The sequence below is a fragment of the Streptomyces sp. NPDC046862 genome, assembly GCF_040704615.1.
GTDB lineage: Bacteria > Actinomycetota > Actinomycetes > Streptomycetales > Streptomycetaceae > Streptomyces.
In genome coordinates this window covers 57,672-114,322 of the sequence record NZ_JBEYXP010000035.1, presented here as the reverse complement: position 1 = coordinate 114,322, position 56,651 = coordinate 57,672, and the positions used below count along the sequence as shown (strand labels likewise).

Annotated in this window: 53 protein-coding genes, 1 tRNA gene and 1 pseudogene (2 of these 55 cut by a window edge); 32 read left to right on the top strand and 23 right to left on the bottom strand. The window is 70.3% G+C overall.

The genetic code is table 11. From position 1 onward, the window contains the following. The 3 genes from AB0959_RS32945 to AB0959_RS32935 form a co-directional block, all read left to right on the top strand. Positions 1-1,985, top strand: partial view of a helix-turn-helix domain-containing protein gene (locus AB0959_RS32945; protein WP_366830355.1) — the 3' portion only. Its footprint begins 97 nt before the window's first position; 1,985 of the gene's 2,082 nt are visible here — the last part of the coding sequence; its start codon lies off the left edge, out of view; its stop codon occupies positions 1,983-1,985. Positions 1,986-2,029: 44 nt separating this feature from the next. Further along, on the top strand, positions 2,030-2,317 hold the full coding sequence (locus AB0959_RS32940) for a DUF1905 domain-containing protein (protein WP_366830354.1): 288 nt from the start codon (positions 2,030-2,032) through the stop codon (positions 2,315-2,317). A gap of 118 nt (positions 2,318-2,435) precedes the next feature. Then, positions 2,436-2,636 carry a hypothetical protein gene (locus tag AB0959_RS32935; RefSeq protein WP_366830353.1) on the top strand — a complete coding sequence of 67 codons (201 nt, stop codon included), beginning with the start codon at positions 2,436-2,438 and terminating at the stop codon, positions 2,634-2,636. A 36-nt stretch (positions 2,637-2,672) separates the two neighbouring features. Here the strand turns inward: AB0959_RS32935 and AB0959_RS32930 are convergent, their stop codons facing one another. Continuing rightward, the gene (locus AB0959_RS32930; RefSeq protein ID WP_366830352.1) at positions 2,673-4,316 is read right to left on the bottom strand and encodes a serine/threonine-protein kinase; all 1,644 of its coding nucleotides are present in this window, start codon (positions 4,314-4,316) and stop codon (positions 2,673-2,675) included. A gap of 210 nt (positions 4,317-4,526) precedes the next feature. After that, positions 4,527-4,769: a hypothetical protein gene (locus AB0959_RS32925; protein WP_366830351.1), complete on the bottom strand. Its 243-nt coding sequence runs from the start codon at positions 4,767-4,769 to the stop codon at positions 4,527-4,529. A gap of 313 nt (positions 4,770-5,082) precedes the next feature. Between AB0959_RS32925 and AB0959_RS32920 the strand changes: the two genes are divergently transcribed. From AB0959_RS32920 to AB0959_RS32895, 6 genes are all read left to right on the top strand, one after another. After that, entirely contained in the window at positions 5,083-6,771 is a 1,689-nt protein-coding gene (locus AB0959_RS32920) for a BCCT family transporter (RefSeq protein ID WP_366830350.1), read from the top strand. Positions 6,772-6,888: 117 nt separating this feature from the next. Continuing rightward, complete coding sequence (locus tag AB0959_RS32915) at positions 6,889-7,317, top strand: ester cyclase (protein ID WP_366830349.1); 429 nt, start codon at positions 6,889-6,891, stop codon at positions 7,315-7,317. Then, positions 7,298-7,480 carry a flavin reductase family protein gene (locus tag AB0959_RS32910; RefSeq protein ID WP_366830348.1) on the top strand — a complete coding sequence of 61 codons (183 nt, stop codon included), beginning with the start codon at positions 7,298-7,300 and terminating at the stop codon, positions 7,478-7,480. Before AB0959_RS32915 ends, AB0959_RS32910 begins: the two co-directional genes overlap by 20 nt. Positions 7,481-7,513: 33 nt before the next feature. Then, positions 7,514-8,194, top strand: coding sequence for a GntR family transcriptional regulator (locus AB0959_RS32905; RefSeq protein WP_366830347.1), 681 nt, complete (start codon positions 7,514-7,516; stop codon positions 8,192-8,194). Between the two features lie 73 nt (positions 8,195-8,267). Next, on the top strand, positions 8,268-9,248 hold the full coding sequence (locus tag AB0959_RS32900) for a formylglycine-generating enzyme family protein (protein WP_366830346.1): 981 nt from the start codon (positions 8,268-8,270) through the stop codon (positions 9,246-9,248). A 169-nt stretch (positions 9,249-9,417) separates the two neighbouring features. Further along, positions 9,418-11,685, top strand: a complete 2,268-nt coding sequence (locus tag AB0959_RS32895; RefSeq protein WP_366830345.1) for an arylsulfatase — start codon at positions 9,418-9,420, stop codon at positions 11,683-11,685. Positions 11,686-11,795: 110 nt separating this feature from the next. Here AB0959_RS32895 and AB0959_RS32890 read toward each other — a convergent pair. Together AB0959_RS32890 and AB0959_RS32885 are read right to left on the bottom strand one after the other, a co-directional pair. Next, positions 11,796-12,145 (bottom strand): annotated as a pseudogene (locus AB0959_RS32890) (transposase); the annotation flags it as partial. 68 nt (positions 12,146-12,213) lie between these two features. Then, a complete protein-coding gene (locus tag AB0959_RS32885; RefSeq protein ID WP_366830344.1) occupies positions 12,214-13,230 on the bottom strand; it encodes a LacI family DNA-binding transcriptional regulator in 1,017 nt (338 codons plus the stop codon). A gap of 283 nt (positions 13,231-13,513) precedes the next feature. On the opposite strand from AB0959_RS32885, the gene AB0959_RS32880 reads away from it, so the two are divergent. The 4 genes from AB0959_RS32880 (at position 13,514) to AB0959_RS32865 (ending at position 18,447) form a co-directional block, all read left to right on the top strand. After that, positions 13,514-14,827: an extracellular solute-binding protein gene (locus AB0959_RS32880; RefSeq protein WP_366830343.1), complete on the top strand. Its 1,314-nt coding sequence runs from the start codon at positions 13,514-13,516 to the stop codon at positions 14,825-14,827. Positions 14,828-14,935: 108 nt separating this feature from the next. Then, positions 14,936-15,925, top strand: coding sequence for a sugar ABC transporter permease (locus tag AB0959_RS32875; RefSeq protein ID WP_366830342.1), 990 nt, complete (start codon positions 14,936-14,938; stop codon positions 15,923-15,925). Positions 15,926-15,938: 13 nt separating this feature from the next. Continuing rightward, complete coding sequence (locus AB0959_RS32870; protein ID WP_366830341.1) at positions 15,939-16,880, top strand: carbohydrate ABC transporter permease; 942 nt, start codon at positions 15,939-15,941, stop codon at positions 16,878-16,880. A 106-nt stretch (positions 16,881-16,986) separates the two neighbouring features. Further along, the gene (locus AB0959_RS32865; RefSeq protein ID WP_366830340.1) at positions 16,987-18,447 is read left to right on the top strand and encodes a GH1 family beta-glucosidase; all 1,461 of its coding nucleotides are present in this window, start codon (positions 16,987-16,989) and stop codon (positions 18,445-18,447) included. A gap of 288 nt (positions 18,448-18,735) precedes the next feature. Here the strand turns inward: AB0959_RS32865 and AB0959_RS32860 are convergent, their stop codons facing one another. Genes AB0959_RS32860 through AB0959_RS32825 form a run of 8 tightly spaced genes read right to left on the bottom strand, consistent with a single transcriptional unit; the run spans position 18,736 to position 27,444 of the window. Next, the gene (locus tag AB0959_RS32860) at positions 18,736-19,533 is read right to left on the bottom strand and encodes an SDR family oxidoreductase (RefSeq protein ID WP_366830339.1); all 798 of its coding nucleotides are present in this window, start codon (positions 19,531-19,533) and stop codon (positions 18,736-18,738) included. A 5-nt stretch (positions 19,534-19,538) separates the two neighbouring features. Next, entirely contained in the window at positions 19,539-21,032 is a 1,494-nt protein-coding gene (locus AB0959_RS32855; RefSeq protein ID WP_366830338.1) for an aldehyde dehydrogenase family protein, read from the bottom strand. Further along, complete coding sequence (locus tag AB0959_RS32850; protein ID WP_366830337.1) at positions 21,029-21,910, bottom strand: ATP-binding cassette domain-containing protein; 882 nt, start codon at positions 21,908-21,910, stop codon at positions 21,029-21,031. Before AB0959_RS32850 ends, AB0959_RS32855 begins: the two co-directional genes overlap by 4 nt. After that, entirely contained in the window at positions 21,903-22,994 is a 1,092-nt protein-coding gene (locus AB0959_RS32845) for an ABC transporter ATP-binding protein (RefSeq protein WP_366830336.1), read from the bottom strand. Before AB0959_RS32845 ends, AB0959_RS32850 begins: the two co-directional genes overlap by 8 nt. Continuing rightward, complete coding sequence (locus AB0959_RS32840; protein ID WP_366830335.1) at positions 22,991-23,881, bottom strand: ABC transporter permease; 891 nt, start codon at positions 23,879-23,881, stop codon at positions 22,991-22,993. Before AB0959_RS32840 ends, AB0959_RS32845 begins: the two co-directional genes overlap by 4 nt. Continuing rightward, on the bottom strand, positions 23,878-24,828 hold the full coding sequence (locus tag AB0959_RS32835; protein ID WP_366830334.1) for an ABC transporter permease: 951 nt from the start codon (positions 24,826-24,828) through the stop codon (positions 23,878-23,880). The genes AB0959_RS32840 and AB0959_RS32835 overlap by 4 nt, the downstream gene beginning before the upstream one ends. 16 nt (positions 24,829-24,844) lie before the next feature. Further along, on the bottom strand, positions 24,845-26,365 hold the full coding sequence (locus AB0959_RS32830; RefSeq protein WP_366830333.1) for an ABC transporter substrate-binding protein: 1,521 nt from the start codon (positions 26,363-26,365) through the stop codon (positions 24,845-24,847). Continuing rightward, a complete protein-coding gene (locus tag AB0959_RS32825) occupies positions 26,362-27,444 on the bottom strand; it encodes an isocitrate/isopropylmalate dehydrogenase family protein (RefSeq protein WP_366830332.1) in 1,083 nt (360 codons plus the stop codon). Before AB0959_RS32825 ends, AB0959_RS32830 begins: the two co-directional genes overlap by 4 nt. A gap of 123 nt (positions 27,445-27,567) precedes the next feature. On the opposite strand from AB0959_RS32825, the gene AB0959_RS32820 reads away from it, so the two are divergent. Both AB0959_RS32820 and AB0959_RS32815 read left to right on the top strand, forming a co-directional pair. Next, positions 27,568-29,028, top strand: coding sequence for an amidase (locus AB0959_RS32820; protein ID WP_366830331.1), 1,461 nt, complete (start codon positions 27,568-27,570; stop codon positions 29,026-29,028). Then, complete coding sequence (locus tag AB0959_RS32815) at positions 29,025-29,792, top strand: FadR/GntR family transcriptional regulator (protein WP_366830330.1); 768 nt, start codon at positions 29,025-29,027, stop codon at positions 29,790-29,792. The genes AB0959_RS32820 and AB0959_RS32815 overlap by 4 nt, the downstream gene beginning before the upstream one ends. A gap of 91 nt (positions 29,793-29,883) precedes the next feature. On the opposite strand, the gene AB0959_RS32810 is transcribed toward AB0959_RS32815, so the two are convergent. Next, positions 29,884-30,345 (bottom strand): Lrp/AsnC family transcriptional regulator, encoded by a 462-nt coding sequence (locus tag AB0959_RS32810; protein WP_366830329.1) that lies wholly within the window; start codon positions 30,343-30,345, stop codon positions 29,884-29,886. A 131-nt stretch (positions 30,346-30,476) separates the two neighbouring features. Here AB0959_RS32810 and AB0959_RS32805 point away from each other — a divergent pair, with 131 nt between their 5' ends. After that, on the top strand, positions 30,477-30,776 hold the full coding sequence (locus AB0959_RS32805; RefSeq protein ID WP_366830328.1) for an acetolactate synthase small subunit: 300 nt from the start codon (positions 30,477-30,479) through the stop codon (positions 30,774-30,776). Between the two features lie 59 nt (positions 30,777-30,835). On the opposite strand, the gene AB0959_RS32800 is transcribed toward AB0959_RS32805, so the two are convergent. Then, positions 30,836-31,696: a helix-turn-helix transcriptional regulator gene (locus AB0959_RS32800; RefSeq protein ID WP_366830327.1), complete on the bottom strand. Its 861-nt coding sequence runs from the start codon at positions 31,694-31,696 to the stop codon at positions 30,836-30,838. Positions 31,697-31,867: 171 nt separating this feature from the next. Between AB0959_RS32800 and AB0959_RS32795 the strand changes: the two genes are divergently transcribed. The 8 genes from AB0959_RS32795 (at position 31,868) to AB0959_RS32760 (ending at position 40,329) form a co-directional block, all read left to right on the top strand. Next, positions 31,868-32,650, top strand: coding sequence for an SDR family oxidoreductase (locus tag AB0959_RS32795; RefSeq protein ID WP_366830326.1), 783 nt, complete (start codon positions 31,868-31,870; stop codon positions 32,648-32,650). A 73-nt stretch (positions 32,651-32,723) separates the two neighbouring features. Continuing rightward, positions 32,724-32,939: a tautomerase family protein gene (locus tag AB0959_RS32790; RefSeq protein WP_366830325.1), complete on the top strand. Its 216-nt coding sequence runs from the start codon at positions 32,724-32,726 to the stop codon at positions 32,937-32,939. 215 nt (positions 32,940-33,154) lie between these two features. Then, positions 33,155-33,358 carry a cold-shock protein gene (locus AB0959_RS32785; RefSeq protein ID WP_007502648.1) on the top strand — a complete coding sequence of 68 codons (204 nt, stop codon included), beginning with the start codon at positions 33,155-33,157 and terminating at the stop codon, positions 33,356-33,358. Between the two features lie 87 nt (positions 33,359-33,445). Beyond that, positions 33,446-35,071, top strand: a complete 1,626-nt coding sequence (locus AB0959_RS32780; RefSeq protein ID WP_366830324.1) for a DEAD/DEAH box helicase — start codon at positions 33,446-33,448, stop codon at positions 35,069-35,071. A 281-nt stretch (positions 35,072-35,352) separates the two neighbouring features. Further along, positions 35,353-36,237 (top strand): FAD binding domain-containing protein, encoded by an 885-nt coding sequence (locus AB0959_RS32775; protein ID WP_366830323.1) that lies wholly within the window; start codon positions 35,353-35,355, stop codon positions 36,235-36,237. Beyond that, on the top strand, positions 36,234-36,773 hold the full coding sequence (locus AB0959_RS32770; RefSeq protein WP_366830322.1) for a (2Fe-2S)-binding protein: 540 nt from the start codon (positions 36,234-36,236) through the stop codon (positions 36,771-36,773). The genes AB0959_RS32775 and AB0959_RS32770 overlap by 4 nt, the downstream gene beginning before the upstream one ends. Then, positions 36,770-39,184 (top strand): xanthine dehydrogenase family protein molybdopterin-binding subunit, encoded by a 2,415-nt coding sequence (locus tag AB0959_RS32765; protein ID WP_366830321.1) that lies wholly within the window; start codon positions 36,770-36,772, stop codon positions 39,182-39,184. Before AB0959_RS32770 ends, AB0959_RS32765 begins: the two co-directional genes overlap by 4 nt. Beyond that, complete coding sequence (locus AB0959_RS32760; protein ID WP_366830320.1) at positions 39,184-40,329, top strand: XdhC/CoxI family protein; 1,146 nt, start codon at positions 39,184-39,186, stop codon at positions 40,327-40,329. The genes AB0959_RS32765 and AB0959_RS32760 overlap by 1 nt, the downstream gene beginning before the upstream one ends. A 6-nt stretch (positions 40,330-40,335) precedes the next feature. Here the strand turns inward: AB0959_RS32760 and AB0959_RS32755 are convergent, their stop codons facing one another. The 4 genes from AB0959_RS32755 to AB0959_RS32740 form a co-directional block, all read right to left on the bottom strand. Then, positions 40,336-43,257 (bottom strand): SpoIIE family protein phosphatase, encoded by a 2,922-nt coding sequence (locus AB0959_RS32755; RefSeq protein ID WP_366830319.1) that lies wholly within the window; start codon positions 43,255-43,257, stop codon positions 40,336-40,338. Positions 43,258-43,322: 65 nt separating this feature from the next. Next, positions 43,323-43,712, bottom strand: a complete 390-nt coding sequence (locus tag AB0959_RS32750) for a GNAT family N-acetyltransferase (RefSeq protein WP_366830318.1) — start codon at positions 43,710-43,712, stop codon at positions 43,323-43,325. A 100-nt stretch (positions 43,713-43,812) separates the two neighbouring features. Beyond that, complete coding sequence (locus AB0959_RS32745; RefSeq protein WP_366830317.1) at positions 43,813-46,131, bottom strand: MFS transporter; 2,319 nt, start codon at positions 46,129-46,131, stop codon at positions 43,813-43,815. A 630-nt stretch (positions 46,132-46,761) separates the two neighbouring features. Then, a tRNA-Pro gene (locus AB0959_RS32740) sits at positions 46,762-46,835 on the bottom strand. A gap of 98 nt (positions 46,836-46,933) precedes the next feature. Between AB0959_RS32740 and AB0959_RS32735 the strand changes: the two genes are divergently transcribed. Both AB0959_RS32735 and cobF read left to right on the top strand, forming a co-directional pair. Further along, positions 46,934-47,494: a DUF309 domain-containing protein gene (locus tag AB0959_RS32735; protein WP_366830316.1), complete on the top strand. Its 561-nt coding sequence runs from the start codon at positions 46,934-46,936 to the stop codon at positions 47,492-47,494. 86 nt (positions 47,495-47,580) lie between these two features. Next, complete coding sequence (gene cobF / locus AB0959_RS32730; protein ID WP_366830315.1) at positions 47,581-48,384, top strand: precorrin-6A synthase (deacetylating); 804 nt, start codon at positions 47,581-47,583, stop codon at positions 48,382-48,384. Between the two features lie 103 nt (positions 48,385-48,487). Here the strand turns inward: cobF and AB0959_RS32725 are convergent, their stop codons facing one another. Together AB0959_RS32725 and AB0959_RS32720 are read right to left on the bottom strand one after the other, a co-directional pair. Beyond that, positions 48,488-49,294 (bottom strand): cobalt-precorrin-6A reductase, encoded by an 807-nt coding sequence (locus AB0959_RS32725; RefSeq protein WP_366830314.1) that lies wholly within the window; start codon positions 49,292-49,294, stop codon positions 48,488-48,490. 21 nt (positions 49,295-49,315) lie between these two features. Further along, positions 49,316-50,089 carry a sulfite exporter TauE/SafE family protein gene (locus AB0959_RS32720; RefSeq protein ID WP_366830313.1) on the bottom strand — a complete coding sequence of 258 codons (774 nt, stop codon included), beginning with the start codon at positions 50,087-50,089 and terminating at the stop codon, positions 49,316-49,318. A gap of 214 nt (positions 50,090-50,303) precedes the next feature. Here AB0959_RS32720 and AB0959_RS32715 point away from each other — a divergent pair, with 214 nt between their 5' ends. Further along, complete coding sequence (locus AB0959_RS32715; protein ID WP_366830312.1) at positions 50,304-51,113, top strand: lysophospholipase; 810 nt, start codon at positions 50,304-50,306, stop codon at positions 51,111-51,113. 19 nt (positions 51,114-51,132) lie between these two features. Here AB0959_RS32715 and AB0959_RS32710 read toward each other — a convergent pair whose 3' ends face one another. Both AB0959_RS32710 and AB0959_RS32705 read right to left on the bottom strand, forming a co-directional pair. Continuing rightward, positions 51,133-51,879 carry a DUF2071 domain-containing protein gene (locus AB0959_RS32710; RefSeq protein WP_366830311.1) on the bottom strand — a complete coding sequence of 249 codons (747 nt, stop codon included), beginning with the start codon at positions 51,877-51,879 and terminating at the stop codon, positions 51,133-51,135. A 116-nt stretch (positions 51,880-51,995) separates the two neighbouring features. Next, a complete protein-coding gene (locus AB0959_RS32705; RefSeq protein WP_366830310.1) occupies positions 51,996-53,102 on the bottom strand; it encodes an FAD-dependent oxidoreductase in 1,107 nt (368 codons plus the stop codon). Positions 53,103-53,341: 239 nt separating this feature from the next. Between AB0959_RS32705 and AB0959_RS32700 the strand changes: the two genes are divergently transcribed. From AB0959_RS32700 to AB0959_RS32680, 5 genes are all read left to right on the top strand, one after another. Next, a complete protein-coding gene (locus AB0959_RS32700; RefSeq protein WP_366830309.1) occupies positions 53,342-53,647 on the top strand; it encodes a WhiB family transcriptional regulator in 306 nt (101 codons plus the stop codon). Continuing rightward, positions 53,644-54,126: a DNA starvation/stationary phase protection protein gene (locus AB0959_RS32695; protein WP_366830308.1), complete on the top strand. Its 483-nt coding sequence runs from the start codon at positions 53,644-53,646 to the stop codon at positions 54,124-54,126. The genes AB0959_RS32700 and AB0959_RS32695 overlap by 4 nt, the downstream gene beginning before the upstream one ends. A gap of 37 nt (positions 54,127-54,163) precedes the next feature. Beyond that, positions 54,164-54,502 carry a DUF3140 domain-containing protein gene (locus tag AB0959_RS32690; RefSeq protein WP_366830307.1) on the top strand — a complete coding sequence of 113 codons (339 nt, stop codon included), beginning with the start codon at positions 54,164-54,166 and terminating at the stop codon, positions 54,500-54,502. A gap of 39 nt (positions 54,503-54,541) precedes the next feature. Next, the gene (locus tag AB0959_RS32685) at positions 54,542-55,186 is read left to right on the top strand and encodes an endonuclease (RefSeq protein ID WP_366830306.1); all 645 of its coding nucleotides are present in this window, start codon (positions 54,542-54,544) and stop codon (positions 55,184-55,186) included. Between the two features lie 101 nt (positions 55,187-55,287). Further along, entirely contained in the window at positions 55,288-56,142 is an 855-nt protein-coding gene (locus AB0959_RS32680; protein WP_366830305.1) for an SAM-dependent methyltransferase, read from the top strand. A 25-nt stretch (positions 56,143-56,167) separates the two neighbouring features. On the opposite strand, the gene AB0959_RS32675 is transcribed toward AB0959_RS32680, so the two are convergent. Next, positions 56,168-56,651, bottom strand: partial view of an SDR family oxidoreductase gene (locus tag AB0959_RS32675; RefSeq protein WP_366830304.1) — the 3' portion only. The gene runs 203 nt beyond the window's last position; the window shows 484 of its 687 coding nt (coding positions 204-687); its start codon lies off the right edge, out of view; it ends in the stop codon at positions 56,168-56,170.

The following is a 56,651-nucleotide window of genomic DNA, read 5'->3' as shown; positions in this document are numbered from 1 at the left end:
TGCGCAGGGCTCGCGAGCTGTTCCTGACGGGACACGAGCTGCCGGACGACGTGCCGGAGGAGGTCGCCGCCGCGTGGAAGCGGGCCCGGTTCTTCGGCGTACGGCACGACGTGACCGACTCTCACTCGGCTCCGGAGGCGCCGCGGCCTTCCGTACGACCGGCTGAGTGCACCCTCCTCACCGCGGCCCGGCCCGTGCTCGAACGGATCGCCCCTGCCCTCGGTACCGGGCAGGGGGCGCTCGTGCTCACCGACGAGCGGCTGAGGGTGCTGTGGGCCGCGGGATGCGCTCCGGACGACCCGCGCTGCCGTGACCTCTCCGAGCAGGCTGTCGGCCACAACAGCGCGGCCCTCGCGCTCCACACCCGCCGTCGCGCCGAGGTGCACGGCCCCGAACACTTCCTCGACCTGTGGCAGGACGTCTCCGCGGTCAGCGTGCCGGTGCTGGCACCGGAGACCGGGCGGACGCTGGGCACGGTGACGGTGGCCTCGGAGCTCCGTGCCGACTGTGTTCCCCATCCGGGTGCCCCGCTCGCCGAGGCCGCGGCGAGCGCCGTCGAGGCGGAACTCCTCGCCCGGTCGCGGGCGGCGGAACGTGTGCTGCTGGACGCGTATCTCCGGGCGGTACGGCAGCACGGGCACGCGGTCGTGGCCCTCGACGGACGCAACCGCCTAGTCAGCGAGGCCGCGGGGCAGCTGCTGTCACCGGAAGGGCTGGACGCGCTGGAGCGGAGCACGGTCGCGTTGGTGCGGGACGGGGGCTGGGGGGCGCGACCGGGGTTCGAGGACGACTCGGGAACGGGTCCGACCGCGGGCCCGGGAACAGGATGGGGCTCTGAAGCGAGCCCTGCCGAAGCTCTCGGGACGAGGACGCACGCGGCAGCAAGCCCGGCCGAAGCCCTCGGGACGAGGACGCAAGCAGCACGAGGCTCTGCCGAAGCACTCGGGGCGAGGACGCAAGCAGCGCCAAGCCCCGCCGAAGCCCTCGGGGCCACGAAACGTACGGCACTCGGCGCCGGCGCCGTACCCGAAGCGGCTGCCCGCTCGGCGGCCCGCTCGGCGCCCGCGCTCTCCTTCCGCGTCGGTCTTCCTGAGGGTGCGGACTGTTCCGCGACCGTCACGCCCGTCCGGCACCTGGGCTCCGTCATCGGCGCGGTCGCCGTGCTGGAGCCGGCGGTTCACGCGCCCGTGGCCTCGGCCGGGCGAACCGCCGTGGCGCTCGCCGGGCGGTCGGTGCCCTGGCGGCACGCCGTCGGCCGCGCGACGGAGTTGGCCCTGACTCCGGAGCCCCTGCTGCTCGTCGGTGAGCGAGGCACCGGGAAGACCTCGCTCGCACGGGAGTTGGCCGCGAGGCCGTTGATCGTCGACGCCGCGGAAGGCGAGATCCGCGCCGGGATCGGAGGGTTGGCCGACGGTCGCCCACTCCTCATCCGCCACGCCGAGCGTCTCGCGCAGTCCGACGTGGCGGCCGTCAACTCCCTGCTCGACACGCATCCGGGCGCACCCCTGCTGGTCACCTACACCCCCGGAGCGCCTCCGGGTCCGTGTCTCCAACGGCTCCTGGACACGCTGGCCGCCCGCTCGGTCACGCTCCCCGCCCTACGTGAACGACCCGAGGACATAAGGGAGTTGCTCCCCGCCCTACCTCCCAGGCCCGCGCCGGGACAGCCACCGCTCACCTGGACACTGGACGCGCTGCGGGCGCTGGAACAGTATCCGTGGCCCGGTAACGTCACCGAACTCGCCCACCTCGTACGGACATTGGCCGAGACCCGGCGCGCGACGGGCCCCGTCCGCCGCACCGAACTGCCGGACCCCGTGCGGGAGGGGCCCGCGGCCCGGCAACTCAGTCCGATGGAGCACGCCGAGCGCACCGCCATCCTGGAGGCCCTCCGTCGCCACGGCGGCAACAAGGCACGCGCCGCCGCGGCCCTGGGCATCGCCCGCGCGACGCTGTACCGGAAGCTGCGGGGCTACCGGAACTGAACCCCGGGTGGGGGCTGGGGGCCTCCGGCCACGAGACTGAACTCATGGAGCTCACCTTCACCGGCACGGTGACCGAATGGCGCGGACCGGCCCCGTACTACTTCGTCCCCGTACCGGACATGGAATCCGCCGACATCCGCGAGGTGGCCTCGATGGCCACGTACGGCTGGGGCGTGATCCCGGTCGAAGCCCGGATCGGCGAAGTCGCCTTCGCGACCTCGCTCTTCCCCAAGGACGGCGCCTACCTGCTGCCGCTCAAGGCCGCGGTACGCAAGCCGCAGGGACTCTCGGCGGGTGACGACGTGACGGTGGAGATGACGATCCGTATCTGAGCTGCTATTGCGACACGTACGGCGAGAGGTCCTTCCAACTCCGCTTCTGTGCGTGTATCAGGCATACTGATGACGTGATCCACATCACATGAGCTTCCGTCATAAGGGGGCAGAAGCCGTGACGTACCTTGACCGAGCCTCAGCGGGTACCGAGTCCTCCGATCGCCTCTACCCGTGGCCGACGGTCGTGACCACCCTGGCGACCCTCGCCACAGTGCTCGCGCTCGCCCTCACCGGGAACGAGGAGGCCGCCGTCGCGATCAGCGCCGCCGGAGTCATGGGCGGCGCCGTCCAGATCACCGTGTACATCAGGCGCTGACCGGGCGCGCAGGGCCGCCGCACGCGGCCCCGCACCTCACTGCCCGGCCGGCATGACCTTCTCCACCTTGCCCTGGGTGTCGGCCTCCAAGTAGCCGCTCTCGCTGAAGTCGTTGCTGAGATAGACACTCATGCCGACAGGTGTGTCGAAGACCTTGTCCGGTTGCCGCATCGACAGCCAGCGGGCCGTCGGGTCCTCGACCTTCAGTTCCTTGTCCGCCCTGGCGAACAGGGCGGGCACGGCGTCCCACCGGAAGTTCTTCACGCTCACCGGTGTGTTGCTGTCGGAAAGAGTGCCTTTGATGATGCCCTCCTCCGCCCCGGCGCCAGGACGGTAGACGTAGCTGACGTACCGGGTCTGGCTGCCGTCCACCATCATGTCGGCGGAGGCGTGGTCCGGATAGATCAGGAAGCCACCGAAGCGGTCGCTTCCCGACGCCTTCTCGAAGGCCGCGATCACGATCCGGATGTTCTTGGGCGTGAGCAGGTTGCTGGTCGCGGTTGTCGAAGGGGTGGCGGTCGAAGGTGTGGCCGTCGAACCCTTGGGACTGGGGGTCTCCTGCTGTGTCCCCAGGCCCGTTCCGGTGGACGCCTTCGCGTCACCGCCGTCGCCGCCGGGCAGGCCCACCCAGACCAGTCCGCCCGCCAGCACCGCACCGGCCGCGACGGAGACGATCGCGACACGGCGTGGGTGTCGCTGCCCGCGCGCCGCCGGCAGAGGGACGGCGGGCGTCGGCGGTTGCGGGACGGCGGGCGTCGGCGGTTGCGGGACCGGCACGGCGTCCTGGGGCGGTGCCAGCCGGTAGGACGTCGTCGTGGGATGCGCGCCCGTCTCCGCCGCTGTCTCCGCCGCGGCGGCCAGCATCCGGTCGACGGTCTCCGCGTCCGGCCGCGCCGCGGGATCCCGTACCAGCAGGCGCCCCAGGACCGGAGTCAGGGATCCGGCGCGCACGGGCGGCGGTACGTCCTCGTGGAGTACGGCGGCCAGCGTGGCCAGCGTCGTTCCGCGGCGCAGCGGATGCCGGCCCTCGACGGCCACGTACAGCATCATCGCCAGCGACCACAGGTCGGCCGCGGGTCCGCCGGGGTCGCCGGAGACGCGCTCGGGGGCCATGTAGTCGGCGGTGCCGATGATCGACCCGGTGGCGGTCAGGGCGGTGGCCTCACGGATCGCCGCGATACCGAAGTCCGTGAGCACGGGGCGGCCATCGGTGCGGAGCAGGACGTTGGCGGGCTTCACATCCCGGTGCTCAACGCCTGCGGAGTGGGCGGCGCGCAGGGCGTCCAGCACGCCTCGGCCGATGCGGGCGGCCTCGGCGGGGCCCATCGGTCCCCGGGTCAGCCGGTCGGCGAGCGAACCGCCGTCGACCAGTTCCATGACGATCCACGGGTACGTTCCCTCGCCGCCGTCGACGATGTGATGGATCGTCACGACGTTCGGGTGCTCGACCCTGGCGAGTGCCCGGGCCTCGCGCAGCACCCGCTCGCGCAGCATCCGCGCCGTGCCGGGGTCGTACTCGGCGAGGTCCGGGTCCGCCGGCCGTACCTCCTTGACGGCCACGTGGCGGTGCAGCAGCAGATCGCGGGCGCGCCACACCGTGCCCATGCCGCCGCCACCCAGCCTGGCCACCAGCTCGAAGCGCCCGTCGACGACGCGTCTGCCGCTCTCCCCGTCGTTCATGCGCTCTCCCCCTCGTTCATGGCGAGGAGCTTAGGTGACCGGGTGAGCTGCTCGACGCCGGGGGCGAGCAGTACGTTCACGTGAACGGTCAACCCATCCGATGACAACGCCCGCCGTCGGCGCCCAGCGCCGACTCACCGCCCCTGGTTCAGGAACGCAGCACGAAGGGGTCGCCCTGGGGTTCGTCGCCGGTGTTGATCCGGACCGACTTCAGGCGGGTGTACTCCTTGATCGTCTCGATGCCGTGCTCGACATCGTGTGGTCCAGGCCGGCGCCGCGCAGGTGCCCGACGTCCGGGCCGGTCACGATGACGGAGTGGTGCTCCGTGTACCAGATGGACCAGAAGCCCGCGCGGTCGGCGGCGACGGCGAACTCCCTGGCTTCGTTCATGAGTTGGTGGTAGTCGGCGAGACGGCCCGGGGCACCCGTGCCATGAAGGATCGAGAAGCGCATCTGCGTGTTCCTTCCAGTACGGACGAGCGAACCGGGCCGAAACGTGGCATGCCTGGCGACTCAGTAGCGCCCTGTGGCATGCAAGTGAAGGTAGGCGAGAGTCGATCAGGAGGTCAACCTGTCCCACTCCTCGCCTTTTGCTGGTGCATCAACGCCTACCTGCTCACTAATACATAGGCACAAAGCACCCGTATCGAGCGATAGCAAATCAGCGCTACGCGACTCCTTGACAGCAACCTGTGGCATACCTAACGTCCCCTGGCATGCAAGCAACCTTGGCTTGACTGTTGCCACAGTGCACAAGGAGCGACCCATGTCCGGTCACACCACAGAGCAACCCGACACCCCCGAGCCGAGAACGGCATCCGCATTGCCGGTCCTGGACACCACACCCGCTGACGCCCCTTCCACGCCTGATCCGGGGAAGGGCCGGCTGGGCTCGGTCTTCTGGACCTCGGTCGGTGTCTCCGCCCTCTTCGTCGTCTGGGCGATGCTCTTCACCGACAGCCTCACCAAGGTGACGAACAGCTCGTTGAACTGGGTCACCAAGTCGTTCGGCTGGGCCTATCTCGTGGTGACGCTGGGCCTGCTGATCTTCCTGGTCTTCCTCGCGTTCAGCCCGGCCGGCAGCATGCGGCTGGGCAAGGACCACGACCGCCCCGAGTTCTCCACACCGTCCTGGTTCGCGATGATCCTCAGCGCGGTCATGGGCATCGGCCTCGTCTCGTACGGCGTCGCCGAGCCCATCTCGCACTTCGCCTCACCGCCCCATGGTCTGGCCAAGCCGGGGACGCCCGAGGCCGCGATCCGGGCGATGCAGTACTCCTACTTCGACTGGGGACTGCACGCGTGGGCGATCTTCGCGGTGTTCGGCCTCGGTATCGCCTACTCGACCTTCCGCAAGGGCCGTCGCGCGCTGGTCAGCCAGCTCTTCCACCCTCTGCTCGGCGAGCGGGTGAACGGCCCCCTGGGCAAGGCCATCGACGTCCTCGCGGTGTTCGCGACGCTCTTCGGCACCACGACGTCGCTGGGCCTCGGCGCCCTGCAGGTCAACAACGGTCTCGGTTCCCTGTTCGGAGTTCCCGTCAACTCCGTCAGCCAGGTCCTGATCATCGCCCTCGTCACCGCCGTCTTCACGCTGTCGGCCGTGACCGGCGTCAGCAAGGGGATCAAGCTCCTCAGCCAGGGCAGCACGATCCTGGGCATCGCGCTCTTCGCCTTCGTCCTGGTGGTCGGTCCGACGGTCTTCCTGGCCAACCTGTACATCGAGTCCGTGGGCACCTGGGCCTCCGACTTCTTCCGGATGAGCCTGCAGGGCACCGCCTTCGGCGGCCTCCAGTGGATGCAGTGGTGGACCTACTTCATGATGGCCTGGTGGGTGTCCTGGGGGGCCTTCGTCGGGGTCTTCCTGGCCCGTATCTCGCGCGGCCGCACCATTCGCGGCTTCATCATGGGCGTACTCGTCGTCCCCACCATCGTGTTCTTCACCTGGTTCACCGTGTTCGGCGGCACCGCCATCCACGTCGACATGTTCGACAAGGGCACGATCGCCAAGCAGACGGCGGCGGACATCAACAGCGCCTTCTTCGCCACCCTCGACCACTTCCCGCTCGCGACCGTGACATCGGCGATCGCCATCGTGCTGGTCGTGATGTTCTTCGTCTCGGGCGCGGACGCGAACACCTACGTGCTCAGCATGATGACCTCGGACGGTTCGCTCGATCCCCGGCGCTGGGTCCTCGTCCTGTGGGGCGTACTGACCGGTGTCACCGCGATCGCCCTGCTGCTCGCCGGTGGCCTGAACGCCCTGCAGAACACGGTGATCGTCACCTCGGCACCGTTCCTCGTGATCATCGCCGGCCTGGCCGTCTCCTTCTGGAAGGAACTGGCCGGCGACCGCCGGGCGGCGGAACTTGCTCTGGCACAAAGCGAGTTCGCCCTGGAGCCGGACACCGCGAAAGGTGAGGAGGCGATCCCCGCCGGACGCGCCTCCACCCACTGACCCGCTGCCCCACCGGCCCCACTGACCCCACTGGCCCCACTGGCCCCACTGGCCCCACTGACGCCGGCCAACGCACGGTCCGCCGGGCCGCAGCCCTCACTCACAGGAGGAGACGACATGTCCGACGACGTCCGCACCACGCGGGTCATCGAGACCTGGGCAGCGGCCTGGGACCGTGGCGAGGTCGACGCTCTCGACGGCCTGCTCAGCCCGGAGTACCGCCGACGCAGTTCGCCGGGCGAACAGGGCCAGTCCCTGCGCGAGTTCAAGGCCTCCATCCTCGCGGCACGATCGGCGTTTCCCGATCTCGTCACGACCATCGACGAGATCGTGACGGAGGGCGACCGCCTGGCGGTGCGCCGGCACAGCACCGGCCGGCACGAGGGTTCCTTCCTCGGTGTGCCGCCCACCAACCGCAGCGTCGAGGTGGGCGGCGCCACCTTCGCCCGCTTCGAGGGCGGCATGGTGGTCGAGGAGTACGTCACGTGGGACCCTCGTGCGCTCCTCACCGCGCTCGGCATCATCAGTGTCGGGGAGGACCGATGACGAACCCCACGAGTACGGAGGAGGCTTCCGTGAGCGGCTTCAGGCCGGCACGCACACCATCTTCGTCTGCCGCGTCGTGGACGCGGACGTCGGCGACCGGACACCGATGATCTACAGCTCCGGGGGTTTCTTCGACGGCGGTGCGCTCACCGCTCTACGTTGATCCCACGCACCGAGCCGATCGAGGGAAGGCCAGATGAGTAAGGCGAAGCAGGCGGCCGACAACGGGAGTATGCAGGGTCGCGTGATCGCTGAGATGCGCCGCCGCATCATCAGCGGTGAACTCCCGGCGGGGGGCAGCCTGTCGGAGATCGCACTGGCCGAGTCCTTCGGCGTCAGCCGCACCCCCGTGCGTGAGGCACTCAAGCAGTTGCAGACCGAGGGGCTGGTCGAGATCCGGCCTCGCGTGGGGACTTTCGTCACCGCGCCCTCGCGCCGCGAGATCACCGAGTTGTTCGAGATGAAGGAACTGCTCGAAGGCGCGGCCGCGAGGCTGCTGGCTCGGCGGGGGCGGGTACCCGAGCTCGACCGCCTGGAGCAGAACCTCGTCGAGGCCGACGCGGCCGTCGCGGCCGACGACAAGGAGCGCTACGCCGAACTCGTCGAGGAGTTCCACGAACTGCTGATCACCGGTGCCGACAACGCCAAGCTGGAAGCGCACTACCGCATCCTCATGAACCAGCTGGCGTACTCCCGGCTGGTGACCACCTCGCTCAGCCAGCCCGGCCGTGCCCTGCTGTCCGACCGCGAACACCACAACGTCCTCGAACTGATCATCGCCAAGGACGGTGACAGCGCGGAGCGGGTGATGCGCGACCACGTCCGCGCGAGCCGGCTGGCACTCATGGCGGGCCTCAGCGCCATGGGCGGCGGCTGACGACTTCGGTGCCGTCCGGGCCGCGTACGGTGTGGTCAGCCGGCGAGGAACAGCGGCCGCGGTCGGAGGAACGATGTCAGAGGCATGTTGCGCGCCCACGTCAGGGGGCGACCGGGAGGTCCCCGAGCCGGCCACCGTGCGGCTCCAGGCCCCGGAACGGGACCGGGTGCAGGGCCTGCGCGCCATGCTGCGCATCCCCGGCGGGACGTTCCTGATGGGAGGTGACGACGCCGACGCGTTTGCCGAGGACGCCGAAGGCCCGGTCCGCGAAGTGCGGTTGTCGCCCTTCCTCATCGACGCGACCACCGTCACCAACAGGCAGTTCGCGACGTTCGTGCGCAGCAGTGGTTACCGGACCGACGCCGAGCGCTACGGCTGGTCCTTCGTGTTCTACGCGCTCGTCCATCCCGAGGCCCGGCATGTGGTGCGTGACGGCAGGGTGGCGCAGGCGCCGTGGTGGCTCGCGGTGGACGGGGCGTGCTGGCAGGCCCCCTACGGGCCGGGGTCGTCATGGACCGACCTGTCGAACCACCCCGTCGTCCACGTCTCCTGGCGCGACGCGTCCGCCTACGCGGCCTGGGCGGGCAAGCGTCTGCCCACGGAGGCGGAGTGGGAGAGGGCGGCGCGTGGCGGTCTGGTGCGCTCCCGCTTCCCGTGGGGCGATGAGCTCCTGCCCCGGGGGCAGCACCGCTGCAACATCTGGCAGGGGGAGTTCCCGCGGGTCAACACCGGCGAGGACGGGTATCTGGGAACGGCGCCGGTCAAGAGCTACCGGCCCAACAACCTCGGCCTGTACAACACATCGGGCAACGTGTGGGAGTGGTGCTCCGACTGGTGGAGCACCACCTGGCACGCGGCCGACCGCCCGGAGACCCGCCACGATCCGGCCGGTCCACCCACCGGGGAGGCGAGGGTGATCCGCGGCGGCTCCTATCTGTGCCACGCGTCGTACTGCAACCGCTACCGCGTCGCCGCGCGCACGTCCAACACACCCGACAGCAGCACCGGGCACATGGGGTTCCGCTGCGCGGCGGACCTGCCTCCGTCACGCTGACGGACCGCCCGGGCAGGCGTGCGGCGGCTGCGGTTTACACGGCAACGGGAGCGGGCAAAACCACACCTAGGCTACTGGTTTGACCAGTTAACTTGAATCTCCCTCTGCACCTCCCTCTGTACCTCCCTTTGCACCTCCCTTTGCACCTCCCTTCTCAGGAGCGTCCTGGATGACCACCGCCTCTCCGCACGGGCCGTCCGCGAGCGGTACTTTCCAAGGCAGGATCGGCACGACCTACGAGGAGTCGACTCCGTGGTGGCCCGATGAGCAGGCGCTTCCCGAGGACACGCCCAATGTCGTGGTGATCGTGCTCGATGACGTCGGCTTCTCGGATCTCGGCTGCTTCGGCTCGGACATCGACACCCCGGCCATGGACGCCCTCGCCGACGGCGGCCTTCGCTACGCGAACTTCCACACCACCACGCTGTGTTCGCCGACCCGTGCCTCCCTGCTGACCGGACGGAACCACCACTCCGTCGGTATGCGCATGCTGTCCAACTTCGACACCGGCTTCCCCAGCGGTCGCGGACGGATCACCACGGCCGCCGCGACGCTGCCCGAGGTGCTGCGCGACAGCGGCTTCAACACCATGGCCGTGGGCAAGTGGCACCTGGCGCCGATGGAGCAGACCACCGCGTCCGGGCCGTACACCCAGTGGCCGCTGTCCCGCGGCTTCGAGCGCTACTACGGCTTCCTGGAAGCCGAGACGGACAGCTTCTATCCGGAACTCTTCTACGACAACCACGCCGTCGACCCGCCGAAGAGCCCGGAGGAGGGCTATCACCTCAGTGAGGACCTGGTCGACCGGGCGATCGACTTCGTCCGGGACCAGACGTCGGTCACTCCGGACAAGCCCTTCTTCCTGTATCTGGCGTTCGGCGCGGCGCACGCCCCGCACCAGGCTCCCCAGGAGTACCTGGAGAAGTACCGGGGCCGCTTCGACCACGGCTGGGACGCCGAGCGCGACACCCGGCACGCCCGCCAGATCGAACGGGGCGTCCTGCCACCCGGCACCGAACTGGCGCCTCGCAACCCCGGGGTCGTTCCCTTCGACGAGCTGTCGGACGACGAGAAGAAGCTGTCCGTACGGCTCCAGGAGGCCTACGCGGCGATGCTCGACCACACCGACCACCAGATCGGCCGGCTCATGGAGTTCCTGGAGCGGATGGGCCAGAAGGAGAACACCATCACCATCCTGCTCTCGGACAACGGGGCCAGCCAGGAAGGCGGGCAGAAGGGGTCACTCAACCCGACCGCGTTCCAGAACGGCGTCCCCGAGGACTTCGAGGAGATGGTCGCCCGCATCGACGACATCGGCACCACACGCGCTCACGCCAACTACCCCTGGGGCTGGGCGCAGGCGGGCAACACGCCGTTCAAGCGCTACAAGCAGAACACCCACGAAGGCGGCGTCCGCTGCCCGCTCATCGTGCAGTGGCCCCGGGGGCTGCCGCGCACGGGCGAGATCAGGCAGCAGTTCCACCATGTCAACGACATCATGCCGACCCTTTTCGAAGTGCTCGGTGTGCGGGCCCCCGAGGTCTACAACGGCATCCCTCAACTGCCGATACACGGCGTCAGCATGGCCTACACCTTCGGCTCCCCGACCGCGCCGACGCGCAAGGAAGCCCAGTACTTCGAGATGTTCGGGCACCGCGCGATCTGGCACGACGGCTGGAAGGCCGTCGCCTACCACCAACGTGGAACGTCCTTCGACGCGGACCAGTGGGAGCTCTACCACCACGACAGCGACTTCTCGGAATGCAACGACCTGGCCGAGGCGCGACCCGAGCAACTGCAAAAGATGGTCTCCCGCTTCTGGGTGGAGGCAGGCAAATACGATGTCCTGCCGCTGGACGACCAGGGATTCGCCTACCGGGCGAAGATTCCGCGCCCCGGCTCTCCACGCATGCGCACCACCTTTACCTACTACCCCGGCATGGCCCATCTGCCCGGAGCGGCGGTGCCACCGGTGATGAACCGCGGGCACAGCATCACCGCGTTCGTCGACCGGGCCATCGCCTCGGACGAGGGTGTCCTGGTCTCCCTGGGCAACATCAGCAGCGGATACGTCCTGTACATCAAGGACAACCGGCTGTTCTACGAGTACAACTTCCTCGGCACCCGGTACACGGTGGCCTCGGCGGAAGAACTCCCCACCGGCCCGGCGGAATTGACCTTCGAATTCGTCAAGACAGGTGACATGCGGGGCATCGGGCACCTGTACGTGTCGGGAAAGCCGGTCGGCAGCGAGGCCGTTCCGCGGGTCCTCCCGCACTTCCTGGGATGGCAGGGTCTCGACATCGGACGGGACACCCTGTCCCCCTCCTCCCCCAGCTATGAGGGCGAATTCCCGTTCACCGGAGGGTTCGAGAAGGTCGTCTTCAGGGTCGCGCCGGACGAAGACGTCACGGAACCCTTCGAGCGAATCGACTGACTCGCCCATGCTCACCACCCCACATCAGTCCCGTCTGCCGCGGTCGGCACGGGATCGCCTTCTGGCTGCGGCCCAGCTCCACCGCGATTGCCGGCACTTCTGGGTGGTCAGCCGCCCCTGGGGGATAGCCCCGTGGAGGTGTCGGCCGGCGCATGACGCGGTCGGACCACAGCCGTCCGAGGATCTCGACGGGCAGGCCGGCCGGCAGGTGAGCGCTACGAGGGGCGTCGCATCCGGCATCCAGCACGACCAGGACGTCCAGGTCACCAGGACGTCCAGGTCACCAGGACGTCCAGGTCACCAGGCTTCCACTGGCCGGCGAAGACGAGCCGTTCGACGACCTCGCTGATCTGGTCCGTGGTCACCGCGGCGACGTCGGCGCCGGGCTGAAGGCGGACCGCGTCCAGCACCCTTGTCCACGGGTGCGGCCAGTCTCCAGCGCGGCCACGATCGGGAATCCCACGCATCCCATGCGCCTCCCGCTCGGGTTTGCGGGGGGGGCACCAACTGGGAGCACCCCTCATGGGGCTATGACGATTCGCGTACGACGAGTTCGGTGGGAAGAACGACGTGCTGACGAGGCTCCTCGGGATTGCCGATCTCCTTGAGGAGGATGCGGGCGATCATGCTGCCGATCTCCTCGACGGGCTGACGCACGCTGGTGAGGGGCGGGTTGCTGTGCCGGGCGATGATGGAGTCGTCGAATCCGACCACCGCCACGTCGTCCGGGACGCTGCGCTTCTGTCTGCGCAACTCCGCCAACGCCCCCGCCGCCATGACGTCCGAGGCGACGAACACGGCGTCGAGACCGGGAACTTGTTCAAGGAGTGAACGCATGGCGGCCGCGCCGCCCTCCTCGGTGAAGTCGGCCGAGGCCACGAGTCGATCGGTGGCCTCGTGGCCTGCCTTCTCGAGGGCCTCCCGCCAGCCCTGGAGCCGACTGCGTGACACGTCCATGTCGAGGGGACCGCTGATCGTGGTGACGGTCCGCCGCCCTCGTGCGAGCAGGTGGCTGACGGCTGTCGCGGCTCCGCCCGCGTTGTCGGAATGTACGTGGCTGAGCGACTCGGCGGGGGAACGGCGGCCGGCGAGCACCGTGGGCAGCCCCATGTCCTCCAGCAGCCCCGGCAGCACGTCGTGCTCGTGCACGGAGACCAGGAGCACTCCGTCGACGCGCCGCTCCGCCACCGACTCGGTGAGCTGGTCACGCTCGGCCTGGTCGCGTACGAGCACCAGTTGGAGCTGTGTCCGGGTCTCCGCGAGGGCGGTGCTGACCCCGCGGATGACGGCCGAGAAATAGGGCTCGGAGCCCAGTCTGCTCTCCGATTCGGGGATCACCAGGGCCACGGCGTTCGTCCTGCTCGTCACCAGCCCCCGGGCAACCGAGTTCGGTACGTAGTTCAGCTCGGCGATGGCGGCGAGCACGGCGGCCCTGGCCTGCTCGCTGACGAGCTCAGAGCCGTTGATGACTCGTGAAACCGTGGTGCGTCCGACGCCGGCGCGCGCGGCCACGGTCTTGATGGTCGGGCGTTGCCTGCCCCCCATGACGCCTCCCTCGCTTGCCCGCTGCCCGACGGCTTTCACCTGCGCATTGTGCCAGACCCACGGAGGGCGCCCATGGGCTCCGAGCGGAGCGGCACGACACCTTTCGGCGATGAAGTGGGTTCAACTTATTGACAGTTGCCTTTCGGGGCGGCCAAGCTTCGGGCTTCCGGGTGGGCACGTTCCCACCCCTGTTTGGGAACGTGCCCACCGGACAAATCTTGCCTGCGGAGCGGACCGCAGGACTCGAACTCCGGTGCGTCAGCGCCGCCGCTAGGAGGACGAAATGGACAAGTTCCGAAGGAAGTTGCGTACGAGAGCTGTGGCCGCCGTGTCGGCTGTGTCGGCCCTCGGACTGGTCGTGGGGTGTGGGGGCAGCGACGGAGGAGGGACGGGCGGGGGGAAGAAGGACGGCAAGGTCACCATCACCATGGGCCTGTTCGGCGTCATGGGCTTCAAGGAGACCGGTCTGCTCGACAAGTACATGAAGGAGCACCCGGACGTCGTCATCAAGGCGGACGTCGCGGGTGACGAGCAGACCTACTACACCGCCCTGCAGACCCACTTGGCCGCCGGCAGCGGGCTGAAGGACATCCAGGGCATAGAGATTGGTCGGGCCAAGGAACTGTCCGACACCCAGAAGGACAAGTTCGTCGATCTGGCCGGTGTGGCCGGGGCGGACCACTTCCTTCCGTGGAAGCAGAGCCAGGTCACCGCCTCGGACAAGAAGGTCATCGGCCTCGGCACCGACATCGGCCCGATGGCGGTCTGCTACCGCAAGGACCTCTTCGAGCAGGCCGGCCTGCCCACCGACCGCGAGGAGGTCGCCAAGCTGTGGGAAGGCGACTGGTCGAAGTACGTTGACGCGGGCAAGCGGTTCAAGCAGAAGTCGAAGGACGACAAGGTCGCCTTCATGGACAGCTCCAGCGGGCTGTTCAACGCCATGATCTACGGCAACTCCCAGCAGTTCTACGACAAAAAGGGAGAGCTGATCTACGCCACCAACCCCGTCGTGAAGGAGGCGTGGAAGCTGGCCTCCGAGGCGGCCACCTCCGATCTGACCGCGAAGCTCCGCCAGTTCCAGCCCGGTTGGGACCCCGGCCTGGCCAACAGCACCTTCGCCAGCACCGTCTGCCCGGCGTGGATGCTCGCGCACATCAGCGAGAAGGCGGGCCCGAAGAACAAGGGCAAGTGGGACGTCGCCAAGGCGCCCAAGGGTGCCAACTGGGGCGGATCGTTCCTCGGAGTGATGGAGGCGAGTCCCGTCAAGAAGGAGGCGCAGGATCTCGTCGCCTGGCTCACCGCCCCCGAGCAGCAGGCCTACCTGTTCAAGGAGATCGGCAACTTCCCCTCGTCGAAGACCGCGTTGGAGATGCCCGAAGTGGTCGACGCCAAGTCGGACTACTTCAGCGGCGCGCCCATCGGGAAGATCTTCGGCGCCGCGGCCCAGGAGATACCCGACGAGCAGGTGCTCGGCCGCAAGGACGGCACCATCAAGGACGTTTTCTCGCAGGGGCTGACTTTGATCGAGGCGCAGAACAAGAGCCCGAACGAGGCATGGAAGACCACTGACAAGCGCATCGAGAAGGTCGTCGGCTGACCTCGGATCCCGTCGCCCGTCTCCGCAGCCGCCCGGCGCCCCACGCACGGCCCGTGTGGGCCGCCGGGCCCCTGCCCGCCTCTCACCTTCCAGGAAGGACGCCTTCCGGTGGCCATCTCCACCTCGACACCCTCAGACGGTGCGCCCGGCACCGTCCCGCCGGCCGGGACCGGCGGGGACCGGCGGCGGCGCAGTACGCTGCTGCACCGCCTCGACGTCCGGGGCGCCCCGTACGCCTTCGTCGCCCCGTTCTTCGTCGTCTTCGCCGCCTTCAGCTTCTACCCGCTCATCTACACCTCGTGGATCTCCCTGCACCGCGTCGAACTGTCGACCCTGAACCTCATGGAGTGGGTCGGCTTCGACAACTACACGGCCCTGTGGGACGACGAACGCTTCTGGAACGCGCTGCTCAACACCATCACCATCGGCGTCCTGTCGACCGTGCCGCAGCTGCTGATGGCGCTCGGGCTGGCTCATCTGCTCAACTACCGGCTGCGCGGCTCGACGTTCTTCCGCGTCGCCGCCCTGACGCCGTACGCCACGTCGGTGGGTGCCGCGGCCCTCGTGTTCACGATGCTCTTCGAGCGCGATTTCGGCGTGATCAACTGGATGTTGAGCCTGGCCGGTGTCGACAACATCGACTGGGAGAACAACAAGTGGGCCGCACAGGCGGCCATTTCCACGATCGTCATCTGGCGCTGGACCGGCTACAACGCCCTGCTCTACCTCGCCGCGATGCAGGCGATTCCGCGTGACCGCTACGAAGCCGCGGCCATCGACGGCGCCTCGCGGTGGCAGCAGTTCCTGAAGGTCACCGTCCCCGGCATCCGTTCCACCATCGTGTTCACCATCGTCCTGTCCACGATCGGCGCCACACAGCTCTTCGGTGAGCCCCTGATCTTCGGCCAGGGCCCGAACGGCATCACCGGGGGAGCCGACAACCAGTACCAGACGCTGGGACTGCTGCTGTACGAGGAGGGCTGGAAGAACTACCAGATGGGCCGGGCCGCCACCGTCGCCTGGGCGATGTTCCTGCTGCTCATTGTCGTGTTCGTCGTCCAACGAGTCGTCAAGCGCGTCGCGGCGCGCAAGGCCTGACCGGGAGATATCCATGAGCACAGACAGCATCCCGGTCCGGACGGCGGACGCACGCCCCAAGACCGCAGGGAAAGCACCGAAGAGCACCGCGCCCGGTGGAAGGAACCGACGACTGTTCCGCCACCCGGGTGCGGGGCGTCAGCACCACGCGGGTCCCGTCGCCTACATCCTGTTGGGGATCGCGGCGCTGTTCTCACTCTTCCCGCTGTACTGGACGATGGTGGCGGCGTCGACCGACAACACCCGCGTCACCCAGACACCGCCGCCGTTCCTGCCGGGACCCCACCTCCTGGAGAACCTCGGCAATGCCTGGCAGGACGCCGCCCTGGGCAAGGCCATGCTCAACAGCCTGATCGTGGCAGGCGTGATCGCCCTGTCCACGGTGCTGTTCGCCACCCTCGCCGGCTTCGCGTTCGCCAAACTCCGCTTCAAGGGCCGCAACATCCTGCTGATGCTCGTCATCGGCACGATGATGGTGCCGCCCCAACTCGGCGTCGTACCGCTGTTCATGATGATGACCGAGCTGGGCTGGGGCCAGAAGCTGCCCGCCGTCATCTTCCCCACGCTTGTCAGCGCCGTCGGCGTGTTCTTCATGCGGCAGTACCTGACCGAGGCGCTCCCCGACGAACTCGTCGAGGCCGGGCGGGTGGACGGTGCGCACTCCCTGCGCATCTTCTGGAGCATCGTGCTGCCGATCGCCCGGCCTCCCATGGCCGTACTGTTCATGATCACGTTCGTGCACGCCTGGAACGACTTCTTCTGGCCGTTCATCGTGCTCGACATGACCAACCCAACGGTCCCCGTGGCGCTCACCCAGCTGAGCGCGGGATACGTGCGCGACCAGTCACTGATCATGGCCGGCGCCCTGCTCGGCACACTGCCCCTGCTCGTCATGTTCATCGTCTTCGGCCGTCAGATCGTCGGCGGGATCATGCAGGGAGCGGTCAAGGGATGAGCGCCGCGCCCACCCCCGTTGCCGCGCCCCGTCGACGCCCGCCACCACACTTCGCCGCTCCCGCCCCGCAGCACATCCGGCCCGCAGTACATCTGGAAGGACCCACGTGACCACCGCAACCCGACGTGTCGCGCCCGCCCCGGAGAAGACCACCGGCATCAGGTTCCCGCAGGGATTCACCTGGGGCACGGCGACCGCCGCGTACCAGATCGAGGGTGCCGCCTCCGTGGACGGACGCACCCCCTCGATCTGGGACACCTACTCGCACACGCCCGGCAGGGTGCGCAACGGCGACACCGGTGACGTCGCCACCGACCACTACCACCGCTGGCGCGAGGACGTCGCGATCATGGCCGACCTCGGCGTGAACGCCTACCGGTTCTCCCTGTCGTGGCCGCGTGTGCAGCCGACCGGACGGGGCCCGGCCGTCGAGAAAGGACTCGATTTCTACCGTGCCCTGACCGACGCGCTGCTGGAGAAGGGCATCGAGCCGGTCGTCACGCTCTACCACTGGGACCTGCCGCAGGAGCTGGAGGACGCGGGCGGGTGGCCGGAGCGCGCCACCGCCGACCGGTTCGCCGACTACGCGGCCCTGGCGGCCCGTGCGCTGGGGGACCGGGTGAGGACCTGGACCACCCTCAACGAGCCCTGGTGCAGCGCCTTCCTCGGATACGGCTCCGGTGTCCACGCGCCCGGGCGCACCGACCCGGTCGCGGCCCTGCGCGCGGCGCACCACCTCAACCTCGCCCACGGCAAGGCCGTTCAGGCGCTGCGCGCGGAACTGCCCTCCCGCGCGGGGACGTCCATCACGCTCAACATCCACCACGTCCGTGCGCTGACCGAGGCCGCCGAGGACCTCGACGCGGCCCGAAGGATCGACGCGCTCGCCAACCGGGTCTTCACCGGTCCCCTGCTGGAGGGCGAGTACCCGCAGGATCTCCTCCAGGACACGGCCGGCCTGACCGACTGGTCCTTCGTACGGGACGGCGACACGGCCACGATCCACCAGCCGCTGGACTTCCTGGGCGTCAACTACTACACACCCTCACTCGTTTCCGCCGCCACCGGCGAGGGCGCCCACGGCTCCGACGGCCACGGGAAGAGCGAGCACAGTCCCTGGCCGGGCGCCGACCAGGTCGCCTTCCACCGTCCTCCGGGCAGTACCACGGCGATGGGCTGGGCGGTCGACCCGAGCGGTCTGTACGACCTGCTGATGCGACTCAAGGCGGACTTCCCCGCGATGCCACTGATGATCACCGAGAACGGGGCCGCGTTCGACGACTACGTCAACCCGGAGGGCGAGGTGGCCGACCCTGATCGCATCGCCTACCTGCACGGCCATTTGTCGGCCGTGCAGCGGGCGATCGTGGCAGGCGTCGACGTACGGGGCTACTTCCTGTGGTCTCTGCTGGACAACTTCGAGTGGGGATACGGCTACAGCAAGCGCTTCGGCGCCGTCTACGTCGACTACCCGACCGGCAAGCGCATCCCCAAGGCCAGCGCGCGGTGGTACGCCGACGTGGCCCGCACCGGCACGTTGCCGGACAGGGGCGGCGAGAACCGCTGAGCTCGTGGGGGACGTCCCAGCCCAGCCGTGGTCACGGCGGAGTGCGGGGATGCCGTACAGAACCGCTGCCACCAGAGCGTGGGCGCCGACGTCCCCGGCGAGGCTCCATGGGAGCCCGCCGTTCCGGCCGTCGGCGCCGCGGCCCAAGCGGCAATGCCGTTGCGTCATGGGTTTGCCGGCCGGGGTCGCGCTGCGTACAGCCGCCCGTGAGTTCTCGGGACCGGGAGGCAACGCGGAGCCCGGGTGGACCACCCCCGGATCGGTGGGCAAGGTCCGCCCGACGTCCGGTCAGCTGGGCGGCGTAAAGCGCCCGTCGATCGCCGTCCAGCCTCCGTCCACGAAGAGCTGGCTCCCCGTGACGAAGGACGACGCGTCGGAGGCGAGGTACACGACGGCCCCGGCCAGTTCGTCGGCCCGGGACCAGCGGCCCAGGGCGCTCTTGGTCGCGTAGGCCTCCGACCATTCCGGCACCGCCCTGATCTGCGCGGTCAGCGGTGTGTCCACGACGCCCGGGGCGACGGCGTTCACCCGCACGCCCGACGGGCCCAGCTCGGCCGCCGCGGTCCGCAGCAACTGGACGAGACCGGCCTTCGTTGCCGCGTACACCCCCTGTCCCGGCTCGACGGCCACGGCGCGGATCGAGCTGAAGCCGATGATGCTTCCCCTGCCACGTTCGGCCATGCCACGGCCGAACGCCCGCACCAGGTCGAAGGACGCACGCAGATTGAGTGCCACGACGCGGTCGAACTCCTCCGCCGTGTAGTCGAGCAGGCTCTTGCGCACGTTCGTGGCGGCGGTGAAGACGAGTACGTCGACGGGTCCGAGCTCCTCGGCCGCACGTGCGACCGCCTCGCCGTCGAGCACGTCGAGGGCGTACGCCGAAAGGCCCGGCCCCATCGACGCCGACTCCTCGGCCGCCGTCAGGTCACGGTCGGCGCACACCACCGTGGCGCCGTGCGCGGCGAGGGCCAGGGCGCTCTCACGGCCGATTCCGCTGCCCGCGCCCACCACGACAGCCCTGCGGCCGTCGAGCCTGAACAGGCGGGAGTACGCGTCCACCGCATCGCTGCGGTCCTTTGCTTGCATGGTCCTCACGGCTTCGTTGTCGTCGGGCGGATCACTGCCATACGGGTGACGGTGAGCTCTTCGATGGCGAACCTCGGCCCCTCCCGTCCGGCCCCGGAGTCCTTCACGCCGCCGTACGGCATGACGTCGGAACGGAAGCCGGGAACCTCGTTGACGACCACTCCGCCCACCTCCAGGCGGTCGAGGGCGGCGAACGCCGTGTCAAGGGCGCTCGTGTAGACGCTCGCGTGCAGTCCGTAGCGCGAGTCGTTGACCACGTCGAAGGCCGTGTCCAGATCGGGGACGGACCGTACCGCGACCACGGGGCCGAAGACCTCCTCGTCCCAGACGGGGAGGGCGCGGTCCGCGTCGAGCAGCACCGCGGGTTCGATCACCCCGTCGGTGACCCCGCCTCCGGCCGCCAGCGACGCCCCCGCGGCCACCGCCTGTTCCAGCCACGCGCACACCCGCTCGGTCGACCGCTTGTCGATGAGTGCCGAGACTCTCGTCGCCGGATCGCGGGGATCGCCCACGACCACCTGGGCCACGCGCTCCGTCAGGCGGGCCACGAACTCCTCGCGCACGGCGTCCACCACGATGACGCGCTGCACGCTGATGCACGCCTGGCCCGACGCGTAGTACCCGCCGCGTACGACCGCGTCGGCGGCGGCGTCGAGGTCGGCGTCGGCGGCCACCACCAGGGCGGCGTTGGAGCCGAGTTCGAGCAGCACCTTGGTGGGGGCGGCGTCCCGGGCGATCCGGTGGCCCACGGCGGCGGAACCGGTGAAGGACACCGCCCCGATCCGGCGGTCGGTGGTCAGCGCGACGCCCACCTCGGGGCCCCCGGTCACCAGTTGCACCGCGGCCGCCGGGGCGCCGGCGCCGCGCAGGGCCTCGCGCAGGAGGTGCACCAGCCACAGGGTGGCCAGCGGCGTCTGGGGGGCGGGCTTGGCGATGACCGGGCAGCCGGCGGCCAGCGACGGCGCGATCTTGTGGGCGGCGAGCAGCAACGGGTAGTTGAAGCCCGCGATGCCCACCACCACACCGATCGGTTTGCGGGTCCAGAAGCCGAGCAGCCCCTCGCCCGAGGGCAGCAGGTCCAGCGGCACCGTCTCCCCGTGCAGCCGGGCCACTTCCTCGGCCGCCGTCAGCAGGGTCAGCAGGGTGCGGTCCACCTCGACACGGCAGTCGACCAGCGGCTTGCCGGTCTCCAGGACCAACAGGCGCTCGAAGTCCACGCGTCGGGAGGCGATCGCCTCGTGCGTCGCGAGGAGCGCCGCCCTGCGGGTGTGCGAGGGGAGCCGGCCGACTTGCTCGCGGACGGCGAGGGCCGCGTCCACGGCGTGGCGGGCGAGGGTGGTGTCCCCGACCGGCGCCCGCGCGACGAGCGTTCCGTCGTAGGGGAAACGGACGTCCTCGGCTGCGGGTGCCTCCACCCAGGTGTCGCCGATGGGAAGACCTTCGGGAAACTCCTTCCCCACGGGGCTGTCGCCGCCTGCGGGTTCGACATGGGTGGTCAAGGTCGGTACTCCCGGTTGAGGTCGGCCGCCGTTACTCCGGACAGTGCCTTGGCCAGAGTCGGAGCGGCGGCGATGAGCCTGCGTGTGTAGGGATGTTGTGGTTCCTCGTACACCTGCTCCGTGGACCCGGTCTCCACGATCTGTCCGTCGTGCATGACCGCGACGCGGTCGCACACGTGGCGGACCACGGACAGGTCGTGGGAGACGAAGACCAGCGTGAGGGACAACTCGTCGACGAGGTCGGCGATGAGGTTGAGGACTTGAGCCCGTACGGACACGTCCAGGGCGCTCACCGGCTCGTCGGCCACGATGATCTTCGGGCGGGGGGCGAGAGCACGTGCGATCGAGATGCGCTGCCGCTGGCCGCCGGAGAACTGGTGCGGATACCTCTGCGCCGCCTCGGCGGGCAGGCCGACGGACTCCAGCAGCTCGGCGACCCGCTCCTTGCGGTTCGGGTGCCCCTGCGCGACGAGCGGCTCGGCCACGATGTCGCCGACACGCATGCGCGGGTCCAGGGAACTCATCGGGTCCTGGAACACGAGTTGGAGTCGCTCGCGGACGAACCGGAGCCGTCTCTCCTTCAGCCCGGTGATGTCCCGCCCGTCGATCGCGATACTGCCGCTGGTGGGGCGGTCGAGCCCGGCCAGGATCCGCAGGAGGGTGGACTTGCCGCACCCCGACTCCCCCACGATGCCGAACCGTTGGCCCTGGGGGACGGTGATGCTGACGCCGCGCAGGGCGTGCACCGGCGGGCTGGGGTGGCGCAGTGAGGTACGAGGTCGGCGGTAGTCGCGTGTGACGTCGCGGACGCTGACGGCGTCCACGGGGCCGGTCTGCGAACCGGGGTCGAGGGTGGCGCTGGTCTGCTGCTCAGCCACGGGCGGACTCCTTGTCCATGGGTGCGCCGGTCCCGTGTGCGCCGGTCTCTTGTGCGCCGCTCTCGGGCACCGGGTGGAAGCAGGCGTAGCCGGAGTCGGGCCCGGTCGGGACCCATTCCGGCCTGGTGGCGCACACGTCGGTCGCCTCGGCGCACCTGTTTCTGAAGACGCACCCGGCGGGGAACCGGCCCGCCGGCGGAACCGACCCACCGATCGTGGCCAGCCGGCCCCGTTCGTCGACCACGGTCAGGTCCGAGGCGCCGATCAGGCCCTGGGTGTAGCGGTGCCGCGGGCGCGTGAACACCTCCTGGACCGGGCCGGACTCGACCACCCGCCCGCCGTACATGACCATGACCCGCTCGCAGACGGTGGCCACCACGGCCAGGTCGTGGGTGATGAAGAGCATGGCCGACCGGCGGTCCCTCACTCCCCGCACGATCAGGTCGAGCACCCGTGCCTGCACCGTGACGTCGAGCGCGGTGGTGGGTTCGTCGCAGACCAGGAGCGCCGGGTCGTTCGCGAGGGCGATGGCCAGCACCACCCGCTGCCGCTGGCCTCCGGACAACTGATGCGGGTAGGCGCGCGCCGCGGCCGCGGGATCGGGCAGCCCCACCTGGGCGAGCAGTTCGACGGCGGCGGTGGCGGCGGACGCGCGGTCGGGTCTGGTCCGGTGGACCAGCAGGACCTCGGCGATCTGCGGCCCGACCCTCATCGTGGGGTTCAGGGCGGTCATGGGCTCCTGGAAGACCATGGCGATCTCCTTGCCCAGCACCCGGGACATCCGCGCCTCGTCGGCACCCACCAGGTCGTGGTCGACTCCGGCGAGCCGCACCGATCCCGTGGTCCGGAGCCCCTCGGGGAGCAGACCCATGATGCTCAGCGCGGTCAGCGACTTGCCCGACCCCGACTCACCGATGAGGCCGACCCGTTCGCCTGCCCGGATGGTGAAGTCGACGTCTTCGACGAGCCGTTGGCCACCCACCGCGACGTCGAGGTTCCGCACGGCCAGCACGTCGCCGGGCGAGCCTGTGGCGCCGGGTGAGCCCGGCCCGGGGGCCGCTGCCATGTCAGGTGCCCGGGTCATCGGTGGTCCTCCAACTTGGGGTCGAAACGGTCGCGCAGGCCGTCACCGAGCAGGTTGAAACCGAGCACCACCACCGCGATCGCCATGCCGGGGAACACCGCGAGCCGGGGGGCGATGGACAGCATCTCCTGGCTCTCCTGCAGCATCCGGCCCCAGGACGGTGTGGGGGGCGGGGTTCCGAAGCCCAGGAAGGACAGCGCGGCTTCGGCGAGTACGGCGATCGCGAAACCGACCGACGCCTGCACGATGACGAGACTGCTGACGTTGGGCAGGACGTGCCGAAGCGCGATCGAGAACCGCCCGCGGCCCGCCGCGCGCGCGGCGAGGACGTACTCGGTCCCCATGACCTGCAGCGTGCCGCCGCGGATCAGCCGGGCGAAATGGGGGATGGACGCGATACCGATGGCGACCATCGCGACCAGCGTGCCGGCGCCGTACACGGCGGAGAACATGATGGTCAACAGGAGCGCCGGGAAGGCGAGCACGAGGTCGTTGCCGCGCATCAACAGCTCCCCCAGCCCGCTGGGCGCCATTCCGGCGACGATGCCGAGGGGCACCCCGATCAGGGCGGCGACCCCCACCGCCACGAAGCCGACGAACAGCGTGGTGCGCGAGCCCATCAGGATCTGGCTGAACACGTCGCGGCCGAACTTGTCCGTGCCGAACCAGTACTCCGGCGACGGCTTCTGCAGCCGCACCGAGGCGTCCACCAGGGTCGGGTCGTGCGGGGTCCACACGAAGGACAGCAGGGCCATGCCGAACACGACCGTGACGATGAGACCGCCCACCAGGAGGCTTCCCGGCACCGGGCGGCGCCGACGACGGCCCTCGGACACCGCCGACGCGACAGCGGCTTCCGTGTCCGGCGCATTGTCCAGAGCACTCATGACGCACCCACCCTCAGCCGCGGGTCGATCAGCAGATAGACGATGTCCACCAGGAAGTTCACGAGCAGCACCGCCATGGCGATGATCATGACCACGTCCTGTACCACGACGAGGTCCCGGTTGGAGACGCTGTCCAGCAGCAGGCTCCCGAGCCCGGGAATGACGAAGACCCGTTCGATGACGACGGAGCCCACCAGCAGCGTGGCGAGCTGCAAGGCCAGGACGGTGACCACGGGCACCGCCGCGTTCCGCAGGCCGTGCCGCAGCAGCGCCCGCGTCGGGCGGAGGCCCTTGGCGCGGGCGGTGCGCAGGTAGTCCTCCCTCAGGACGTCGAGCACGGCGCTGCGCACATAGCGGGTGAGCACGGCCCCTTGTACCAGTCCGAGGGACAGTGCGGGCAGCACCAACTGCTTGAGGAACAGGACCGGGTCCTCCACCGGAGGTGTCCAGCCGTTGGCCGGCAGCCATCCGAACTGCACCGCGAACACGGTGATCATGAGGATGCCCGCGAGGAAGGCCGGGACCGCCACGCCGACTTGGGACAGGGCCGAGAGGACGAGCCCGGACGGCTTGCGGTGCCGCACGGCCATGAGGATGCCGAGAGGGATCGCCAGGATGCAGGCGACCACCATCCCGGTGCCGACGAGCCACAGGGTGACCTGGAGACGGTCGGTGATCTGCGGGCCGATCGGCGTGTGGGAGATGTAGGAGTTCCCGGGATCGAAGGTCAGCAGTCCGTGGACCCAGCCGAGATACTGGTCCACGAGCGGCCGGTCGAGCCCGAACTCCCCGCGCAGTTGTGCCACCGCGGTGTCCGACGCGCTCGTCCCGAGGACGACGCGGGCCGGGTCCCCCGGCAGCACCGCCATGAAGGCGAACACCAGCACGGAACTCACGACGAGGCTCACCAGGAGGGTCGCGATCCGCTGTACCAGACGGACGATCATGGGTTGACGCCGCCTTTCATGACCGGCCCAGGCCGGTGAGATCCAGTGACTCGGAGACGTTGTTCACGGGCAGGCCGGTGATGTCCTCGTCCGCCACCATCAGGTTCGGCAGCAGGAACAGCCAGTCGGCCGCGGCGTCCTTGGACAGCAGCCGGGCAGCCGCTCGCAGGGAGGTCACCTGCTCCTCCTGGGTGCCCTGGTCCGCCTTCTGCAGCAACGCGCGGAACTCGGGGCTGTCGTAGCGGATGTAGGAGGTCTTGTTGCCGAACACCGCCTGCATGTCGCGGGGTTCCACATGGGCGATGATGGACATGTCGTAGTCGGCGTTCTTGAACACGGTGGTCAGCCAGGCGGCGGGGAACTCCAGCTGGTCGAGCCTGACCTTGAAACCGGCCTGTTCCAGCTGGCTCTTGACCACGGTGCCGCACGCGGTGGCATACGGCAGCGTCGGAAGCCGCAGGCGCAGCGTACGGCCGGCCTGGCCGGACTCCTTGAGGAGCTTCCTGGCCCTGTCGCGGTCGTACGGATACATGTTCGTGAGGTCCTGGTACCACGGGTCGGTCGGAGGGACCATGCTGCCGATGAGCTTGCCGCGGCCTCCCCAGCAGGTGTCCACCAGGGCCTTGTGGTCGATGGCGTAGCGAACTGCCTGGCGGGCCTTGGGATTGCGCAGCGGTCCCGAGCCGTTGTTCAGGGAGAGGACCACCTCGCCGTTGGTCGTGCCCTCGATGACCTTGTACTTCGGGTTGTTCTCGAACCGGTACAGGGCATCCGGGGTCTGCATCGTGCCGATCACGTCGATCGTGCCCGTGAGCAGCGCGTTGTTCATGGCCGTCGGATCCTTGAAGTACTTGAGGACCACCGACGCGAAGTGCGGTTCACGCCCCCAGTAGCCGTCGCGGCGGGCCAGCGTGATCGAGTCGCCGCGGTTGAACCTCTTCACCACGTACGGGCCGGTGCCCACCGGCTCGGTGGCCAGCTTGCTCACGCCGGTCCGGCTGAACATCGCGCCGACGCGGGTGGTCATCCGGTACAGCCAGTCGTTGCTCGGCCTTTTCAGGGTGACCTCGAGTTCGGTGGGCGACACGGCCCGCACCTTGTCGACGACGTCCATCTGGGACTTCTGCACCAGCGTCCAGTCGGACGTGACGCGTTCGATGGAGAACTTGGCGTCCGCGGCCGTGAACGGCGCGCCGTTGCTGAACCTGGCGCCCTTCACCAGCTGGAACGTGTACGTCCTGCGGTCCTTGGACAGGCTCCACGACCTGGCCAGGGAGGGCCGTATCCTCGCGGACTGGTCCAGCTTCACCAGGTTCTCGTAGACGTTGTAGAGCAGTGCCTGCGGGATGGCGGCACCCTCTGTCTTGGTGAAGTCGAGGTTGGCCGGCTCGGCGCTGAGGCCGATCGTCAGGGTGTTGCCGGAATTCCCGGCACTGCCCGTCGCCAGGGACCCGGCCGAACAGGCTGCCAGCAGCAGGCATGCGAGCGTGGCCGCGACCGCCCTGATGTGCCGCGTCAGCCGCCTTGTGTGTCTCATGTGTTCTGCCCCTGGCTCTCCATCGTGTGCAGGACGGCGGATGTCACGTCCGCGGTGGTCGCGTTGCCCCCGAGGTCGGCCGTGTGGTGCCGGGCATCGCGCAAGGCGCCCGCCACCGCGTCGCGGACACGGCGGGCCGCGCCGGCGTGTCCGAGGTCGTCGAGCAGCAGGGCACCCGAGAGCATGCACGCCACCGGATTCGCCACGCCCTTCCCGGCGATGTCGGGCGCGGAGCCGTGGACGGGTTCGTAGATTCCCGGCACGTCGGCGCCCGGAAGAACGTTGGCGCTGGGCGCCATGCCCATACCGCCGGCGAGCACCGCGGCGAGGTCGGACAGGATGTCGCCGAACAGATTGCTCGTGAGCAGGACGTCGAGGGAGCGCGGAGCCTGGATCATGCGGGCGGCCATGGCGTCGACCAGCACGGTTTCCAGCCGGACCTCCGGGTAGTGCTCGCCGACCTCGCGCACCACCCGGTCCCACAGTGGATAGCCGTATCGCATCGCGTTGGACTTGGTCACCAGGCACAGATGCCCCGACCGCCGGCCGGCCAGACCGAAGGCATGGTGCGCCGCCCGCTCGATGACGCGACGGGAGTGCACGGCGACCTCGATGCCGAGATCGTGTCCGCTGCCGGCGTGCGTCACCCCGCCGGCGCCCACGTACTCCCCCTCGGTGTTCTCGCGCACGATCACCAGGTCCACGCCGTCGGTGTCGCGCACCTTGGTGGGAACTCCGGGGAACGCGCGCACCGGGCGGAGGTTGACGGCGAGGTCGAGTCGCTGCCGCAGGCCGATGATCAGGCCCCAGACCAGTTCGTGCTCCGGTACATCGGGGCGCCCGACGGCACCGAACAACACCGCGTCCGACTTCTTGACGAGGTCGGCCGCGTCGGCCGGCATCGCCGCGCCCTGCTGGAGGAACCGCCGGCCTCCCCAGTCGAACGAGGTCAGGTCGAGCCGGTGGCCCTCGGCCTCCAGCGCGGTCCGTAACACGGGCACGGTCGCTCCGACGACCTCAGGGCCGATGCCGTCGCCCGGTATGACAGCGAGCCTGACGACCTTGCTGTCCCGCGTCATGGAGTCACCTTCCGTTGTGACTGGCCTGACCAGTAAACTCGCTTGCCAGGTACCGTGACGACTCAGCTTGTACTTGTCAAGGGCGCGAATGCCCCCAGGGAACGCGAGCGAAGGAGAGTGCGGGTGCTCACGGAACAGGGGCTGGCAGCGATGCCGGCCGTCGAGATGGTGGCCGAATTCGCTGATCGCACGTTGTCGCCGGTCCAGGTCCACGACGCCGTCCAGTCGGTGATCGAGGCACGCGAGAGCGTGCTCAACGCGTTCTGGGTGCGGGATCCGGACGAGTCCCGCAAGGCGGCTCTGGCCAGCGAGGCCCGATGGGCTGCGGGGGAACCGCTCGGGCCCATCGACGGCGTCCCCGTGACGCTGAAGGAGAACATCGCCCGCAGAGGCGTCCCCATGCCCTCGGGCAACGCGGGGGTCGAGCCGGTCGTCCCCGAGGCGGACGCGCCCATCACCGCGCGGGTCGCCGAATCCGGTGGGGTGATACTCGGGTCGACCGTGATGCCGGACTGGGGCATGCTCTCCTCGGGGGTCTCCAGTCGGCACGGCATCTCGCGCAGCCCCTGGAACGCCGCCTGGACCACGGGCGGTTCCAGCTCCGGTGCGGGGGCCGCGGCCGCCGGGGGATACGGTCCGCTCCACGTCGGCACCGACATCGGGGGATCGATCCGGCTGCCGGGCACCTGGCTGGGCCTCGCCACGCTCAAGCCCAGCTACGGGAGGATCCCGCTGGACACGCCGTACCTGGGGCGCGCCGCCGGCCCCATGACGCGCACCGTGGCGGACGCGGCCCTGTTCATGCGTGTCCTGAGCCGACCGGATCCCCGGGACTGGTCGAGCCTGCCGCCACAGGACATCGACTGGTCGGCGCCGGCCGCCGACGTACGCGGACTGCGCGTGGGGGTGCACCTGGACGCAGGCTGCGGGGAGGGTTGCGATGCCGAGATCCTCGCCGCGGTGAACCGTGCCGCCGCACTGTTCGAGGCGGCGGGAGCCGTCGTGGAGCCGGTCGAGCCGTTCCTGAGCCAGGATCTCCTGGACGACCTGGACCTGTTCTGGCGCGTGCGCTCCTGGAACGACTTCCGCGAACTGGCACCCGAGGCCCGGCTGCGCGTCCACCCTCACATCATCCAGTGGTGTCAGGGGGGCGCGGACGTGCCGGGCACGAAGGTCCTCCAGTGCTACCAGCAGATCATGCGCATCCAGGCGCAGACCGTGGCCGCGACGATCCCGTACGATCTGGTGCTCTCGCCGGTGGCTCCGGTGGCGGCGTTTCCCGCTGAACAGCCGATGCCGTTCGAAGGGGACGGGAAGACCATGTCCCACATCGGCTTCACCGCGCCGTACAACATGTCGGGGCAACCCGCGGCCACCGTCAACTGCGGCTTTACGGCCGACCGCCGGCCCATCGGGGTGCAGATCGCGGGCCGCCGCTTCGACGATCCCGGCGTCCTGAGGGCGGCGGCGTGGTACGAACGGAGCCGCCCCTCCGAGGCAGTTCCCCGCTGGCCGGACAACGTCGCCGGGACACCCACCGGGGAGAAGACGACATGGACCACGCTCGAAGGGAAGAAGCAGTGAGTGAGGGGGCACAGTTCCGGCAGGTCTCGCCGGTGCGGCTCTACCAGCGCATCGTCGAGCAGATCGAGCAGGCGATCGCGCGGGGCGACCTGAAGCCCGGTCAACGGCTGCCGAGCGAGCGGGAGCTGGTGATCCAGTTCGGGGCGAGCCGGCCCACCGTGCGGGAGGCCCTGCGCGTGCTGGAGAGCAACGGCCTCGTCCGCTCGCGCCCGGGTGACCGCAACGGCCCGGAGGTCCTGCCGTTCTCGCCGGCCGGCCTGACCAAGCAGATGACCCGGCTCGTCCAGTTCGACAACATGTCGATGGCCGAGTTGATCTCGTTCCGCATGATCCTCGACGGGTCGGCGAGCCTGCTGGCGGCTCGACTGCGGTCCGAGGAGCAGCTGTCCTCCATGGAACAGACGATCGCCGACATGTCGGAGGCGATCGAGGCAGGGTACGAGGAGTTCAGCAAGGCGGACGTCGCCTTCCACGAGGCGGTGGCCGTGGCCAGCCGCAACTCCCTCATCGAGGTCTGCAACCAGGTGGTCCGGGGCGCTGTCCTCTCGCTGATCTCGGACAAGGTCGCCCATGCGGGCAACAGCACGGCGCTCATGCGGGAGTCGCTCCGGCACCACCAGGAGGTGCTCGAGGCGATCCGGGCAGGGGACGGCCTGGCGGCAGCACGCATATCGCGGCGCAGTCTCTACGACTACTACGCGGGCTACGTCCCCGAGGACGAGCGGGTGCCGCTGCTCGCGCTCGTGGACGACGAAGAGTCCTGAACTCCCGCTGTGACACCCGCGCCGCCCGGTCTCAGCCGGGCGGCGCGGGCGCGCCCGCGCCGTTCGTCCCCCGGCAGCCCGTGGTGCGCTCTCAGGGCACGGGAGTTCCGCGTTGCCAGGAGTCGATCACGATCAGCGTCTTGGTCTGCAGCACGCCGACGCCCTTGCGCCGCAGACGATTGACCACTTTCTGCAGGTCATCAACATTGTCGACATGCAGCCGGACGAGTGCGTCCACGTCACCGGTGAGCGTCAGCACCTCGTCGACCTCCGGCAGGGTCGACGCGAACTCCACGATGTCGTGGATGTCCGTGTCACCCGTGAAGCGCAGCTCGGTGACCGCCTGAAGGCCCTGACCGAGCCTGGCCTGATCCGTCGTGATCGTGTAGCCGGTGATGACGCCCGACTCCTCGAGACGTGCGATGCGCCGACGGACCGGCGCCGGCGAGAGTTTCACCTGGCGGGCGATGTCGCGAACGGTGCGCCGCCCGTCGGCTCGCAACAACTCCAGGATCTGCAGATCGATCGCGTCGAGATGTACGGATGCCGACATGCCGCAAGTGTAAGCGGCGCTTCCCTCAACGCTCACTCCCGAACCGGACCGACTGCTCGGAAAGAGCGTGCTCCGCCTCGCCGTGCGCACTTTTGTTGTGGACGGATCAGGCCCTTGGAACCGTGTCCCTCATGTCAGCCGCGATACAAGCAGCAACACGACCTGCCCTCGTCGACGTTGTGACGTCGGGCGCGCACCGTGCCGGTGCCGTCCTGCGGCTCGATGTCGTCGCCGTGCCCCTGGCGGTCGCCCGGATCGCCGCCGTCCTGGCCCATCGCCGGTTCGACGTGCTCACCATGGATGTCGCCGCCCCCGTCGACGGGTCGCGGAGGATCACCATCCAGGTGGACACGGCGGACGAGGTCAGGCTGGAGCAGCTCGTCAAGTTCCTGAACCGTTCACTCGACGTCGTCAAGGTCGTCCGCCTCTAGGTGCCTCTAGGTGCCTCTAGGTGCCTCTAGGACGACAGACCGCACCAGGCGTGTGTCTCCTACCGGAACGCGCTCTCGCCGGAGGACATGTCCTGGGTGCCGATGACCGAGAGCAGTTCGAGCTGGGCGGCGGCTTCCGTGCCGGGTGGGGCGCTGAACCACAGCAGGCGCTGACGTCCGTCCTCGCTGAACAGGTTGTGGCAGTCGACTTCGACGACTCCCAGCGTGGGGTGGACGATGCGTTTGTGGTCGGTCCGTCGCAGGGCGACGTCATGCGTGTCCCAGAGGGCGGCGAACTCCTCACTGCGCCGCCGGAGATCGGCGACCATCCCGGCGACTTCGGTATCGCGGCCGCGCCGGGCGGCGACGGCCCGGAGGTCGGCGACGAAGGCCCGTGAGTGCTGCGGGTGGTCCTCTGCGGGATAGAGCGTGCGGGAGGCGGGGTCGGTGAACCAGCGGTGGACCAGGCTTCCCGCCCCACCGCGACGCGCGGGAGCTCGGCCGACCAGCGCGGCCGCGAGCGCGTTCTGGGCGAGGGTCTCGTGCAGGTCGGTGATGATCTGCGCGGGCGTCGTGGTGAGCCGGTCGAGCAGGCCGAGGAGGGCCGGCTGTGCGTGGGCGTTCGGGCCGTGGGCCGCCGAAGGGACGGGCCGGTCCGCGAGGTGGAACAGGTGGTCGCGTTCGTCGCCGCCGAGGCGCAGCGCCCGCGCCAGGGCGGCCAGCACCTGCGCCGAGGGCTGGACGCCGCCGCCGCGTTCCAGCTCGGTGTAGTAGTCCGCCGACAGACCGGCCAGCTGTGCGACTTCCTCGCGTCGCAGGCCGGGGACCCGGCGGCGCGGTCCGGTGGGCAGTCCGACGTCGGCGGGCCGCACGCGGTCGCGCCGGGACCTCAGGAACGCGGCGAGTTCGGGAAGGTTCACCTCCCCATCATCACGCGCGCCGCGGAGGCGGAGCCAGGGGATGACAACCCCAGGGTGGGAAGACCCCTGGCTGGCCGTCCCGCACGGGACGACTGTGGTGTGCACGGCGGGCCGAGCCGACGGCTTCGGATCCGCGGTCCCTCGCACACGTTCTACGCACCGGAGTTGCCCATGCCGTCCTCGAATCCCGTGGTGAGCGATGCCACATCCGACCCCGTCACCGACCGTCCGCGCGTCGCCGTCGTCACCGGCGGTTCCCGGGGCATCGGCCGCCGGACCGTGAACCGGCTGGCCGCCGACGGCTTCGCGGTCGTGGTCGGCTACGCCGGCAACCAGGACCTGGCCGAGGCCGCCGTCAAAGAGGTCACCGCTTCCGGCGGCCGGGCGGTCGCCGTGCGCGCCGACGTCGCCGACGAGCAGGCGGTGGCGGCGCTCTTCGCCACCGCCGCGTCGGAGTACGGCGGTGTGGACGTCGTCGTCCACGCCGCCGGCCGGGCCCACACCGCGCTCATCGCCGACCTGGACCTGACCGAACTGGACGCGCTGCACCGCACCAACATCCGCGGCACCTTCGTCGTCGCCCAGCAGGCCGCCCGCACGGTGCGCCGGGGTGGGGCGATCGTCACGTTCTCCACGTCCGTGGTGGGCCTGGCCTTCCCCGGTTACGGCGCCTACAGCGCGAGCAAGGGCGCGGTGGAGGCGGTGACGCTCATCCTGGCCCGCGAGCTGCGCGGCCGGGACGTGACCGTGAACGCCGTCGCTCCCGGTCCCACCGCCACCGATCTGTTCCTCGACGGCAAGGACGAGGAGACGGTGGCGCGGCTGGCCGCGCAGCCGCCGCTGGAGCGGCTCGGCACCCCGGCCGACATCGCCGAGGCCGTCGCGTTCCTCGTGTCCCCCGCCGGGCACTGGATCAACGGCCAGGTCGTCCGCGCCAACGGCGGCATCGTCTGACCGGCGGTCGCATGACTTGATCACCGCAGGCAGTCACCCCTGTAACACCCACACACACAGAGAGAGAACCGTCATGCCGTTCGCGAACTTCAAGGTCCCCGCCGACACCCTCACCGAGGAGCAGAAGGAACAGATCATCACCCGCACCACCGAGCTCTACGTCGACATCTACGGCGAACGCGCCCGCGCCAACACCCTCGTCCTGGTCGAGGAGGTCACCGACGGCGGCTGGGGAATCGGCGGCACCGTACTGACTCTCGCCAAACTCCGGCAGACACCGCAGAACTGACCTCGGCGCACCCGTGAGGAGTGGGAACCCCGGCGCGCCCCACGATGATCCACCATGTGCCCTCGAGCTGTGCTACGGTCACGGGGTTGCAGTTGTGGTACCCATGAACCTATGTGCGCCTGACGGGAATGCTTCTCCTTCAGGCGCATTATTTGTTGTCCGGGCTTCTCCGGATGGGGCCTCTGCTTACTGGTTGCCTACAGAAGGAGAACGTCATGGCACAGGGAACCGTGAAGTGGTTCAACTCCGAAAAGGGTTTCGGCTTCATTGAGCAGGACGGCGGCGGCCCCGACGTCTTCGCCCACTACTCGAACATCGCGACGCAGGGCTTCCGTGAGCTCCAGGAGGGCCAGCGGGTCTCCTTCGACGTGACGCAGGGCCAGAAGGGCCCGCAGGCGGAGAACATCGTCCCCGCCTGATCGCCGGACGCGTATCCACTCACCGGGGTCCGCACCGTCATGGTGCGGACCCCGGTTTGTGCTGTTTCCAGGAAGGCAGACAACCGCATGTCCCGCAGGCCCCAGAAGCCGAACCGGCGCACCTCGTCGCCCCGACCGTCCGCGTCGTCACCGAGGGAGTTCCGGCTGCCGGAAAACACGACACCCGCACTTCCCGCCGTCGAGGACTTCGCCGGTCTGGACATGCCCGCGGGGCTGCTGAAAACCCTCACCGAGCAAGGGGTGACCACCCCCTTCCCCATCCAGGCCGCCACGCTGCCCAACTCGCTCGCCGGCCGTGACCTGCTGGGACGGGGGCGCACCGGCTCCGGAAAGACCCTCGCGTTCGGGCTGGCGCTCCTGGCCCGCACGGCCGGACTGCGCGCGGAGGCCAAGGCACCCCTCGCCCTCGTGCTGGTCCCCACCCGTGAACTCGCCCAGCAGGTGGCGGACGCGCTGGCTCCCTACGCGACGGCGGTGAACCTCCGACTGGCCACGGTGGTCGGCGGGCTGTCCATCACCAAGCAGGCCGGTGCGCTCCGGCGCGGCGCCGAGGTGGTCATCGCGACTCCCGGCAGGCTCAACGACCTCGTGGAGCGCGGGGACTGCGTGCTCGGCAGCGTACGCATCACGGTGCTGGACGAAGCCGACCAGATGACCGACATGGGCTTCCTGCCGCAGATCACCAAGCTGATCCGGCAAGTACGGCCCGACGGCCAGCGCATGCTCTTCTCGGCCACCCTTGACCGCAACATCGACCGCCTGGTGCAGCGGTTCCTGACCGACCCCGTGGTGCACTCGGTGGACCCGTCCGCGGGAGCGGTGACCACCATGGAGCACCACGTGCTCCACGTCCAGGACGAGACCGACAAGAAGGCCGTCACCACGCGTATCGCGGCCCGTGACGGCCGGGTCATCCTCTTCCTCGACACCAAGAGGTCCGCCGACCGGCTCGCCAAGCGGCTCCTGGCCGTCGGTGTCCGCGCGGCGGCACTGCACGGAGGCCGCTCCCAGCCGCAGCGGAACCGCACCCTGGAGCAGTTCAAGGACGGTCGGGTCACCGCGCTGGTGGCGACGAACGTCGCGGCCCGGGGCATACACATCGACGACCTCGACCTCGTCGTGAACGTCGATCCCCCCACCGACCACAAGGACTACGTCCACCGGGGCGGCCGCACGGCCCGCGCCGGCGGCTCCGGCAGCGTGGTCACGCTGGTGCTGCCCGAGCAGAAACGTGACGTCACCCGGCTCATGTCGGACGCGGGCATCCGCCCCCGGACGGCCCGCGTCACGTCGAGCGACGCGGAACTGGCCACCATCACCGGCGCCCGCGAGCCGTCCGGCGTGGCCGTCACCATCGAGGTCCCCCAGCCGGCGAAACCGACGGCGTCCCGCCCGGACCGGAAGAACGGCACCAAGCCCGGCAGCAGGTCCGGCCGCCCCCGCCGAAACGGCGGCGGGGACAAGGCGGCGCCGGGTGCTGCCACCAGGACGAGGGGCCGGAACTCCGACCGCCGGGCCGCGGCCGGGGCGACGGCCTCCGGTGGCACCTCGGCGACAGGCGGGCGCGGCTCCGGCCGCCGGGCCGCGGCCGGGGCGACAACGTCCGGTGGCACCTCCGCAACAGGCGGGCGCGGCTCCGGCCGCCGGGCACGGTCCGGCGGCCCCGCCGGCGGGGCCGACCGGCGCACCTGACTCCCGGGGGCTGTGGCGGACCAGGCTTGTCCCCTCCCGCACGGTCTCGTGCCCCGGCCTCGCGGAGCACGAGCCGCCCGGTTCTGATCGGGGCAGGTGACCAGGCGACGGGCCCGAGTACGGCCATGGCGGGCAACCTGTCCCGCGCCCCCGGAGCCGGCGGAGCACCCAGGCACCTGGCGGGCCGCGCGACGTAACCTTGGGGTAACGGTACCCAGCCGACCTCGGCCCTCGGCCCCGTCCGTGCGCCGTTCCCGAGGAGCCGCGCCTAAGGACAGGCTATGAAGCCGCCCCCTTTCACGTACTGCGATCCCGAATCCGTCGATGAGGCCGTCGCGCTCAAGAGCGAGTACGGCGGTGACTCGCTCGTCCTGGCAGGAGGACAGAGCCTTCTCCCCCTGCTCACCATGCGGCTTGCCAGGCCGGCGGCACTGATCGACATCAACGAGATCGGTGACCTGCGGAAGATCGAACGCCGTGCCGACACCCTGGAGGTCGGCGCCGGGGTTCGCCAGTACGAGCTGGAGGACCACTCGCTGGTCGGCGAACTGGTCCCCCTGCTGCCCGACGCCACCGGCTACATCGGCCACATCGAGATCCGCCACCGCGGAACGGTCGGCGGCAGCCTGGCCCACGCCGACCCCGCCGCCGAGCTGCCGTGCACGGCGGTGGCGCTCGACGCGACGGTCGTCGTGCGGGGACCGTCCGACACCCGCACCATTGAGGCGCGGGACTTCTTCCAAGGGCGGATGATCACAGCCCTGGCGCCCCACGAGATCCTCGTCGCCGTCCGCTACCCGGTGACGCCGTGGGCCGCGGGCCACGGCTTCGTGGAGGTGGCACGGCGTGTGGGCGACATGGCGCTCGTCGGCGCCGCCGCGGTGCTGAGCCTCGACGAGGCCGGCCGCTTCGCCTCCGTCTCCGTCGCCGTCTCGGGTGTCTCCGACACTCCGGTGCGCGCCTTCGCGGTGGAGGCCGCGCTGATCGGTGAGGCCCCGACCGAGGAGAACATCGCCAGGGCCGCCGAGGAGATCGTGCCCTGGGTGACCTCGGAAGACAGCCTCCACGCCACGGGCGCCTACCGTCGGCACCTCGGCTCCGTCGTGGTGCGGCGCGCCGTCATCGCGGCCGTGGCGCGCGCCCGTGAGAGGAGCGATGCGAAGTGACGACCTCCACGACCCCCACCGCCGCCCGGTACGGCACCGCCCGCAGGACCGTGACCATGCGTGTCAACGGGCGGGACGTGACCGTCGAGGTGTCGACGCGCACCACGCTCGCGGACTTCCTGCGCGACGAACTCGACCTGGTCAGCGTGCATCTCGGATGCGAGCACGGCGAGTGCGGATGCTGCACCGTCCTCTTCGACGGGCGCTCCGTGCGCTCCTGTCTGATGCTGGCCGTCCAGGCGGACGGGCACGCGGTCGAGACCGTTGAGAGTCTCTCCGCCGACCCGACGGAGCTGCATCCACTCCAGGAGTCCTTCGCCGAGGGGCAGGGGCTCCAGTGCGGCTTCTGCACTCCCGCGATGGTGCTGCGCGCGAAGGAGATCATCGAGACCGGCCGTGAGCTGAGCGATGCCGAGGTACGCCATGAGATCTCCGGGATCCTGTGCCGCTGCACCGGCTACCAGAACATCGTGGGGGCGATCCGGTCCGCCGGAGCCAAGGCCCGCGGCCGCACCGCGGGAGGTCGTGCGTCATGAGCTTCACGTACATCGGCAAGGACCGCAGGCGGGTCGAGGATCCCCGTCTGCTGGTCGGCCGCGGGGGCTACATCGCCGACCTCAAGGTGCCGGGCATGCTGCACGCCGCGGTCCTGCGCAGCCCCGTACCGCACGCGCGCATCACGTCCGTCGACGCCACCGGGGCACTGAGGCTGCCGGGGGTCGTCGCCGTGCTCACCGGCGAGGACTGCAAGGCGACGATGAACCCCTGCATGAGCTTCGGTCCGGCCGCCATCACGCAGTACCCGCTGGCCGTGGACAAGGTCCGCTACGTCGGTGAGGCCGTGGCGGCCGTCGTCGCGGAGAGCAGATACGTCGCCGAGGACGGCGTGGACCTGCTGGAGGCCGGCTACGAGGAACTCCCGCCGGTCACCGATCCGTTGGCGGCCATGGAGCCGGAGTCCGCCCTGCTGCACGAGGAACACGGCAGCAACATCGGCTACGAGCGGACCTTCGAGTTCGGGGACGTGAACGCCGCGTTCGCCGGGGCCGACCTCGTCGTCGAGGACACCCTGCACTGGGGCCGCTGCGCCGGCATGCCGATGGAGACCACGGGCGCGGTGGCCCGGCCCGGCTTCAACGGCGTCCTGGAGATCTACTGCAACTCGCTCAACTTCAGCTACTTCACCTTCCTGATCGCGGCCACCCTGAGAGTTCCGTCCAACAAACTGACGATGAAGCCGGTCCCGGCGGGCGGCAGCTTCGGCAGCAAGCTCGCCGCGCACAAGGTACCCACCCTCGCCGGCTTCCTGGCCGTGCGGACGGGCCGCCCGGTGTCGTACATCGAGGACCGTCTCGACCATCTGACCAACTCCGACCACCACGGCTGCGACCGCTCCTACGAAGCCCGCATGGGCCTCCGCGCCGACGGCACGATCGTCGGCCTCGACATCGACGTCGTCGACGACTACGGCGCCTACATGCAGTTCGGCGTCGGCCACCACGGCAACGCCCTCTCCCAGGTCGTCGGCCCGTACCGGTTCCGCGACGTGAGGTACCGCCTGCGGGCCGTGCTCACCAACAAGTGCCAGCAGGGCGCCTACCGCGGGTTCGGCTCCGAGGTGCACAACTGGGTACTGGAACGGCTGGTCGACCAGGGCGCGGCCAGGCTCGGTCTCGCCCCGGAGGAGATCCGCCGCCGCAACTTCATCCAGCCCGGCCAGTTCCCGTACAAGATCCCCGGCGGCAACCTCTACGACAGCGGTGACTACCCCGCCGTGCTGGACAAGGCACTGACGATGATCGACCTGGGCAGGTGGCGCGCCGAACAGAGACGGCTGCGCGAGGAGGGACGCCGCATCGGCATCGGCCTGGCCACCACCCAGGAGCGCAGCGTCTTCAGCGCCACCGAGTTCTGGTTCCTGGTGGAGAAGCCCACCTTCCCCCTCACCTCCAGCCCCGAGAGCGCGACCGTGACGATCGACCCCACCGGGCAGTTCCAGCTCCTGCTGCACTGCCAGTCGATGTGGGGCAACAGCCCCGAGACGGTGGGCGCCACCGTGCTCGCCGAGGAGTTCGGGATCCCGCCGGAGAGCGTCAATGTCGGTTACGCCGACTCCACACGCGCGCTTCCCAGCACCGGCCCGGGCGGCAGCCGCTACACCGCCATGGTGGCCGGCGCGATCCGGGGCGCGTCGCGCAAGCTACGGGAGAAACTCCTCCGCATCGCGGCGCACACCCTCGAAGTGACCACGGAGGACCTGGAACTCGTCGACGGGCGCGTGCAGGTCAGGAGTGCCCCGGAGACCGGGCTGACCCTCGCCGAACTGGCGGGCACGGCCTACTTCTTCGCGCTCAACCTGCCCGAGGGCGTGACAAGCGGGCTGGAGGAGTCCTACACCTACGACCACCCGTACACGACGCTCCCCGCACCGGACGGCTCGGACCTGGGCGTCTTCTACCCGATCATGGGCCACGCCTGCCACATCGCGGTCGTGGAAGTCGATCCCGACACCGGGATGCCCTCCTTCCTCGACTACGTGGCCGTGCACGACGCCGGAACGATCGTGAACCCCAGAAGCCTGGGCGGCCATGTCAGCGGCGGCGCCACGCAGGGCATCGGGACCACGCTCTACGAGGAGCTGGCCTACGACGAGGACGGGCGGTTCAAGTCCACGACCCTCAGGGACTACCTGATCCCCACCGCGAGCGAGGTCCCGGCGTTCCGCATCGGACACGTCCAGACACCCTCGCCCTTCACCGAGTACGGCATCAAGGGCGGTGGCGAGGGCGGCCGTATGGTGGCCCCGGCGGCCGTGTCGGCGGCCATCGACGACGCTCTGCGGGAGTACGGGATGCGGGTCCGGCGGCTGCCGGTCACGCCCTCGGACATCGTGGCAGCGGTACAGGCCGGCACGCCCCGGAAGGTCGTCCGGACGGGGGCGGGCTGATGTCCGCCACCGCCGCCGAGTTCCACGCGCTCCTCGGTGAGCTTCGGCCCGGGAAGCACGGGTTTCCCGAGGGCCCCGGGCGGTCCCACCCGATCGCCCTCGCCACGCTCGTGGATGTCCGCGGCTCCTCCTACCGCCGCCCGGGCGCCCGGCTGCTGGTGCGCGAGGACGGCAGTACGGTCGGTAACCTCACCGGCGGCTGCCTCGACGCCGAGATCATCGAGGCGGCCGGCGAGGTCGAACGGACCGGGGACGCCCGGAGGCTGAGCTTCGACCTGTCCGCCGACGACGAGGCCGTCCTCGGGTGGGGCATGGGATGCAACGGCGTGCTCGACATCCTCGTCGAACCGGCCGCGTCGGCGCGGGTCTCGGCAGGCGTGATCACGGAAGCGATGTCGGCCCGCCGGCCGGCCGCGCTGCTGACGATCGTTTCCGGTTCGGCCGTCGGGCAGCACTGGTGGCAGACGGGTTCCGCGGGGCCGGCCCGCGGGCCCGAAGGCGCCGGGCCCCCGCCGGACGCGGTCAGGTCCGCCCTCGTCGCGGGCCGCACCGGTCTGGTGACGCTGCCCTCCTCGCGGGGCCGGGGCGAGGAGCAGGCGTTCGTCGAGGTCCTGCAGCCACCACCGCGGCTCGTGGTGTGCGGTGCGGGGGTCGACGCGCTTCCGGTGACCCGCCGCGCCGCGGAGCTCGGCTGGGACGTGTGCGTGGTCGACGACCGGCGCCCCGCGCTGAGCCCCGACCGCTTCCCTCCGGGAACGACACTGATCCTGAGTTCCGCGGGCCCGTCCCGTGAACTGCCTGTGGACGGCAACACCCATGTCGTCGTCATGAGCCACAACTTCCTGAGGGACCGCGACTACCTGGGCGCGGCAATGGCCACCGACGCCCGGTACATCGGGGTACTGGGCCCTCGGAGGCGTCTGCAACGGCTACTCGACGACCTGGGACGCGACGGAGTGGCGCTGACCGGGCGGGACGGGCGGCGTCTGCACGGCCCCGCCGGGCTGGACCTCGGGGCGCAGGGACCGGACGAGATCGCCATCTCGATCATCGCCGAAGTCCTCGCCGCCAGCCGCGGGCGCGACGGTCAGGAACCCGCCGGCCGTCCCTACGCGCTGGATCTCGCGGCAGAGCCCCCCGTCTGAGCCGGCTCAGTGGGGCAGCGGGAGGTCCTGCTCGGTCCAGATGCATTTGCCCTCGTCGTGATGGCGAGTGCCCCAACGCTGGGAGAGAGCGGCCACCAGGTGCAGGCCCCGGCCGCCTTCGTCGTTGTACGTCGCGCGCCGGAGCCGCGGGCTGGTGAGGCTGCCGTCATAGACCTCACAGATCAGCGACCGGCTGTGCATCAGGCGCAGCCGTATGGGGCCGCTGGCATGCCGGACCACGTTGCCGACCAGTTCGCTCACCAGGAGCTCTGTGGTCATGACGAGATCGTCCAGGCCCCAGGCGGCCAGCTGGCCGCGGACGTATTCCCGGGCCTGGCCGGCTGCCCGCGGGTCCTCCGGAAGACCGCACGAGGCGACGTCGTCGGCCGGTGTGCCGCGGGTGTGGACCACGAGGAGGACCGCGTCGTCCTGGGTCTGCTCACGGTTGGGCAGCAAAGCCGGGACAACGGCGTCGCACAGGTCGTCGAGACGTCCGATGTCACCATGCCGGGTGCCGGTCGGGAAATACGAGGTCCGGGCCAGGGCCGAGGCCAGGACCTGCCTGAGCTGGGTCAAGCCCTGGTCGATGTCCCGGGTGGCGGATTCGACGAGGCCGTCCGTGCAGAACACGAGAAGGCTCTCCTCCGGCAGGCGCAGCTCGTGTACCTCGAAGGGGGGTTCGGCGGCACCCAGGGGCGGGTCGGCGGCCAGTTCCGGGACGCGGATGGTCCCGTCGGGGTGGACGACGGCAGGCGGGAGATGACCGGCCAGGGAGAGCGAACACGTACGGGTGACGGGGTCGAACACGGCATAGCAGCAGGTGGCGAACTTGTCGTGGCCGAGGTCGGAGACGAGTTCGCTGAGGTGGCCGAGCACCTCGTCCGGCCCCAGTTCCAGGTCGGCAAGGGTGCGAACCGCCGTGCGCAGCTGCCCCATGATGGCCGCTTCGGCGATGCCGTGCCCCATGACGTCGCCGATCACGATGGCGACCCGATCGCCGGACAGCGGAATCAGGTCGTACCAGTCGCCGCCCACCTCTTCGCCCTGCCCCGCGGGCATGTAGCGGGCGGTGGCGAAGGCGGCCGGCAGGGAGGGCAGTGTCCTGGGGAGCAGACCACGTTGGAGTTGCTGGGCGCGGGTGTGCTCCATGTCGTACAGCCGGGCCCGCTCCAGCGCCTGCGCGATCAGCCCGCTCAATGCGATCAGCAGGGTGCGCTCCTCCTCGCTGAACGAGCGGGGCTGGGAGAAGGAGACGATGCAGCAACCGATCGTGTGCCCGGAGGCGATGAGAGGAAGGAACGCCCAGGCGTTCTTGGCCGACCTGCCGACAAAGTTCTCGAAGCCCGGGAAACGCCGGAGGTATTCGGCCCTGGACTTGAGGAATCCGGGAGTGCGACTGCGGAGCGTTTCGGTGACCGCCATGTGGGTCGTGAGCGGGACCCCGTCGATCTGACGCAGGAATCGCTCTGTGTATCCGACGGATCCGACCACATGCAGTCGGCCGCCCACCAGCGCGTGGACCAGCAGACCGTCGGCGCCGAAGGGCGGCAGGACACGTTCCGCGACGGCCTTCACCACGTCGCTCGATGTGACGGCTTCGGACAGTGCGGCGGTCAGCTCGCTCATCCCGGCGGTCCGCTCGGCCGCGATCCTCCCCCAGCCTCCGGCCGGCTGCTGGGAAACACCCACCTCGCTCCGCTCGTCGGTGGTGTCGACGAAGTAGATCGTCAGGCCGCCGCCCGGCAGGGGAGTCAGGCGGACGTGGTGGACCCGCTGATCGGACGGCCAGTGGAGATCGAAACTGATCGGCTTCCTTTCCCCCGCCGCGCGCCGGCACTGGACTTCGAGAGCGGGTACACGAGCCAGGGGAATGTCCCAGAGAGTGCTGCCCCACAGCGTTCGGCCGGGGCCGAGGAGACGCTCGGCCTCCTTGTTGACGAAGGTGATCCGCCAGTCCTGGGCGACGGCGAGGAAGCCGTCGCCCATGTCACGGAGGGCAGCGACGACCGGGTCGCGCGCGGCCTGTGTGCCGACCGGGCCCCACAGCGTGCCGGTCATGCGGACAGAGGAGCCGTCCCCGCCCGGCACGACGTGGCCACGCGCTCGCACCCACCCGGTGGTGCCGTCGTTGTGGTGCACGCGGTATTCGGTGTCGTACGCCGATCCGCTGTCGAGCGCCTCACTGATGTCGGCGGTGAACGCCGGCAGATCCGCGATGCCCGCGAGGTACCACCACAGGTCCGCGCTCCCGCCGAACACGTGCGGGAACTCGCCGGCCATGTCGATGACCGGTGAAGTGAGCGTTACGGAACCGGTGGCGGCGTCGTAGTCCCAGTGCCTGACAGCGAACGTGCGGGGCGTCTCTCCACTGGACCCGTCACCGGCCCCGTCGGTCGCGGGCTGCTCGATGGGCGCGGACACGCCGCCCGACGGCGTGTCCGGGCGTTGTTCCAGGCGTCTGGTGGCCCACGCCGCCACGGAGGACAGAGAGGACCGCTGCGCGGGATCCGGCTCCCCGGGGTCTGCCATGAGCACGGACAGGGCGCCGAGCGGCCCGCCGGTTCCCAGCAGAGGAACGGCCGCGGTCCGGGAAGCCCCGACCTCCAGGCTGTCCTCGGCACCCCAGACGAGGACACCGCCGCGCAGGGCGCGCGCCGGGGCCACGTCCTCGTCCTCGCGAAGAATCGCCCATGCCTCGGCGTTCTCCGGCGCGAGCCCGCCGACCGCCACCAGGCGCAGCCGATGGGAACGGCGGTCGAGCCAATGCACCAGGCCGCCCAGGCCGCCCAGCTCGGCGATCGCCTGCTGAAGAGCCACGTTCAGTGTCTCGGCCATCGACAGCCCGTGGTCGATGGCTGCCAGCATCCGGAGCCGCATTGCCTCCGACTGCTCGATGCGGCTCCCGGACATCGCGTTCCCAGCCGCCACCCACGTCTCCTGAAAGGTAGCGTGTCAACCTGGCCGTATTGACACTGTAGCCCTGACAGGTTCAGTCACGATCCAGCGAAGTCAACGCCGCCACGGGGCCCTCGCCACACGCCGAGCCACTGCTCGGCGCCGTACGCCTCGAACCGCTCCAGCTCGGTGAACCCGAGCTTCGCCGCGAGGCGCATCGAGCGGACGTTGGCGGTCCGGGTGTAGAGCACCACCGGCTCACCGGGAAGCGCGCCGGCAAACCAGTCGAGTGCCGCTGTGCACGCCTCGGTGGCGTACCCGCGTCCCCACGCCTCCGGCAGGAACATGTAGCCGAGCGCGGTCCCCCCCTCTGGCGAGGCGTCCAGCTCGATGACCACCGCGCGGTCCCGGGCCTCGGACTCGCGGAGTACGAGCCGCTCGGTCCTTATCGGGGCAGGTGGCCAGGCGAGGGGTCTGAGGTCGGTCATGCCGGCCAACCTAACCAGCGGGCTCGGAAACGATCAACGCTCGACAGCGTCCGCCGCCCGGGAGATCCAGGTGGCGGACGCTGTCGTATGGGGGCCGGTGCTAGGACTCCTTGTGTCCCAACAGAATGTCGACGCCTTCCTGGCTGCCGTCCAGCGTGACCGGAGTGGCCACTGGCGGGTAGCCGCTGGCGATCACCGTGTACTGCTCCTTGGAGAGGCCGGTGAAGGTGTAGCTGCCGTCAACGCTCGTGGTGCGCGTCCCTACGACGTTGCCGGCGGCGTCGATCAGCGTGACCCGGGCGTCGTCCAGCGCCCGTCCGTCCAGGGTGTGCACCGTGCCCCGCAGGGTCGCCGCGGCGGACAGCCGGATGTCGCAGCGGGCGGTCTCGGCGGAGACGGTGGCCGGCACGGCGGCCGGGTGGTGGCCGGGCGCGCTGACGCTGAGCGTGTAGTCGCCGGGCAGCAGGTCGCCGATCCGGTAAGTGCCGTCCATCGCGGTGGTGGTGGATGCGGTCACGTCGCCCCGCTGGTCGGTGGCCACCACCAGCGCTCCCGGCAGCGCCTCGCCGTCGCTGCCGCAGACCGTACCGGCCAGGCCGCCCGGGCTGGGCAGGATCACCAGGTCGTGGGAGACGGGCTCTGCGTACAGGGTCAGCGTCACGACCTGTGGCTGGTAGCCGGGCGCCGAGCCGATGAGGACCAGGCTGCCGCGCTCGGCGGTGTCCACGGCGTACGAGCCGTCGTCACCGGAGACGGCGCGGACGAGTTGGCGGCCCGAGTTGTCCAGCAGGGTGATCGCGGTGCCGGGTACGGGTGCGCCTGTACCGTTGCGCACCTGCCCGCGGATCACGGCCGCACCGGCGGGAAGCACGGCCGTGGCGACAGCGGCCGCGTCCGGGGCCGCTGCCTCGGCCTCGGCCTCGGTCTGCGTCTCCGACTCCTCTGCGGGCTCGCTCGCCCTCTTCTTCGCGCGGAACAGCAGCGCCGTCACGATCATGGCGAAGGCGAAGAAGCCTGCCGACCACCAGTAGGCGACCTCGTAGCTGTGCAGCGCCGCGTTCGCCTTGACCAGTGGGTCGGACAGGTGGTCCTTCGCGTAGGCGGTGGCGGCGCTGGCGGCCAGGGTGTTCAGCAGCGCGGTGCTGATCGAACCGCCCACCTGCTGGGTGGTGTTGAGGGCAGCCGAGGCCACACCCTGGTCACTCGCCCGCACGCCCAGGGTGGCGTAGCTCATCGCGGTGGGCATCGCCATGCCGAGCCCCGCGCCCAGCAGCAGCAGTGGCGGCAGCACATGGGCCGCGTAGCTGCTGTGCAGGTCGAGGCGGGTCAGCCAGACCATGCCGCCCACGGCCAGCAGCATGCCGACGGGGACGACGACCTTCGGGCCGATCTTCGGCACCAGCCAGTTGGTGGACAGCTGCGCCAGCACCATCAGCGCGCCGACCATCGGCAGGAAGGCCACGCCGTTCTTCACCGGCGAGTAGCCCAGCGTCGACTGCAGGTAGTAGGTCAGGAAGAGGAAGACGCCGAACATTCCGGCGGACGAGATGAGGATGGTCGACAGGGCGGCGGCGCGGTCGCGGTCGGCCAGGACACGCAGCGGCAGGACGGGGTGCTTCGCCCGGCTCTGCCAGAAGAAGAACGCCACCAGCAACACGGCACCCGCGGCGAGGAAGCCCCAGGTCATCCAGTTGTCCCAGTCGTGTGTCTCCGCGTTGGCGAAACCGTAGACGATGCCGAACAGGCCGCCGGAGACCAGGACGACACCGAGGACGTCCAGCTTCGGACGCTCGGCGGGGACGGAGCGTCCGATGAAGATGATCGCACCGATCACCGCCGGGACCGCGATGACGTCGTTGACGTACAGCGTCCAACGCCAGTCCAGGTACTCGGTGAGCAGACCGCCGAGGACCAGGCCGACGGCCGCGCCGGAGCCGGCGATGGCTCCGAATATGCCGAACGCCCTGGCGCGCTCCTTGGCCTCGGTGAAGGTCGTCGTCAGCAGCGACAGCGCCGCCGGCGCGAGCAGGGCACCGAACAGCCCCTGCACCGCGCGCGCGACGACCAGCATGGTGAAGCCGTTGGCGGCGCCGCCGAGCGTGGAGGCAGCGGCGAAGCCGACCAGGCCGATGATGAAGGTCGTCTTGCGGCCGAAGAGGTCGGCGAGCCGGCCACCGAGCAGCAGCAGGCTGCCGAAGGCCAGGGAGTAGGCGGTGACGATCCACTGCCGGCCGTTGTTGTCGAAGCCCAGGTCCTGCTGGGCGGACGGCAGCGCGATGTTCACGATGGTGGCGTCGAGTACGACCATGAGCTGGGCGAGGCCGATCACGACCAGCGCCCACCATCGGTGCTTGGAAGGGGCTTGGGTCTGACCGGGCGGCCCGGCCTGGGCGGTGGTGGCAGCCGGGATGACTTCCACGGTGGTGCTCCCCTCATAGGGCTCGGATGGCTCAGTTGTTCATCAGCCGCAGGACGGCGGTGTCCATGCGGCGCGACAAGGGTGTGGCCGGACCGCACGGCGCTGTTTGACGGCGGCACCCGGCGTGTTCCGGCATCTGCCGCAGGACTCCGGTCCCAGCCCGGCCAACGCCTCGTGGAGGGCGCTGCCCAGGTCCTCGGTGACGGGCCAGGCGATCTAGTGCTGTCGCGATCTCGCGCAGACCACCGCGCTGCGAGCCGCGACCGGCCGGGCGGACGGGTACGTGACGGTAACGACACCTCGCCAGTCACAGTGGGTGCGCGCGGCACCCGCTAAGCGTTCCCGTCCCAGAGTCGGGCTGCCGCGCCTCGCGCCGCTTGACCCGGCCTCGTCGGTCGTCATGCCTCTCGCCCACTATCGGTCCGAAACGGTTTCGTTCCGCAAATGTAGGCAGAGTGGCAGCGAAACTCAATCGTTTCGTTCCGCGCTTTATCGACTGTGGGGCAGGTCACAGCGGCGCCAGGCTCCGCCCTCTGACGATGACGCCATCTCCACGACGAAGCGCACGTCTCCGGAACCCATACGAAAAGGGCCCCCACAGGCTCTCGCCTGCGAAGACCCTCCGCATCGTCGGGACGACAGGATTTGAACCTGCGACCCCTTGACCCCCAGTCAAGTGCGCTACCAAGCTGCGCCACGTCCCGATGTGCCACCGCGGTCGCCCCGCGTGAGCACGCGCTGAGAACTTTACCGCACGTGGAGGCCCGTCTCGACGGGGGCGTGGGCGCGGGAGAATCGACTCATGAGCGGGACAGGACGTACCAGCGGGACAGAGCGGGCCACGGGCTCGGAGGGCCGGGCCGTCGGGCGGCGTGACCGGGACGAGGAGGGGCGGGCGCGCAACGCTCGGCCGCGGGACGGGCTGGGGCGGCCCCTGCCCTATGACACGGAGGGTGTGGAGCGGCAGCCGGAGGGGGTCGTACGCGGTCCCGAGGACACCGTTGCCGAGGCCCAGGCGCTGCTCGACGCGGGCAAGCCGTTCCACGCGCACGAGGTGTTCGAGGACGCCTGGAAGTCGGGGCCCGACGGGGAACGGGCCCTGTGGCGCGGGCTCGCCCAGCTCGCGGTGGGCCTCACGCACGCCGCCCGGGGGAACACGACGGGCGGGGCGCGCCTGCTGCGGCGTGGGGCCGGGGCCGTGGAGGAGTGGGCGGCGGGGGCCGGGGAGCCGGGGCCGTACGGGATCGACGTGCCAGGGCTCGGCGTCTGGGCGCGGGAGCTGGCCGGGGTCGTGGAGCGCGACGGGACGGTGGTGGACGCCGGGGCGCGGGCGCCGCGTCTGCGTGGAGGTGGGTCGGAGTAGGTCCTCCCCTGTCGAGGGCCCGTGGCCTGCGGTCGAGGGCCGGGGGCCGGTGCCGGACTGTCAGTGGGGTGCGGCAGACTCGGGGCGTGCGAAAGATTCATGTGATCGGTATCGGTGCGGGCGATCCCGACCAGCTGACCCTGCAGGCGGTCAAGGCGCTGAGGAGCACGGACGTGTTCTTCATCCTGGACAAGGGCGAGGTGAAGTCGGACCTCGTCCAGTTGCGCCGCGACATCCTCGACGCACACATAACGGAGGGGACGTACCGGCTGGTCGAGGCGCGCGACCCGGAGCGGGACCGCGGTGCCGGGGGTGCCGCGTACTCCCCCGCCGTCGGCGACTGGCGCAGTGCCCGCGCCGGCATCTACGAGCGGCTCATCGCCGAGGAGCTGGGCGAGGACGAGAGCGGTGCGTTCCTGGTGTGGGGCGACCCCGCGCTGTACGACAGCACCCTCGGGATCCTGGAGGAGGTCCTCGGCCGTGGCGCCGTCACCTTCGAGTACGACGTCGTGCCGGGGATCAGCAGCGTGTCCGCACTCGTGGCCCGGCACCGCACAGGGCTGAACCGGGTGGCCCGGCCCGTCCAGATCACCACGGGGCGCCGGCTCGCCGAGGGGTTCCCCGAGGACGTCGACGACGTGGTGGTCATGCTGGACGCCCACCAGGCCTTCCGGCGGTACGCGGACGAGGACGCGGACATCGACATCTACTGGGGTGCGTACATAGGTACCCCGGACGAGATCCTCGCCTCCGGCCCCCTCGCGGAGACGGCCCCCCGCATCGAACGCCTGCGCGCCGAGGCCCGCGAACGCAAGGGCTGGATCATGGACACGTACCTGCTGCGCAGGCATCCGCGGGGACAGGGCGGCACCGGAGAGCCGGGCCTCTGAGGAAAGCCGGGGAAAACCAGGGGAGCCGGGGGAGCCGGGGAATACCGCGGCGGCCGGGCGCCCGGCACCTGACACCGCCACCCGCCACCCGCCACCGTCACCGTCACGGCGGGTCGATGCCGAGCCGGGACAGAGCCCCGCGTACGTCCGGTACCGCGGACACTCCCGGCGGCAGCGGTGGCCGCCGTACCACGACGACCGGCAACCCGAGATCGCGGGCGGCCACGAGCTTCGCCGCCGTCGCCTCTCCCCCGCTGTCCTTGGTGACGAGGACGTCGATGCGGTGCTCGCGCAGCAGTTCCCGCTCGCCGTCGACCGTGAACGGGCCGCGTGCCAGCAGGACGTCCGTGTGGGGTGGCAGCGGCGGCTCGGGCGCCTCCACGGACCGTACGAGGAAACGCTGAGCGGTCAGGCCTGCGAAGGCCGCCAGGCCCAGACGGCCGGTGGTGAGGAAGACACGATGACCGAGGGAGGGCAGGAGTGCGGCGGCCTCGGTGAGGGAGCCCACCGGGTGCCAGCGGTCGCCGGGGCCCGGGCGCCAGCCGGGGCGGCGCAGGACCACGGCCGGAACGCCGGTGGCCGCCGCGGCGTGCGCCGCGTTCGCGGTGATGGCGGCGGCGAAGGGATGCGTGGCGTCGACGACCGCGTCGACCTCGTGCTCGCGCAGCCAGGCCGCCAGGCCCTCGGTTCCGCCGAAACCCCCGATCCGTACGTCTCCGGCCTGCGCCTGAGGACGTGACACCCGCCCGGCGAGGGAGGTGGTCACCCGCACATCGGGGCGTGCCGCGAGCGAGGCGGCGAGTTCGCGCGCCTCGGTGGTACCGCCCAGGACGAGGACGTGGAAACCCTCGCGCACGGGCGGGCGGAGGTCGTCGTGATGGGGGTGATGCTGGTGAGGGCTCGGAGGCATGACGTCGAGCGTACGAGCCCGTCAGCGGACCAGGAGCTGCACTCCGCCCACCACCGTCGCCGCGATGACGAGTTGCTCGAAGAGGCGCTGGTTGATGCGGTTCACCGCCCACTTGCCGAGGAACGCCCCCGGCACCACGAACAGGGCCAGAGCCGCGTCGAGAAGGAGCGAGGATCCGTCGATCAGGCCGAGGCCGGCGCTGAAGGGCACCTTGGACACGTTCACGATGAGGAAGAAGAAGGCGGACGTTCCCAGGAAGCCCAGCTTCCGGAAGCCTGCCGAGAGCAGGTACATCGACATCACGGGGCCGCCGGCGTTCGCGACCATCGTGGTGAAGCCGCCGAGGACACCGTAGGACCGGGCCTTGACGCGGCCCGCCCGTGTGGTCACCGCGTCGGGGTCCTGCTCCTTCTCGGCGGTGCGGCGGCGCCACACCGTGACCGCCGCCATCATCAGCAGGATCGCCCCGATCGAGGTCCGTACGATCCCGTCGTCCGCCCACAGCAGGAACACCGTGCCGAGGAGGACGCCCGCGCCGACGGCGGGGAACAGCCGCCAGAGGGTGGGCCAGTGGGCGTGCCGCCGGTAGGTCAGCACCGCGAGGACGTCCCCGACGATCAGGATCGGCAGCAGGACGCCGGTCGACGCCCGGGCGGGCAGGACGGCCGCGAAGATCGCGAGGCTGACCGTGTTGGCACCGCTCACGGCGGTCTTCGAGAAGCCGACGAGCAGGGCCGCGAAGGCCAGCGCGGCGAATCCGGCGGGGGTTACGTGCCACAGCGTCATCGTGTTCATGCGGGCACCGATGCTATGCGCACCTATCTCCGGGCGACAGGACCGTCTCGACAGGTGGCCCGTACCGGCGTTCAGAATCGGCCGTCGGGTCCGGGCCGGTCCATCAGGTCCGGTTTCCGCGGTCGCGCTTGCGCCCTGGCCACGCACCGTGGACCGCCGCCCGGCTCCCTGGGAAGATCGCCCGGGAACCTTCGCCGACGCAGCTGGAGGAGACATGGCCGACGCGCGCGAGCACACCGTCCGCGGCACCAGGGGAAGCGTCGTGGCCCGGGAGTGGCCACGCGAACGGCCGCGATACGTGGCGCTGCTGGTGCACGGTTACGGGGAGCACATCGGCCGGTACGAGTACGTCGCCGACGTGCTCACCGCCCACGGCGCCGCCGTGTTCGGGCCCGACCACATGGGCCACGGCAGGTCGGCGGGCGACCGGGTGCTGATCGAGGACTTCGAGGACGTGGTCACCGACGTGCACGCGGTGGAGGAACTGGCCCGGGCCGCGCATCCCGGGGTGCCGGTCGTGCTGATCGGGCACTCCATGGGCGGGCTCATCGCGGCGCGGTACGCCCAGCGGTACGGTGGCGGGCTCGCCGCGCTCGTCCTGTCCGGGCCGGTGCTCGGCGTCTGGGAGCTGCCGCGCATGCTTCTCGCGTACGACGAGCTGCCGGACGTGCCGATCGACACGAGCCTGCTGTCCCGCGACCCGGAGGTCGGCACGGTGTACGCGGCCGACCCGCTGGTGTGGCACGGCCCGTTCAAGCGGCCGACGTTGGAGGCGATCGTCCGCACACTGGAGACGATCTCCAAGCACGGGGACGTCGGCGGGCTCCCCCTGCTGTGGGTGCACGGCGACGACGACAGGATCGTGCCGCTGTCCGGCAGCCGTACGGGCATCGAGGAACTACGGGGCTCCGACTGGACGGAGCGTGTCTATCCGGGCGCCCGGCACGAGGTGTTCAACGAGACCAACAAGGACGAGGTGCTGGCGGACGTGACCGGGTTCGTGGATCGGGTCCTGCTGAACTGAACCCCCTCCCCCGCCGCCCCTACCGCATGGACACCGCGGAGGGCGTGCCGAAGCGGACGGTGACGCCCGGCGAGTAGAGCACGCTGACCGGCGGCTCCGTCATGGGCGGCAGGCCGGCGGCGGTGAGCAGGCCGTCGTCCAGGTCGAGCAGTTCGGCCCGGTGCAGCGGCCACGGCGCGTGCTCGTTGGGCAGGTGGACCGTCCGGCGGTGCCAGGTGACGTGCAGGCCCCAGCGGGCGGTGAGGAACTGTTCCAGCGGGGTGGGCCGCGCTATGGGGGCACCGGTCCTCACCACGGTGTGGCTCACCGGTCCCGGGCCGCCGCCCGCGGACCGTCGCCGACTGCTGGTGTAGGTGATCACGTCGTGCTCGCGGCGCAGGCGCATCCTCGACCACGTGTAGGGCAGGCGTACGCCGAGCCGGCCCACCAGGACGGGGACGAGCCGGGCCGCGTCCAGGGAGCGGAACACGACGCCGCGTCTGCCGTGGTCGTCCACCGAGTACAGCCGAACGTTCGTCTCGCAGAACGTTCCGAGGTACGGCAGGCCGGGGCCCGGCCCCAGGCCCACGCCGCGCATCAGGAAGGGGACCAGACCGACGTAGGTGACCCCGTCGAGGGTGTCCGGGCGGGTGCCGGGCGGCATGAGCCCGGCCACCCGGTCGGGGTCCACCGGCCAGTGCAGGAACGTCAGTTCGTGCCAGCCCTGCACGAGCGTCGGCCGCCGCACGGGCCGCGGCGTGGACAGGGTGATCGGCTCGGTCTCCATGGCCACACCTTTTAGCACGGCCACCTCAGCGGGCTCGCACGGCCACCTCACCGGGCGGCACGGCCGTCCCACCGGGCGCACGGCCATCCCACCAGGACGTTCGCCGATCCCGTGTGTCAGGCCGCGGTGTATCCGAGCTGGCGCCTCATGTAGGGGGTCATGAGGGTCTTCGACTTGGCGAGTGTGGTGGTGCGGCTGCCGAGGACCGCGGTCTCGCCGCCCGGCACGGGCACCATGGTCACCCCGTCCGCCGGGCCGAAGGGCACGATGAGCGGGGTGCGGTGGATCGCCCGGTAGAAGCGGGGCTCCTTGCGGTGCTTGCCGGAACTCTGCAGGTAGGCGCGGATGTTCCAGGCGGCGAGGTCCGCCTGGGCGAGCGCGGCAGGGGTGATCTTGAGCTCGGTCGCGTCGTTGACGTCGCCGACCGCGAACACGTCCACATGCCCGTCGACCCGCAGTGTCCGGTCGACCTTCACGTGCCCGGCCGGGTTCAGCCAGGCGCCGTGCCCGCCCAGCCGCAGCCAGAGCGTGTTGGGGGTGGTGCCGGTCGCCCAGTAGGAGAGGTCGGCTTCGATGACGGTGCCGCGCGCGTCGCGGTAGGTGCCGAAGTCGTTGCCGGGGGACATGAAGGAGTCGAGCCGCACCTCCACGTCGTGGGCCTCCAGCCAGGCGCGCGCCTTGCGGCCGGCCCGCGCGCTGCCCGTGCCGTTGAGGAGCGTCGGACCGGCGTGGGCCAGCGTGACCCGGGCGTCGGGGCGGGCCAGGCGTATCTCGGCGCTGAGCTCGACGCCGGAGGGTCCGCCGCCGACGACGAGGACGTGTTCGGCGCGGGCGACGCTCCGCTGGTGCTCGGCGAACGACTTGGCCGCCTCCTCGGTGGTGGAGCCGGTGAAGCGCGCCGGTTCGGGGTAGTCGGCGCCGGTGGCGATCACCACCACGTCGTACGGGAGCCGCTCGCCCGTGGCCAGCACCACCTGCCGCTCGGTGGTGTCGATGCGGACCGCCTTGCCCACGGCCACGCGGCCGTTGCGCAGGAGCCGGTCGTACGGAATGAAGGGGGCCACCGTCCAGGCGCGGTGCACGCCCGCGCGCAGGGAGGCGATGCGGTGGAAGAAGACCTCCTTGCGGTCCACCAGCGTGACCCGTGCCGCCCCGTCCAGCCGTTTCGCGAGCCGGACGCCCGCATAGCCGCCGCCGATCACCACTACGTCGCCGTCATGCACACCTGTTCTCCTGTGCTGTGTGGGGGGAGCGAGTGGCACCGCGGGCGGGCCGCTGTCGGACACTCGACTGCCGGTGAGCGTAACGCTTGAGACTTAAAGATTTTCGCCGAGCCGCGTGTGGGTTCTGTGAAGCGGCGGCGCGAGGGCCGGCGCATGCCCTGGCACGGCCGGAATCACGGCGGCCCCTCCCCGGGGGGAAGCCGTGTTTTCCCCCATCCGTCCTGGGCACCCGCGCCCGCATGGAGTGGTTGCGGAGTGCGGCCTGCGTGGACGAGGACCCCGATCTGTTCTTCCCCGTGGGTTCCTCGGGCCCGGCCCTCAGGGACATCGCCGCCGCCAAGCGCGTCTGTGCCCGCTGTCCGGTGATCAGCCAGTGCCTGTCCTGGGCGCTCAGCAGCGGACAGACGACGGGCGTGTGGGGCGGCCTGTGCGAGGAGGAACGCGCCGCGCTGCTCCGTATCGCGAGGCCCGCCGAGGACATCGCCAGGCCCGCCGAGAACACAGTCACGGCCCGCTACGAGACGATGAGGAGTAACGCACGATGACAGCAGTGACGAGTACGCTCCCCGAGCCCGCCCTCCGGGCCACCGGGGAGGCCCTGCAGGACACCCTGGTGGATCTGCTCGGACTCTCACTCATCGGGAAGCAGGCCCACTGGAACATCGTGGGCCCGAGGTTCCGTTCGATCCACCTCCAGCTCGACGAGGTGGTGGACACGGCCCGCGGTTACGCCGACACGGTGGCCGAGCGTGCGGCGGCACTGGGCATCGCCCCCGACGGCCGCCCGGAGACCGTCGCGACGCGGTTCGCCCTGCAGGGCCCGAAGGACGGGTGGCTGCGGGACACCGAGGTCGTACGGCTGCTCGTCGAGGTGCTGGAGGAGGCCATCGGGCGGCTTCGCACGCGGATCGAGACGACCGAGCACTCCGACCGGGTCACCCAGGACCTGCTGATCTCCCTCACCGCCGAGCTGGAGAAGCAGCGCTGGATGTTCCAGGCCGAGGACTGGCCGCGCGAGGGCTGAGTCCGACGCCAGAGGTGCAGCACGAAAGGGGCACCCCATGACCGACGCCCTTGAACTCGACGCGCTGTGGGACGAGTTCCACCGCGTGGTGAACATGACGTCCCAGGAACTGGCGGCCTGGCTGCGGGTCCGCGACGCCGGCGAGGACGAGGAACCGCTGCCCGAGCAGGCGGGCACGGACACCGGGCAGCACGTCCTGGCGATCCTGCAGAAGCGGCGCACGGACCTCACCGACGACGACATCCGCGTGATGTACGAGGTGGTGGACACGGTCACCGCGCAGCAGGACGAGGAGGACGAGCCGGAGGCCGAGGACACCGGCCGCCGCCACCGGCTGATGACCCTGGGCCACGACCCGCTCAAGCCGCCCCAGTAGCCGCGGCGTCGCGGAAAGCAGGCGGAAAGGAGCGGGATCATGGGCCGGAACCGTGTGGTCGAAGAACTCGTCGCCGCTCAGGGACGGACGTACGCCGAGGAGGCGGGCATCAGGCTCCGGGACACCCCGCAGCCGCTGTACCGCCTGCTCGTGCTGGCCTGTCTGCTGAGCGCCCGGATCCGCGCCTCCGTCGCCGTCGAGGCCGCGCGTGCGCTGTACGACGCCGGGATGCGCGATCCGCGCGCCATGGCGGACGCCACCTGGCAGCAGCGGGTCGACGCGCTCGGCCGCGGCGGCTACCGCCGGTACGACGAGCGCACGGCCACCCAGCTCGGCGAGGGCGCCGAACTGGTGCGGGAGCGCTGGGGAGGCGACCTGCGGCGTCTGCGGAAGGAGGCCGACGGGGACGTCGCCGAACTGGGCCGTCTGCTGCGGCAGGTGCCCGGCATGGGCCCGGCCGGCGTCTCCATCTTCCTGCGGGAGGTCCAGCGGGTCTGGCCCGAAGTGGCGCCCTACCTCGACGAGAAGGCGCTGTCGGGCGCCCGCCGGCTCGACCTCCCCGACGATCCGGAGGAGCTGGTCGGGCAGGCCCGCGACACCGAACCGGCCGTTCTGGCGGCCGCGTTGGTGCGGGTGGCGCTGGACACGAAGCTGGCCGAGGACTGTCTGCGCCGCGCCGCGTAAACGGCTGCCGCACGGCGCACCGCGGATGACACACTGCTCGCGCGCCCCCGCCGGGACGACCCGGCGGGGGCAACTATCGTGCCGAGCAGAGGAGTTGCCGTATGACCGGGACGGAGCCCGCCGCTCTCTCGAACGGACACCCCATCGACACGAGCCGGCCGCATCCGGCGCGCGTGTACGACTGGTACCTCGGCGGCAAGGACAACTATCCGGCCGACCAGCGGCTGGGGCAGCACATCATGTCGATCGACGGGGGCGCCGTGCGGGCGGCGCGGAGCAACCGCTGGTTCATGCAGCGGGCCACGCGCTTCCTGGTCCGGGAGACGGGGATCCGCCAGTTCCTCGACGTCGGCACGGGCATCCCGACGGAGCCCAACCTCCACCGGATCGCTCAGGGGTCGGCGCCCGAGTCACGGGTGGTCTACGTCGACAACGACCCGATCGTGCTCGCTCAGAGCGGGGCACTGCTGCACGGGACTCCCGAGGGCGCATGCGCGTACGTCCAGGCCGACGCGCGAGAACCGCGGAGGATCCTCGACGAGGCGCGGCGCGTCCTCGACTTCGACCGGCCCGTCGCCCTCTCGCTCATCGCCCTCCTGCACTTCGTCGCGGACGAGGACGGCGCGTACCAACTGGTGGACACCCTGATGGGGGCGTTGGCGCCGGGCAGTTGCCTGGTGCTGTCCATGATGACGGCCGACTTCGACCCCGTGACGGTCCAGCGGGGCATCGACACCTACCGGGCGGGGGGTGTGACCCTGGTGGCCCGCTCCCGAGGTGAGGTCGGCCGGTTCTTCGCGGAACTCGACCTGGTCCGCCCGGGGATCGTGTCGGTGACCGAGTGGCGCCCGGACCTCGCCGAGGACGAGACCCCCGAGGGGGAGAGCCGAGAAGGGGAGAGTCCCGAGGGGAAGGGCCCCGTCTCCCTGTACGGCGGGGTGGGCGTCAAGCGCTGACCCCGCGCGCCCGGCCCGCCCTCGGTCACCGCAGCAGCCAGCCCCCGTCGACGTTCAGGTTCACCGCGTTGACCGAGCGGTTGCCGAGGAGGAAGTCCACCGCGTCGACCACGTCCCCCATGGTGGCCAGCCTGCCCGTGGGCGTCCTGGCGATGAGGGCGTCGTGAGGCTTGTCCGACCAGAAGGGGCTGTCGCCGACGACGCCGGGGTGGACGGCGTTGACGCGGATCGGGGCGAGTTCCGTGGCGAGGGTGTTCACGAGTCCGGTCACGCCCGCGTTGACCGTGGCCACGGTGGTGGCGCCCGGGTAGGGCCGCTCCTTCGCCTGGCCGCCGAACAGCACGATGGCGCTGTCGTCGTGCAGCCGCGGCCGGAGCGCGTGCACGACCTCCGTGTAGCCCACGAGTTTGAGGGTGACGAGGTGGATGGCCGCGTCGATGTCGTACGCGGTGACGCGGTTGTCGTCGCGGGAGACGCCTGCGATGACGAGGTGGTCGACGCGGCCCACC

Coding starts and splice junctions, on each gene's coding strand:
- AB0959_RS32795 (WP_366830326.1), top strand. CDS start 31,868: ATGCCGTCCTCGAATCCCGTGGTGAGCGATGCCACATCCGACCCCGTC.
- AB0959_RS32750 (WP_366830318.1), bottom strand. CDS start 43,712: ATGACCGACCTCAGACCCCTCGCCTGGCCACCTGCCCCGATAAGGACC.
- AB0959_RS32925 (WP_366830351.1), bottom strand. CDS start 4,769: ATGCGCTTCTCGATCCTTCATGGCACGGGTGCCCCGGGCCGTCTCGCC.
- AB0959_RS32790 (WP_366830325.1), top strand. CDS start 32,724: ATGCCGTTCGCGAACTTCAAGGTCCCCGCCGACACCCTCACCGAGGAG.
- AB0959_RS32840 (WP_366830335.1), bottom strand. CDS start 23,881: ATGAGTGCTCTGGACAATGCGCCGGACACGGAAGCCGCTGTCGCGTCG.
- AB0959_RS32940 (WP_366830354.1), top strand. CDS start 2,030: ATGGAGCTCACCTTCACCGGCACGGTGACCGAATGGCGCGGACCGGCC.
- AB0959_RS32700 (WP_366830309.1), top strand. CDS start 53,342: ATGGAGTGGTTGCGGAGTGCGGCCTGCGTGGACGAGGACCCCGATCTG.
- AB0959_RS32900 (WP_366830346.1), top strand. CDS start 8,268: ATGTCAGAGGCATGTTGCGCGCCCACGTCAGGGGGCGACCGGGAGGTC.
- AB0959_RS32885 (WP_366830344.1), bottom strand. CDS start 13,230: ATGGGGGGCAGGCAACGCCCGACCATCAAGACCGTGGCCGCGCGCGCC.
- AB0959_RS32780 (WP_366830324.1), top strand. CDS start 33,446: ATGTCCCGCAGGCCCCAGAAGCCGAACCGGCGCACCTCGTCGCCCCGA.
- AB0959_RS32845 (WP_366830336.1), bottom strand. CDS start 22,994: ATGACCCGGGCACCTGACATGGCAGCGGCCCCCGGGCCGGGCTCACCC.
- AB0959_RS32775 (WP_366830323.1), top strand. CDS start 35,353: ATGAAGCCGCCCCCTTTCACGTACTGCGATCCCGAATCCGTCGATGAG.
- AB0959_RS32760 (WP_366830320.1), top strand. CDS start 39,184: ATGTCCGCCACCGCCGCCGAGTTCCACGCGCTCCTCGGTGAGCTTCGG.
- AB0959_RS32920 (WP_366830350.1), top strand. CDS start 5,083: ATGTCCGGTCACACCACAGAGCAACCCGACACCCCCGAGCCGAGAACG.
- AB0959_RS32735 (WP_366830316.1), top strand. CDS start 46,934: ATGAGCGGGACAGGACGTACCAGCGGGACAGAGCGGGCCACGGGCTCG.
- AB0959_RS32905 (WP_366830347.1), top strand. CDS start 7,514: ATGAGTAAGGCGAAGCAGGCGGCCGACAACGGGAGTATGCAGGGTCGC.
- AB0959_RS32680 (WP_366830305.1), top strand. CDS start 55,288: ATGACCGGGACGGAGCCCGCCGCTCTCTCGAACGGACACCCCATCGAC.
- AB0959_RS32710 (WP_366830311.1), bottom strand. CDS start 51,879: ATGGAGACCGAGCCGATCACCCTGTCCACGCCGCGGCCCGTGCGGCGG.
- AB0959_RS32825 (WP_366830332.1), bottom strand. CDS start 27,444: ATGACGCGGGACAGCAAGGTCGTCAGGCTCGCTGTCATACCGGGCGAC.
- AB0959_RS32860 (WP_366830339.1), bottom strand. CDS start 19,533: ATGCAAGCAAAGGACCGCAGCGATGCGGTGGACGCGTACTCCCGCCTG.
- AB0959_RS32685 (WP_366830306.1), top strand. CDS start 54,542: ATGGGCCGGAACCGTGTGGTCGAAGAACTCGTCGCCGCTCAGGGACGG.
- AB0959_RS32765 (WP_366830321.1), top strand. CDS start 36,770: ATGAGCTTCACGTACATCGGCAAGGACCGCAGGCGGGTCGAGGATCCC.
- AB0959_RS32830 (WP_366830333.1), bottom strand. CDS start 26,365: ATGAGACACACAAGGCGGCTGACGCGGCACATCAGGGCGGTCGCGGCC.
- AB0959_RS32915 (WP_366830349.1), top strand. CDS start 6,889: ATGTCCGACGACGTCCGCACCACGCGGGTCATCGAGACCTGGGCAGCG.
- AB0959_RS32720 (WP_366830313.1), bottom strand. CDS start 50,089: ATGAACACGATGACGCTGTGGCACGTAACCCCCGCCGGATTCGCCGCG.
- AB0959_RS32690 (WP_366830307.1), top strand. CDS start 54,164: ATGACCGACGCCCTTGAACTCGACGCGCTGTGGGACGAGTTCCACCGC.
- AB0959_RS32805 (WP_366830328.1), top strand. CDS start 30,477: ATGTCAGCCGCGATACAAGCAGCAACACGACCTGCCCTCGTCGACGTT.
- AB0959_RS32895 (WP_366830345.1), top strand. CDS start 9,418: ATGACCACCGCCTCTCCGCACGGGCCGTCCGCGAGCGGTACTTTCCAA.
- AB0959_RS32695 (WP_366830308.1), top strand. CDS start 53,644: ATGACAGCAGTGACGAGTACGCTCCCCGAGCCCGCCCTCCGGGCCACC.
- AB0959_RS32810 (WP_366830329.1), bottom strand. CDS start 30,345: ATGTCGGCATCCGTACATCTCGACGCGATCGATCTGCAGATCCTGGAG.
- AB0959_RS32870 (WP_366830341.1), top strand. CDS start 15,939: ATGAGCACAGACAGCATCCCGGTCCGGACGGCGGACGCACGCCCCAAG.
- AB0959_RS32785 (WP_007502648.1), top strand. CDS start 33,155: ATGGCACAGGGAACCGTGAAGTGGTTCAACTCCGAAAAGGGTTTCGGC.
- AB0959_RS32880 (WP_366830343.1), top strand. CDS start 13,514: ATGGACAAGTTCCGAAGGAAGTTGCGTACGAGAGCTGTGGCCGCCGTG.
- AB0959_RS32930 (WP_366830352.1), bottom strand. CDS start 4,316: ATGAACGACGGGGAGAGCGGCAGACGCGTCGTCGACGGGCGCTTCGAG.
- AB0959_RS32835 (WP_366830334.1), bottom strand. CDS start 24,828: ATGATCGTCCGTCTGGTACAGCGGATCGCGACCCTCCTGGTGAGCCTC.
- AB0959_RS32725 (WP_366830314.1), bottom strand. CDS start 49,294: ATGCCTCCGAGCCCTCACCAGCATCACCCCCATCACGACGACCTCCGC.
- AB0959_RS32715 (WP_366830312.1), top strand. CDS start 50,304: ATGGCCGACGCGCGCGAGCACACCGTCCGCGGCACCAGGGGAAGCGTC.